51 protein-coding genes, 1 tRNA gene and 1 riboswitch (2 of these 53 only partly in view) are annotated in these 57,671 nt (G+C 60.0%); of the genes, 34 read left to right on the top strand and 18 right to left on the bottom strand.

Annotation, left to right across the window (positions count from 1 at the left end):
* A protein-coding gene (locus tag BN3544_RS11150; protein ID WP_026036556.1) for a DNA internalization-related competence protein ComEC/Rec2 crosses the window boundary here: on the bottom strand, positions 1-1,263 show its start. Its footprint begins 1,383 nt before the window's first position; only the first 1,263 of its 2,646 coding nucleotides appear in the window; the start codon lies at positions 1,261-1,263; the stop codon falls past the left edge of the window.
* A 247-nt stretch (positions 1,264-1,510) separates the two neighbouring features.
* On the opposite strand from BN3544_RS11150, the gene BN3544_RS11145 reads away from it, so the two are divergent.
* From BN3544_RS11145 to BN3544_RS11120, 6 genes are all read left to right on the top strand, one after another.
* The gene (locus BN3544_RS11145) at positions 1,511-4,921 is read left to right on the top strand and encodes a transglutaminase family protein (RefSeq protein ID WP_019429472.1); all 3,411 of its coding nucleotides are present in this window, start codon (positions 1,511-1,513) and stop codon (positions 4,919-4,921) included.
* An 18-nt stretch (positions 4,922-4,939) separates the two neighbouring features.
* Positions 4,940-7,678 carry a circularly permuted type 2 ATP-grasp protein gene (locus tag BN3544_RS11140; protein WP_019429471.1) on the top strand — a complete coding sequence of 913 codons (2,739 nt, stop codon included), beginning with the start codon at positions 4,940-4,942 and terminating at the stop codon, positions 7,676-7,678.
* 15 nt (positions 7,679-7,693) lie between these two features.
* Positions 7,694-8,614: a transglutaminase family protein gene (locus BN3544_RS11135; protein ID WP_019429470.1), complete on the top strand. Its 921-nt coding sequence runs from the start codon at positions 7,694-7,696 to the stop codon at positions 8,612-8,614.
* 126 nt (positions 8,615-8,740) lie between these two features.
* Positions 8,741-9,199, top strand: a complete 459-nt coding sequence (locus BN3544_RS11130) for a RidA family protein (RefSeq protein ID WP_026036555.1) — start codon at positions 8,741-8,743, stop codon at positions 9,197-9,199.
* An 86-nt stretch (positions 9,200-9,285) separates the two neighbouring features.
* Complete coding sequence (locus tag BN3544_RS11125) at positions 9,286-9,801, top strand: DUF1993 domain-containing protein (RefSeq protein WP_026036554.1); 516 nt, start codon at positions 9,286-9,288, stop codon at positions 9,799-9,801.
* Positions 9,802-9,861: 60 nt separating this feature from the next.
* A complete protein-coding gene (locus BN3544_RS11120) occupies positions 9,862-11,142 on the top strand; it encodes a D-alanyl-D-alanine carboxypeptidase family protein (RefSeq protein ID WP_019429467.1) in 1,281 nt (426 codons plus the stop codon).
* A 131-nt stretch (positions 11,143-11,273) separates the two neighbouring features.
* On the opposite strand, the gene BN3544_RS11115 is transcribed toward BN3544_RS11120, so the two are convergent.
* Positions 11,274-13,493: an OsmC domain/YcaO domain-containing protein gene (locus BN3544_RS11115; RefSeq protein WP_019429466.1), complete on the bottom strand. Its 2,220-nt coding sequence runs from the start codon at positions 13,491-13,493 to the stop codon at positions 11,274-11,276.
* A gap of 218 nt (positions 13,494-13,711) precedes the next feature.
* Between BN3544_RS11115 and BN3544_RS11110 the strand changes: the two genes are divergently transcribed.
* Positions 13,712-13,993 carry a BrnT family toxin gene (locus BN3544_RS11110; protein WP_019429465.1) on the top strand — a complete coding sequence of 94 codons (282 nt, stop codon included), beginning with the start codon at positions 13,712-13,714 and terminating at the stop codon, positions 13,991-13,993.
* On the top strand, positions 13,968-14,303 hold the full coding sequence (locus BN3544_RS11105) for a helix-turn-helix domain-containing protein (protein ID WP_026036553.1): 336 nt from the start codon (positions 13,968-13,970) through the stop codon (positions 14,301-14,303). Before BN3544_RS11110 ends, BN3544_RS11105 begins: the two co-directional genes overlap by 26 nt.
* Before the next feature lie 146 nt (positions 14,304-14,449).
* Here the strand turns inward: BN3544_RS11105 and BN3544_RS11100 are convergent, their stop codons facing one another.
* Positions 14,450-14,842, bottom strand: coding sequence for a tautomerase family protein (locus tag BN3544_RS11100; RefSeq protein WP_019429462.1), 393 nt, complete (start codon positions 14,840-14,842; stop codon positions 14,450-14,452).
* Between the two features lie 112 nt (positions 14,843-14,954).
* On the opposite strand from BN3544_RS11100, the gene BN3544_RS11095 reads away from it, so the two are divergent.
* Positions 14,955-15,896: a LysR family transcriptional regulator gene (locus BN3544_RS11095; protein WP_050999084.1), complete on the top strand. Its 942-nt coding sequence runs from the start codon at positions 14,955-14,957 to the stop codon at positions 15,894-15,896.
* Here BN3544_RS11095 and hrpA read toward each other — a convergent pair.
* The gene (gene hrpA / locus BN3544_RS11090) at positions 15,856-20,061 is read right to left on the bottom strand and encodes an ATP-dependent RNA helicase HrpA (protein ID WP_019429460.1); all 4,206 of its coding nucleotides are present in this window, start codon (positions 20,059-20,061) and stop codon (positions 15,856-15,858) included. The genes BN3544_RS11095 and hrpA overlap by 41 nt on opposite strands.
* 102 nt (positions 20,062-20,163) lie before the next feature.
* Between hrpA and argA the strand changes: the two genes are divergently transcribed.
* A complete protein-coding gene (argA, locus tag BN3544_RS11085; RefSeq protein WP_019429459.1) occupies positions 20,164-21,510 on the top strand; it encodes an amino-acid N-acetyltransferase in 1,347 nt (448 codons plus the stop codon).
* 337 nt (positions 21,511-21,847) lie between these two features.
* Here the strand turns inward: argA and BN3544_RS11080 are convergent, their stop codons facing one another.
* Positions 21,848-22,690, bottom strand: a complete 843-nt coding sequence (locus BN3544_RS11080) for a class II glutamine amidotransferase (RefSeq protein WP_019429458.1) — start codon at positions 22,688-22,690, stop codon at positions 21,848-21,850.
* Between the two features lie 8 nt (positions 22,691-22,698).
* Complete coding sequence (locus tag BN3544_RS11075; RefSeq protein WP_026036552.1) at positions 22,699-23,388, bottom strand: aspartate/glutamate racemase family protein; 690 nt, start codon at positions 23,386-23,388, stop codon at positions 22,699-22,701.
* 113 nt (positions 23,389-23,501) lie between these two features.
* Between BN3544_RS11075 and BN3544_RS11070 the strand changes: the two genes are divergently transcribed.
* Positions 23,502-23,975 carry an Lrp/AsnC family transcriptional regulator gene (locus tag BN3544_RS11070; protein ID WP_019429456.1) on the top strand — a complete coding sequence of 158 codons (474 nt, stop codon included), beginning with the start codon at positions 23,502-23,504 and terminating at the stop codon, positions 23,973-23,975.
* Here BN3544_RS11070 and BN3544_RS11065 read toward each other — a convergent pair.
* On the bottom strand, positions 23,959-24,456 hold the full coding sequence (locus tag BN3544_RS11065; RefSeq protein WP_369814607.1) for a disulfide bond formation protein B: 498 nt from the start codon (positions 24,454-24,456) through the stop codon (positions 23,959-23,961). The genes BN3544_RS11070 and BN3544_RS11065 overlap by 17 nt on opposite strands.
* Positions 24,453-25,229: a ferredoxin--NADP reductase gene (locus BN3544_RS11060; protein ID WP_019429454.1), complete on the bottom strand. Its 777-nt coding sequence runs from the start codon at positions 25,227-25,229 to the stop codon at positions 24,453-24,455. Before BN3544_RS11060 ends, BN3544_RS11065 begins: the two co-directional genes overlap by 4 nt.
* A 214-nt stretch (positions 25,230-25,443) precedes the next feature.
* On the opposite strand from BN3544_RS11060, the gene BN3544_RS11055 reads away from it, so the two are divergent.
* From BN3544_RS11055 to BN3544_RS11045, 3 genes are all read left to right on the top strand, one after another.
* Positions 25,444-25,716: an oxidative damage protection protein gene (locus BN3544_RS11055; protein WP_019429453.1), complete on the top strand. Its 273-nt coding sequence runs from the start codon at positions 25,444-25,446 to the stop codon at positions 25,714-25,716.
* Between the two features lie 64 nt (positions 25,717-25,780).
* Complete coding sequence (mnmC, locus tag BN3544_RS11050) at positions 25,781-27,031, top strand: FAD-dependent 5-carboxymethylaminomethyl-2-thiouridine(34) oxidoreductase MnmC1 (RefSeq protein ID WP_231733957.1); 1,251 nt, start codon at positions 25,781-25,783, stop codon at positions 27,029-27,031.
* A 56-nt stretch (positions 27,032-27,087) separates the two neighbouring features.
* Positions 27,088-28,692 (top strand): FMN-binding glutamate synthase family protein, encoded by a 1,605-nt coding sequence (locus BN3544_RS11045; RefSeq protein WP_155820400.1) that lies wholly within the window; start codon positions 27,088-27,090, stop codon positions 28,690-28,692.
* A 19-nt stretch (positions 28,693-28,711) separates the two neighbouring features.
* Here BN3544_RS11045 and BN3544_RS11040 read toward each other — a convergent pair whose 3' ends face one another.
* Entirely contained in the window at positions 28,712-29,911 is a 1,200-nt protein-coding gene (locus BN3544_RS11040) for an ABC transporter substrate-binding protein (protein ID WP_019429450.1), read from the bottom strand.
* A gap of 552 nt (positions 29,912-30,463) precedes the next feature.
* Between BN3544_RS11040 and BN3544_RS11035 the strand changes: the two genes are divergently transcribed.
* The 15 genes from BN3544_RS11035 (at position 30,464) to BN3544_RS10960 (ending at position 45,664) form a co-directional block, all read left to right on the top strand.
* Positions 30,464-31,255 (top strand): sulfite exporter TauE/SafE family protein, encoded by a 792-nt coding sequence (locus BN3544_RS11035; RefSeq protein WP_019429449.1) that lies wholly within the window; start codon positions 30,464-30,466, stop codon positions 31,253-31,255.
* 25 nt (positions 31,256-31,280) lie between these two features.
* Entirely contained in the window at positions 31,281-33,089 is a 1,809-nt protein-coding gene (locus BN3544_RS11030) for a nitrite/sulfite reductase (RefSeq protein ID WP_019429448.1), read from the top strand.
* Between the two features lie 18 nt (positions 33,090-33,107).
* Positions 33,108-33,485, top strand: a complete 378-nt coding sequence (locus BN3544_RS11025) for a DUF934 domain-containing protein (RefSeq protein WP_019429447.1) — start codon at positions 33,108-33,110, stop codon at positions 33,483-33,485.
* A 7-nt stretch (positions 33,486-33,492) separates the two neighbouring features.
* The gene (locus BN3544_RS11020; RefSeq protein WP_019429446.1) at positions 33,493-34,278 is read left to right on the top strand and encodes a phosphoadenylyl-sulfate reductase; all 786 of its coding nucleotides are present in this window, start codon (positions 33,493-33,495) and stop codon (positions 34,276-34,278) included.
* Between the two features lie 229 nt (positions 34,279-34,507).
* Positions 34,508-35,437 (top strand): sulfate adenylyltransferase subunit CysD, encoded by a 930-nt coding sequence (gene cysD, locus BN3544_RS11010; protein WP_019429444.1) that lies wholly within the window; start codon positions 34,508-34,510, stop codon positions 35,435-35,437.
* A 20-nt stretch (positions 35,438-35,457) separates the two neighbouring features.
* Complete coding sequence (locus BN3544_RS11005; protein WP_019429443.1) at positions 35,458-36,780, top strand: sulfate adenylyltransferase subunit 1; 1,323 nt, start codon at positions 35,458-35,460, stop codon at positions 36,778-36,780.
* A gap of 63 nt (positions 36,781-36,843) precedes the next feature.
* On the top strand, positions 36,844-37,173 hold the full coding sequence (fdxA, locus tag BN3544_RS11000; protein ID WP_019429442.1) for a ferredoxin FdxA: 330 nt from the start codon (positions 36,844-36,846) through the stop codon (positions 37,171-37,173).
* 56 nt (positions 37,174-37,229) lie between these two features.
* A complete protein-coding gene (locus BN3544_RS10995) occupies positions 37,230-38,267 on the top strand; it encodes an NAD(P)/FAD-dependent oxidoreductase (protein ID WP_019429441.1) in 1,038 nt (345 codons plus the stop codon).
* Positions 38,268-38,294: 27 nt separating this feature from the next.
* A riboswitch (TPP riboswitch) is annotated at positions 38,295-38,397 on the top strand.
* A 60-nt stretch (positions 38,398-38,457) separates the two neighbouring features.
* A complete protein-coding gene (locus BN3544_RS10990) occupies positions 38,458-39,717 on the top strand; it encodes a purine-cytosine permease family protein (protein WP_019429440.1) in 1,260 nt (419 codons plus the stop codon).
* 34 nt (positions 39,718-39,751) lie between these two features.
* Entirely contained in the window at positions 39,752-40,825 is a 1,074-nt protein-coding gene (locus BN3544_RS10985; RefSeq protein WP_019429439.1) for a LuxE/PaaK family acyltransferase, read from the top strand.
* Positions 40,822-42,285, top strand: a complete 1,464-nt coding sequence (locus BN3544_RS10980; protein ID WP_019429438.1) for an acyl-CoA reductase — start codon at positions 40,822-40,824, stop codon at positions 42,283-42,285. The genes BN3544_RS10985 and BN3544_RS10980 overlap by 4 nt, the downstream gene beginning before the upstream one ends.
* A gap of 10 nt (positions 42,286-42,295) precedes the next feature.
* Positions 42,296-43,051 carry an ABC transporter ATP-binding protein gene (locus BN3544_RS10975; protein WP_019429437.1) on the top strand — a complete coding sequence of 252 codons (756 nt, stop codon included), beginning with the start codon at positions 42,296-42,298 and terminating at the stop codon, positions 43,049-43,051.
* Positions 43,048-43,815 (top strand): ABC transporter permease, encoded by a 768-nt coding sequence (locus BN3544_RS10970; RefSeq protein WP_019429436.1) that lies wholly within the window; start codon positions 43,048-43,050, stop codon positions 43,813-43,815. The genes BN3544_RS10975 and BN3544_RS10970 overlap by 4 nt, the downstream gene beginning before the upstream one ends.
* On the top strand, positions 43,815-44,885 hold the full coding sequence (locus BN3544_RS10965) for an ABC transporter substrate-binding protein (protein WP_019429435.1): 1,071 nt from the start codon (positions 43,815-43,817) through the stop codon (positions 44,883-44,885). The genes BN3544_RS10970 and BN3544_RS10965 overlap by 1 nt, the downstream gene beginning before the upstream one ends.
* Positions 44,882-45,664, top strand: coding sequence for a 3-oxoacyl-ACP reductase (locus tag BN3544_RS10960; RefSeq protein ID WP_019429434.1), 783 nt, complete (start codon positions 44,882-44,884; stop codon positions 45,662-45,664). The genes BN3544_RS10965 and BN3544_RS10960 overlap by 4 nt, the downstream gene beginning before the upstream one ends.
* On the opposite strand, the gene thiD is transcribed toward BN3544_RS10960, so the two are convergent.
* Positions 45,625-46,488, bottom strand: coding sequence for a bifunctional hydroxymethylpyrimidine kinase/phosphomethylpyrimidine kinase (gene thiD, locus BN3544_RS10955; protein ID WP_019429433.1), 864 nt, complete (start codon positions 46,486-46,488; stop codon positions 45,625-45,627). The two genes, BN3544_RS10960 and thiD, sit on opposite strands and share 40 nt — an antisense overlap.
* A gap of 29 nt (positions 46,489-46,517) precedes the next feature.
* Here thiD and BN3544_RS10950 point away from each other — a divergent pair, with 29 nt between their 5' ends.
* The 5 genes from BN3544_RS10950 (at position 46,518) to BN3544_RS10930 (ending at position 49,722) form a co-directional block, all read left to right on the top strand.
* Positions 46,518-47,603, top strand: coding sequence for an FAD-dependent oxidoreductase (locus BN3544_RS10950; protein ID WP_019429432.1), 1,086 nt, complete (start codon positions 46,518-46,520; stop codon positions 47,601-47,603).
* Entirely contained in the window at positions 47,596-47,808 is a 213-nt protein-coding gene (gene thiS, locus BN3544_RS10945; protein ID WP_019429431.1) for a sulfur carrier protein ThiS, read from the top strand. The genes BN3544_RS10950 and thiS overlap by 8 nt, the downstream gene beginning before the upstream one ends.
* Before the next feature lie 51 nt (positions 47,809-47,859).
* Positions 47,860-48,666, top strand: coding sequence for a thiazole synthase (locus tag BN3544_RS10940; protein ID WP_019429430.1), 807 nt, complete (start codon positions 47,860-47,862; stop codon positions 48,664-48,666).
* Positions 48,663-49,589, top strand: coding sequence for a thiamine phosphate synthase (thiE, locus tag BN3544_RS10935; protein ID WP_019429429.1), 927 nt, complete (start codon positions 48,663-48,665; stop codon positions 49,587-49,589). Before BN3544_RS10940 ends, thiE begins: the two co-directional genes overlap by 4 nt.
* A 57-nt stretch (positions 49,590-49,646) precedes the next feature.
* Positions 49,647-49,722, top strand: a tRNA-Asn gene (locus tag BN3544_RS10930).
* Between the two features lie 225 nt (positions 49,723-49,947).
* Here the strand turns inward: BN3544_RS10930 and BN3544_RS10925 are convergent.
* From BN3544_RS10925 to BN3544_RS10890, 8 genes are all read right to left on the bottom strand, one after another.
* Positions 49,948-50,514 (bottom strand): D-sedoheptulose-7-phosphate isomerase, encoded by a 567-nt coding sequence (locus tag BN3544_RS10925; RefSeq protein WP_026036549.1) that lies wholly within the window; start codon positions 50,512-50,514, stop codon positions 49,948-49,950.
* Positions 50,515-50,520: 6 nt separating this feature from the next.
* A complete protein-coding gene (locus BN3544_RS10920) occupies positions 50,521-51,453 on the bottom strand; it encodes a GHMP family kinase ATP-binding protein (RefSeq protein WP_197409910.1) in 933 nt (310 codons plus the stop codon).
* A 54-nt stretch (positions 51,454-51,507) separates the two neighbouring features.
* On the bottom strand, positions 51,508-53,433 hold the full coding sequence (locus tag BN3544_RS14130) for an HAD-IIIA family hydrolase (RefSeq protein WP_019429426.1): 1,926 nt from the start codon (positions 53,431-53,433) through the stop codon (positions 51,508-51,510).
* A gap of 8 nt (positions 53,434-53,441) precedes the next feature.
* Positions 53,442-54,251, bottom strand: coding sequence for a glycosyltransferase (locus BN3544_RS10910; protein ID WP_019429425.1), 810 nt, complete (start codon positions 54,249-54,251; stop codon positions 53,442-53,444).
* Positions 54,244-55,239 carry an NAD-dependent epimerase/dehydratase family protein gene (locus BN3544_RS10905; protein ID WP_019429424.1) on the bottom strand — a complete coding sequence of 332 codons (996 nt, stop codon included), beginning with the start codon at positions 55,237-55,239 and terminating at the stop codon, positions 54,244-54,246. The genes BN3544_RS10910 and BN3544_RS10905 overlap by 8 nt, the downstream gene beginning before the upstream one ends.
* 62 nt (positions 55,240-55,301) lie before the next feature.
* On the bottom strand, positions 55,302-56,417 hold the full coding sequence (locus BN3544_RS10900; protein WP_019429423.1) for a glycosyltransferase family 4 protein: 1,116 nt from the start codon (positions 56,415-56,417) through the stop codon (positions 55,302-55,304).
* A complete protein-coding gene (locus BN3544_RS10895) occupies positions 56,414-57,349 on the bottom strand; it encodes an NAD-dependent epimerase/dehydratase family protein (protein ID WP_019429422.1) in 936 nt (311 codons plus the stop codon). Before BN3544_RS10895 ends, BN3544_RS10900 begins: the two co-directional genes overlap by 4 nt.
* Positions 57,350-57,390: 41 nt before the next feature.
* A protein-coding gene (locus BN3544_RS10890; protein ID WP_081499363.1) for an EpsG family protein crosses the window boundary here: on the bottom strand, positions 57,391-57,671 show its end. It continues 754 nt past the right edge of the window; 281 of the gene's 1,035 nt are visible here — the last part of the coding sequence; its start codon lies off the right edge, out of view; the stop codon is at positions 57,391-57,393.

The following is a 57,671-nucleotide window of genomic DNA, read 5'->3' as shown; positions in this document are numbered from 1 at the left end:
CAACCAAAAGCCGGCTTGCAACAACGCCCAAGGGTCCAGCGCCAACACCACCGCACCGGCCAGCAGCCAGACCAAGGCCCCATGCCATTGACGGGCCGAGATTTTGAGCAACACCACCACCAACAGCATCCACAGCGTGCGCTGAGCTGGCACGCCCCAACCGCTGAACAAGGCATAAAACCACGCCAACACCAAGCCGGACACCGCCCCGACATGCACTGCAGGCCAGCGCAAAGCGCCCGCAAAGCCCCACAAAGCGGATTTGCGCCAGCACCACGCCACCCAGGTTGAAGCGAGCCAGGCAAACATGGTCACATGCAGGCCCGAAATGCTCATCAAGTGCGCCACGCCTGTGGCCCGAAACACGTCCCAGTCGCTGCGGTCAATCGCGGCTTGGTCGCCCGTGACCAAAGCCGCCAACACACCCGCCCCTTGATCCACTTGTTTAGCCGACACGGCATCTGCAGTGCTGCTCTGCGCCGACAAATGCGTCAGCAAACGGTCGCGCACCGACTGCCGCCAGCCCTCAATCGGGTGCGCCCAAGTGGCACCCAAGCGCACCGGAATGGGGTCTTTAGCCCCCGCGCGCACATAGCCCGTGGCGCGAATGCCCTGCTCCCAAAGCCACAACTCATAGTCAAAACCCCGTGGGTTCAGGTTGCCATGTGGGGCCTTCAGGCGCACCCGAAAGCGCCAGCGCTCACCCGCTTTCACGGGCTCAGGCAGGGGCGAGGTGTTCCAGCCACTGTCGTGTGTGCCGTCCTGCCCGTACCAACCCAGATAAACCTGCGAGGGCACAGATTGAGACAAATCCACAGCATGCCGTTCGCCCGCCTTGTCGATCCGCCAGATTTGTTCCAGTTCAAAGCGAAAGCGCCAGCCCAGGTCTTGGCGCTGCGGCATGGCCTGCACCACGCCCACCACATCCAGGTCTTGGCCCTCCAGCGCCGGGTCGATGGCCTGAGCCCGTGACCCAGCATGCAAACCGGTGGCAGCAAACGCCATCACAAGCCAAACACCGCACCAAACAGCGCCCCCAACCATGCACCTAACCCAGCGCCATCTAAGAACGCTCAACCCGACAGACCCAACCCCAAAGCGAAGCAAGAGACCACACGACCACGCGAATACCAGCGCCAACACCCACAAGCCCGCATAAGCCCCCAGCGGCCACAGCGCCTCTTGTTGCAATTGCAGCGCCACCCCCGCACACCAGGCCAACAGCCCCAAGCCCAGGCCACGGGCCCATGTCATGGACAACATGGGCGGCTCCGCATGGCACACGCTTGCGCCCGACCAATACCCTGCGTGCAGCATCGCTTCATGACAGCCTCCCTGATTTGGCCGATTTTCTGAACAGTCGCTTTGGCGCTCTTTTGATTCGGGCCCTGCAATCAACCACGCTGACTGGCTGGCTTGACTGGGTCCGCACCCTGGCGCGTGTCTTGCTAGTTGTAACCGCCCAAGCTGCATTTGTCATGCGTGCAGCCCCTGTTGCGCAGTTAGAAATATGTCGATACACGTTGCCCTGCACCACGTTACCCATTACGAATACGACCGCCCTGTGCAACTCGGCCCGCAAGTCATCCGCTTGCGTCCGGCCCCACACAGCCGCAGCCGCATCCTGTCGTACAGCCTCAAGGTCGAGCCCGCCGAACATTTCATCAACTGGCAGCAAGACGCCTTTGCCAATTACCAGGCGCGTTTGGTCTTCCCCAAAAAGACCACGGCTTTCAAAGTCACCGTGGACGTGGTCACCGAAATGGCAGTGTTCAACCCCTTTGACTTTTTTCTAGAGCCTTCGGCCGAAGAAGTGCCCTTCAAGTACTCGGACACGGTCAAAGAAGAGCTGCAGTCCTATCTGGACAAAGAGCACAAGACACCCCTGTTTAAGAAATACCTGGCCAGCATGGACCGCAAGCGCCAGCGCACCATTGATTTTTTGGTGCAAATCAACCAGCGCCTGCACCAAGACATCCGCTACACCATCCGCATGGAACCCGGCGTGCAAACCGCTGAAGAAACCCTGACCCTCCAAAGCGGCTCCTGCCGTGACACGGCTTGGCTGTTGGTGCAACTCTTTCGGCACATGAACATCGCGGCCCGCTTTGTCTCGGGCTACCTGATCCAGCTGGCCCCCGATGTGAAATCGCTCGATGGCCCCAGCGGTACCGAGGTGGATTTCACCGACCTGCACGCTTGGTGTGAGGTGTATTTGCCCGGCGCAGGCTGGGTCGGGCTCGACCCGACCTCGGGCCTCTTGGCCGGCGAAGGCCACATCCCGCTGGCCTGCACACCGCAACCCTCGGCCGCGGCCCCCATCGAAGGCGTGATGGACAAAGCCGAGGTCGAGTTTCACCACGTGATGAGCGTCACGCGCATCCACGAATCACCCCGCGTGACCAAGCCCTACAGCGAGGAACAATGGGCCGATGTACTGACCCTGGGCGACCAGGTGGACGCGCAGTTGGTAGCGCAAGACGTGCGCCTGACCATGGGCGGCGAGCCGACCTTTGTGTCCACCCATGACCGTGACGGTGCCGAGTGGAACACCGATGCTTTGGGGCCAAGCAAACGGGGCCTGGCCACCGAGTTGGTTCACAAACTGCGCCAACAATACGGCCAAGGCGGCTTCTTGCATTTTGGCCAAGGCAAGTGGTACCCGGGTGAACAACTGCCGCGCTGGGCGCTCAGCATTTACTGGCGTGCCGATGGCACGCCTTGCTGGCAAGACCCCGATGTGTTTGCCGACGAGCGCGAACCCAGCCACTACACCAGCGCCGATGCCCAACGCTTCATGCAAGGGCTGACAGCGCAGCTGGGCCTGCCCAGCGACACCGTGCTGCCCGGCTACGAGGACACTTGGTATTACCTGTGGCGCGAGCGCCGTTTGCCCGTGAACGTAGACCCGTTTGACGCGAAGCTGGACGACGAGATGGAGCGCATCCGTTTGCGCCGCATCTTCAGCCAAGGGCTGGACCAGCCTGTGGGTTATGTGTTACCCCTGCAACCCCTTGAAACGGTCACCCCCAAACTGACCGGGCCGCGCTGGCAAACCGGTCGCTGGTTCCTGCGCGACGAGCGCATGTACCTCATGCCCGGCGACTCCAGCATGGGCTGGCGATTGCCACTGGATTCTTTGCCGTGGGCCGCACCGACCGAGCGCTGGCAGATGATCGAGCAAGACCCGTTTTCGCCCCGCAGCGCCTTGCCAGCTGCCGCCCCGGTGACGATGCAGCCGCGCCACGCTCAAAAGCCTCCGGCAACGGCTCCAGCAGCGCCTGCCGCCAAGTTCGAGTCTGATGCCACCGTGGTGCGCACCGCCCTGTGCGTGGAAGTGCGTGACCCGCGCCGTGCCAATGGCCCCAAGGCCGAGGCCGAAGGGCAAACGCAAGGCAGCCCATCGGCCAAGCCATTGGGTGTGCTTTATGTCTTCATGCCGCCCCTGGCGCGCCTCGAAGACTACTTGGCCTTGGTCAGCGCGGTTGAAGCCACCGCCCAAACCCTGGGCATGAAGATCGTCATGGAAGGCTACCCGCCGCCCCGCGACCCGCGCCTCAAACTTTTGCAAGTCACCCCCGACCCGGGCGTGATCGAGGTCAACATCCACCCGGCCCACAACTGGGGCGAGCTGGTGGCGCACACCGAGTTTTTGTACCAAGCCGCATTTGAAACACGCCTGAGCGCCGAAAAGTTCATGACCGACGGCCGTCACACCGGCACCGGCGGTGGCAACCACATGGTGATGGGCGGGGCAACGCCAGCAGACAGTCCGTTTTTGCGCCGCCCTGAATTGTTGGCCAGCCTCATCCTTTATTGGCACAACCACCCCAGCCTGAGCTATTTGTTCAGCGGCATGTTCATCGGCCCCACCAGCCAGGCCCCGCGCGTGGACGAAGCACGCAACGACCAGGTCTACGAACTCGAAATCGCGCTGCGCGAAATCCTGAAAAACCGGCAGAAATACGGCACCGACATGCCCGCTTGGATCGTCGACCGCACCCTGCGCAACATCCTGGTGGACGTGACCGGCAACACCCACCGCAGTGAGTTTTGCATCGACAAGATGTACTCACCCGACAGCAGCACAGGCCGCTTGGGTCTGCTGGAGCTGCGGGCCTTTGAGATGCCGCCACACGCCCGCATGAGCATCGTGCAGCAGCTGCTGCTGCGTGCGCTGGTGGCCCGTTTCTGGAACGCGCCTTATGTTGCCCCCGTGACCCGTTGGGGCACCGAGCTGCACGACCGCTTCATGCTGCCGCACTGGATTCACAAAGACTTTGACGATGTGCTCACCGAGCTGGGCGATGCGGGTTTTCACTTTGATCCGAGCTGGTTTGCGCCGCATTTTGAGTTCCGCTTTCCGCTGGTGGGCCAGTTGCGTGTCGATGGCACGGTGCTCACCTTGCGCAATGCGCTGGAGCCCTGGCACGTCATGGGCGAAGAAAGCAGCGCAGGCGGCACGGCCCGTTATGTGGACTCATCGCTCGAACGCATCGAGGTGCATGTGACAGGCATGAACCCCAGCCGCCACACCGTGACCGTCAACGGCAAGCCCCTGCCCTTGCAGCCCACGGGCGTGGTGGGCGAATACGTGGCCAGCGTGCGCTACAAAGCCTGGAACCCGCCTTCGTCTCTGCACCCCAGCATCGGCATGCACGCCCCGCTGACTGTGGACTTGGTGGACACCTGGATGAAGCGCTCTTTGGGCGGTTGCCAATACCATGTGGTTCACCCCGGTGGCCGCAGCTACGAGGGCTTCCCGGTCAACGCCTACGAGGCCGAAAGCCGCCGCATGGCCCGCTTCTTCCGCATGGGGCACACGCCCGGCGCGATGAAACAACTGGCTGCACTCGGCCCCAACGCCACACTGCACGCCAGCCCCGAGTTCCCGTACACGCTGGATTTGAGGCGGGTGTGATCAGCGACAATTGACCGGATGAATGAGCCATCGTCCCAAGCTGACAGCCCAACGCAAGCGCACGCCATGAAATGGGCGGCTCTTCAGCAAGAGCGTGCGCCTGACGGGCATTGGGACGAACTGCGCGGGGCAGTTTCAGTTCAGGGCACGACGCCGGCAGCAAACGCCAGCGCGGGCACAGAAAAGCCCGCCACGCTCAGCGCCGCCTGGCTCACCTTCATTGAACAGCAAAACACGGCCGCCACACCGGGCACAGCCGAGCTGAACACCCGCATGGCCAACCTGCAACGACAGGTGCGCGACAACGGCATCACCTACAACGTGTATGCCGCCTCTGACCAACCGCAGCGGCCTTGGTCGCTCGACCTGTTTCCGCTCATGCTGGGACACGCCGACTGGCAACAAATCGAGGCGGGTGTGATGCAGCGCATGCAGCTGCTCGAACGCATCATGGCCGATGCCTACGGGCCTCAGCAATTGGTGCTCAATGGGCAATTGCCCGCTGCGCTGGTGCAAGGCCACCCCGCTTATTTGCCAGCCATGCACGGCGTGCCGCCCGTGGGTGGCCGCTATTTGTCTTTGGCGGCCTTCGATTTGGCGCGCGGCCCTGACGGCTGCTGGTGGTTGTTGTCGCAGCGCACGCAGGCGCCCTCGGGTCTAGGCTATTTGCTGGAAAACCGTCAAATTGTGTCGCGCCAGTTCCCGCAGGCCTTCGAGGCTTTTCCGGTCCAGCGTCTGGCCGAGACCTACCGCACCTTGATCGACGGCATCAAGGCCCGCAGCCCGGCAGGCGCTGGTGCCCACATCGCGCTGCTCACGCCGGGTCCTTATAACGAAACCTATTTTGAGCACGCCTATCTGGCCCGTTATTTGGGCCTGAGCTTGGTGCAAGGCAACGACCTGACCGTGCGTGACGAGAAGCTCTACCTCAAAACGCTGCAAGGCCTGCAGCCCGTGCACGGCTTGCTCAAACGCGTGGACGACGATTGGCTCGACCCGCTGGAAATGCGTGCCGACTCCACGCTGGGCGTGCCCGGCTTGTTGCAAGCGGTGCGCAGCGGCCATGTGCTGGTGGCCAACACACCGGGCTCGGGCTTTCTCGAATCGAACGCCTTGCTGGGCTTCATGCCGGCATTGGCGCGAGATCTGCTGGGGCAAGCGCTGCAGCTGCCCGCCATCCCCAGCTGGTGGTGTGGCGAAGCGGCTGCGCTGCAAGACGTGTTGCCACGCATTCAAAGCTGCGTGATCAAGCCAACCTACCCTTACAACACCGACCGCCAAAGCTTTGAGCCCGTGCTGGGCCATGCTTTGTCGCGGCAAGAACAGAACGAATGGGCGGGCCGCATCTTGCGCGACCCCGACGCCCACACGCTGCAATCCTGGTTGCCGCTGTCGCACCAGCCCACTTGGCAAGCTGGCCCCAACACCGCCAATAGCGCAAGCGGCGCTGAGGCTGCGGGCGCGATCCAGTCGCGTCCCGTGGTGCTGCGGGTGTTTGCTGTGGCCAACGCGCAAGGCGGCTGGCAAGTGTTGCCCGGCGGCTTGGCACGACTGGGCACCCGAGAAGGCATTGCCTCGATGCAGCGCGGGGGCAGCAGCGCCGATGTCTGGGTGCAATCGCCCGCGCAGTCACAGTCACAAAGTCAGTCTCAATCTCAGTCGACAAGCCCGCCCCCATCCCCCAGCCAAGGCCCTTTGACGGGCGACACATCGTCGCAGCGCCAACGGCTGGTGACCAGCCGCGCAGCAGAAAACCTGTTCTGGATGGGCCGCTACACCGAGCGCACCGAAAACACCATGCGCCTGGTGCGATTGAGCCTGGAAATTTTGGGCAGCGAAAACCAGAACCTGCCTTGCCTGCTGAACTTCATCACCCGCATGGCCACGCGCCATGGTCTGGTGCGGGCAGGCGTGCCTGCCGCATCACAAGCGCACCGGGTGTTTGAGCGCTCATTGATCGCGGGCTTGTGGGACAAAGAACTGGCCACCAGCGTCGGCTTCAATTTGCGTGCCGTGCGGCTGGCTGCCGCGTCGGTGCGCGAACGCCTGTCGCCTGAACACTGGCGCTTGCTCGAACAAGCCGAGTCGCGTTTCTTCAAGCCTGCCCAAGACCACACAGAGGCCACGTCGAGCGCCCCAAGCACGCCCGACACCGTGGCCGTGCAGCGCCTGCTGGCCGACACCAGCCAGATGCTGGCCGCCCTGACCGGAGCGCAAACCGACCGCATGAGCCGCGACGATGGCTGGCGTTTGCTCTCAATTGGCCGCCACATTGAACGGTTGGAATTTTTGTCCAGCGCCTTGAGCGAGGCTGTCCAACTGGGCCTGATCGGCGAGCAAGCCGGGTTTGATGCCGTGCTCGACCTGTTTGACAGCACCATCAGCTTCCATGCCCAGTACCAGCAAAGCCGCACGCCCCAAGCCTTGATGGATTTATTGGTCACCAACTCCGACAACCCCAGATCCCTCGGCTGGGTGGCGCACACCCTGCGCTCACGCTTGCGGCGCATGGGCCAGCTGGCCGACGGTGCCACTTTGCCCCTGGCTGAGCTGGTGCCGAACCTGATCGAGCTGACACCCGAGGCGTTGTGGCCGCTGACCAGCCTAGCAAGCCGTCAACCCACCCAAGCCGACAGCCCTTTGCCGCTGCACTCCGCACTGGCGCATTGCCAAACGGCAGCCCGCGATGTGTCAGACCAGCTGTGCGGCCTGTTTTTCACGCACAGCGGCGAAGCCCGCTACAGCGTTGGCGCTTGAACCGACTGACCCACCATGCGCCTGGCCATCACCCACGAAACCCGCTACCACTACAGCCCGCAGGTGCAAACCGCGCAGCATGTGGCCCACCTGCAACCGGCTGACACCCCTTGCCAAAAAGTCATCAGCCACTGGATGCAGGTCGAGCCCGCGGCCACGGTGCAACACAACATCGACGCTTTTTTGAACCACCGCTCGTATTGGGCGCTGACCCACCCGCACGATGGCCTAATGGTTCGGGCGCACAGCGAAATCATCACCTCGGCCATCGCCACGGGCACGGGCACCGCCAGCGCCAAGAACGCCCGCCAAAGCTGGGAATCGGTGCGTGAGCATTTCCGATACCGGGGCGGGCAGCCGGGCGATGTGCACAGCGGTTTTGTCTTTGGCTCGCACCATGCACCGGTGCACGAAGCATTTTTGGCCTACGCGCAAAGCAGCTTCACGCCCGGCCGCTCCTTGGTGCAAGCCGCCCAAGAACTCACGGCACGCATGCACCGCGACTTCCGCTACGAATCGCAAAGCACCGACATCAACACCCCCGCGCTCGAAGCGCTGGCCGAAAAGCGCGGCGTGTGCCAGGACTTTGCCCACATCATGTTGGCTTGCCTGCGCTCGCTGGGCTTGCCCGCCCGCTACGTGAGCGGCTACCTGCTGACCCAGCCTCCACCAGGCCAGCCTCGCTTGGTGGGCAGCGACGCATCGCACGCCTGGGCTTCGGTCTATTTGCCCGAATTGGCCAGCCACGCCTGCCAGGGCTGGCTGGACCTGGACCCGACCAATGACCGCACCGGCTTGGCCAGTCCCGGCGAAGACTATGTGCGCTTGGCGGTGGGCCGCGACTTTGCCGATGTGTCACCTCTGCGCGGCGTGCTCCAAGGCGGCGGGGCGCACACACTCGAAGTGGCCGTGACGGTGGCACCAGTGGACGAATGAGCACCAACTCACTGATTCGGACTGACTGATGCGGGCTCACGTCAGCGATTGAATTCAGCGACAATTCCTGCTGATTTGTCATTCCTGCGAACGCAGGAACCCATCCCCACAACACAAAGCACGACCATGAGCGTTTACGACACCCTGAAATCCCTCAACATCGAATTGCCCCCCGTAGCTGTCCCCGCAGCGGCGTATGTGCCCTTTGTGCAAACGGGCAATCTGGTCTTTTTGTCGGGCCACATCGCCAAAAAAGACGGCAAAGTCTGGGCCGGTCAACTGGGCAAAAACATCAGCACAGCCGAAGGCCAACAAGCCGCCCGCGCCGTGGCGATTGACCTGATGGGCACGCTGCACGCCGCCGTCGGCGACCTGAACAAAGTCAAACGCATCGTCAAAGTGATGAGCCTGGTCAACTCGACTGGCGACTTCACCGAGCAGCACTTGGTTACCAACGGCTGCAGCGAGCTGCTGGGCCAGGTGTTTGGCCCGCAAGCGGGTGCCCATGCCCGCAGCGCTTTTGGCGTCGCACAAATCCCGATGGGTGCCTGTGTCGAGATCGAACTGATCGCCGAAATCGGCTGACAGCGAGCTGCCCCTTTCGAGCCATACCAAAAAGAGCGCTTGAGCCTTTCGCCCGAACCTCGTTGATTCCAATCCGGAGACACCTCATGACCCTTTCCATGTCCAGCGCCAGCTTGCCTGTGTGCACCCGCATGCTCACCAACCTGAGCCACATCTTGGCCAAAGCCGAGCAGTTCGTCGAAACCAAAAAGATCGACCCCACGGCGCTGACGACTTACCGTTTGGCCCCGGACATGTTTCCATTCACGCGCCAAGTGCTGATCGCTTGCGATGCAGTCAAAAACGGTGTGGCCCGTTTGAGTGGCATCGAAGCGCCCAAGTTTGATGACACCGAAACCACCTTGGCACAACTGCAAGAGCGCATCCAAAAAACCCTGGCTTTTATGGCCACCGTGCCCGCCGCCGCGCTGGACGGCAGCGAAGACAAAGAGATCACCTTCCCCGCAGGTCCGGGCAAAACCCGCACCCTGAAAGGTCAGGACTACCTGACCGGCTGGATGCTGCCCAACATGTACTTCCACATCACCACGGCCTACACCATCCTCCGCCACAACGGCGTAGACGTGGGCAAGGTGGACTATTTGATGGGTGCGCAGGGCTAACGCGCCTTTAAATCAGCAACACCCATCGGCGACAATCGGCGCTCTGTCGGTATAAACCCCATGCAAATCAAAATCTCCTACTTCCTTCCTGTCTTCTTCGCCATCACTGCAGGCGCTCTGGCGCCCAGTGCCTCGTCCTTGGCGGCTGGCCCCAAAGCCACCAAGCCCGCGACTCACAAAAAGGCTGTTCCCGCTAAAAAAGCCACGCCTCCTAAAAAGGCTGCGGCTGCTGTGAACGCACTGCCGCCACTGGCCGCAGACACCGCACTGGCCGACAACGCCCCCGCGCTGCCCGCCAAAGCCTGGCTGCTGATGGACTACGACTCCGGCCAAGTGCTCGCCTCGGCCAACGCCAACGAAGCACTGCCCCCCGCATCGCTCACCAAGATGATGACCAGCTACATCGTCGAGCAAGCGCTGCGCTCGGGCAAACTCAAGCCTACCGACCTGGTCACCGTCAGCGAAAACGCCTGGTGCCGAGGCACCAGCGCCGAGTCGTGCATGTACCTGCCCCTGAACAGCCAGGCCACGGTCATCGACCTCTTGCGCGGCATCATCATCCAGTCGGGCAACGATGCCTCTAAGGCCATTGCCGAACACATGGCGGGCTCCGAGGCGGGCTTTGCCAAGCTCATGAACGCCGAAGCCCAGCGCTTGGGCATGACGCACACCACCTTCGTCAACCCCACCGGCCTGCCCGACCCGGCACACAAATCGTCTGCGCGAGACCTGGCCATCTTGGCCCGCGCCATCATCGCGGGCGGCGCTGACTACTACCCGCTCTACGCCGAACGCGAATTCAAACACAACGGCATCAAACAAGGCAACCGCAACGCCTTGCTCTACACCGACCCCAGCGTGGACGGCCTGAAAACCGGCCACACCGCAGAAGCAGGCTACTGCCTGGTCACCTCGTCCAAGCGCAACGACATGCGCTTGATCACCGTCATCCTCAACACGTACAGCCCCCAAGCACGCGCAGACCAATCGCGCACCTTGCTGGGCTGGGGCTTTGGCAGCTTTGAAAAGACCACCCCTATCCAGCTTGGTGCAGTCGTGGGCACGGCCAAAGTCAGCTTTGGCAAAGCCGACACCACGCCAGCCGTGCTGGGCGCACCGTGGATGCTGACTGTGCCGCGTGGCCAGTCAGTGCAAACCAAGGTGGAACTGCTTGCCGATCTGCAAGCGCCTGTGGCCAAAGGCGCTGTGATCGGCAAAGTGATCGCCACGGCCAACGGCAAACCCGTGAGCGAAGCCCCACTGGTGGCTCAAACCGAAGTGGAACGCTCGGGCCTGCTGCTGCGCGGGTGGCAGCACTTGATGAAGTTGTTTGGCCAGTGAGCAGGCTTGCGCCGCGACCTTGGCCAAGGCCAACACCCTAAAAAAGGCACCCTCGGGTGCCTTTTTCATGGGCGGCCACTTCGGCCAAGTATGGCTGGCCGCTGCCTGCTGGCCGGGGCCCCTGCGCTCGTTTAAGCCATGGCCCGCTTTGCTGCCGCATGCGCACGCGCCGCGTGCAGTTTTTTGTAGCTGTCCAGCAAGCGCTGGTGCCGGTCCAGCGTTTCCAACTGGAGGCTGGTGGGCGTGAGGCCATGAAAGCGCACGCTGCCGTCCACCGAACCGATGGCCGCATCCATGCGCTCGTCGCCAAACATGCGCCGAAAGTTGACGGCGTAATCCGCCAAAGCCAAGTCCTCGCCCAGCGTCACCTCCAGCACCACGTTCAAGGCTTGGTAAAACAAGCGGCGCTCTACCGTGTTGTCGTTGTATTGCAAGAACGCACCCACCAATTCATGGGCCTCTTCGAGCTGTTGCAAAGCCAGGTGAATCAAAAGCTTGAGCTCCATCACCGTCAGTTGGCCCCATACCGTGTTGTCGTCAAACTCGATGCCAATCAGGGTGGCCACGTCGAGGTAGTCATCCAACTCGTTGTTCTCCAAGCGGTCCAACAAGGCCTCTAGGGCCTCGTCGTTCAAGCGGTGCAGGTTCAGCACATCGGCGCGGAACAAGAGCGCTTTGTTGGTGTTGTCCCAAATCAGGTCATCGACCGGATAGACCTCAGAATAGCCCGGCACCAAGATGCGGCAGGCGGTGGCACCGAGTTGGTCGTGCACCGCCACATAGGCTTCTTTGCCCATGGCCTGCAAGATGCCAAACAGCGTGGCGGCCTCTTGGGCGGTGCCGGTGGCGTCGTCATGGCCCTGCGCAGAAAAGTCCCACGCCACAAAATCGTGGTCGGCTTGGGCGCTGAAAAAACGCCACGACACGATGCCGCTGGAGTCGATGAAGTGCTCGACAAAGTTGTTGGGCTCGGTCACGGCGTTGCTGATGAAGGTGGGGGCAGGCAGGTCGTTGAGGCCCTCAAAACTGCGGCCTTGCAGCAGCTCGGTCAGGCTGCGCTCCAGCGCCACCTCCATACGGGGGTGTGCGCCAAATGACGCGAACACACCGCCCGTGCGCGGGTTCATCAAGGTCACGCACATCACCGGATACACACCGCCCAGCGAAGCGTCTTTGACCAAGACCGGAAAGCCCTGCGCCTCCAAAGCCTCGATGCCCGCCACGATGCCGGGGTATTGGGCCAACACGGCAGGTGGCACATCGGGCAAGGCCATTTCGCCTTCCAAGATCTCGCGCTTGACGGCTCGCTCAAAAATTTCCGACAGGCACTGCACCTGCGCCTCCACCAGCGTGTTGCCCGCGCTCATGCCGTTGCTGACAAACAGGTTTTCCACCAAGTTCGACGGGAAATACACCACCTCACCGTCGGACTGGCGCACATAGGGCAGCGCACAAATGCCGCGCTCGGTGTTGCCCGAGTTGGTGTCGAACAGGTGCGAGGCCTTGAGCTCGCCGTCAGGGTTGTAAATGCGCAAGCAATGCGCGTCCAACAAGCCCTTGGGCAGCGCATCGCGCTTGCCGGGCTGGAACCACCGCTCTTGCGGGTCGTGCACAAAGTCGGCCTGCGCGAGGTCTTCGCCAAAAAACACGCCGGCGTAAAAGTGGTTGTTGTTCAGCCGCTCAATGTATTCGCCCAGCGCTGAGGCCAAGGCGCTTTCTTTGGTTGAGCCCTTGCCGTTGGTGAAGCACATCGGTGAATGCGCGTCGCGGATGTGCAGCGACCAGACGTTGGGCACCAGGTTGCGCCAAGACGCGATCTCGATCTTGATGCCCAGGTTGGCCAACACCGCCGTCATGTTGGCGATGGTCTGCTCCAGCGGCAAGTCTTTGCCCGCGATGCGGGTCTGGGTGAGCGCATCGGGCTTGAGCGTGAGCAAGGCCTGCGCGTCGGCGTCCAGGTTGTCCACCGCCTCCACCAGAAAGATCGGCCCGGTTTGCACCGCTTTTTTCACCGTGCAACGGTCGATGGACCGCAAGATGCCTTGGCGGTCTTTCTCGGACATGTCCGCTGGCAACTCCACCTGAATCTTGATGGTCTGAAGATAGCGGTTGTCAGGGTCAACGATGTTGTTTTGCGACAGGCGGATGTGCTCGGTGGAGATGCCGCGCGTCTCGCAATACAGCTTCACAAAATACGCCGCACACAAAGCCGACGACGCCAAAAAATAATCAAACGGCCCCGGCGCAGAGCCATCGCCCTTATAACGAATGGGCTGATCGGCCAGCAAGGTGAAGTCGTCAAACTTGGCCTCTAGGCGCAGTTTGTCGAGAAAATTGACTTTGATTTCCATGCGGTGGTTCCGGGGAATAGATGCGCCCCAGCAGCCAACAATCTGTCATTCAGCGGCTGGGAAGGTGAACAAAGGTGGGTAGTTTGCCTGAACTGGGCACCCCAGCGAACTGGGTGTATTGGCTCGCTCTGCTGCACGCACAACTTAATCTGACTAATTTGCATTTCGCGCAGACTTTAAAAAGTTGCTGAATGTGGGCCATTGGCCTACACTCAAGCATGAATTTCGAATGGGACGAAGCCAAAAGTGAGACCTGTTTCAAGGAACGGGGTTTTGACTTTGCCTATGCAGCTCAAGCCTTTTTTGATCCAGATCGACATGTACGGGCAGACCAACGACACAGCTACGGCGAAGATCGATTCCAGTTACTGGGCCGCATCGACTCACGCATCTTTATCGTGGTCTACACCCCACGCCCACAAGCCACACGCATCATTTCTGCCAGAAAAGCCAACACCCGAGAGGTCAAGGAATATGACAACGACACGACTGAAAATTGAACCAGGGAAAATAGCCAACAAACACACCGGGCGGATCAACGTAGCCCAAGTGGATGCCACGGCCGACACGCAAATTGCCATTCAAATCGCACACGACGAAGACCTGTCCAAGCAAGACGCTGCAAAATTTGCGCGTCGTGTGCGCCGACGCTTGGGCTTCAGCCAAGCCGAATTTGCCACCCGGATTGACGTGTCACTGGAAACCATCCGCAACTGGGAGCAAGGCAAACGCAGCCCCACAGGCGCGGCCAAGGCCTTACTCAAAGTCTTGGACAAAGCGCCCGAAGCAGCGCTGGCGGCATTGCACTGAGCAAAGCATTAAAAGTACATCGACCATGTCCCGGAAAATCAAAGCTGCCGAGCTGACTCACGCGCTGGGCACCATTGCCCGCGTCTGCACGGCGCTGGGAGTGAAGCTGGTGGCGCAGCCGGTGCAGGCGTGACTTGTCCACGCACTCAACCGTGCTGCGCCCGGTATTCCTGCGTCAGCCCGCCATAGCCATATGCCCCGGCCCGGACATCATGCACATGGATATAGCTTTCGTGGTGCAGGTTGGGCATCAGGGCTGACAAGCCCTCAAACACCGCCCGGATGTACGCGGCCTTTTCGGCCCGCGTGTTGGTCTCGTCCGTGATCTTGATCTCGACATAGGCGCTGGAACAGCCCTGCTCGGCCAGCGTGCGCCCACCCACGACCCAATGTTCGGGCTCGACATAACGCACGGCGATGGAGGTGAGCTCCGGCTTTTTGTGCAACAGCTGGGCCGTCAGATCAGACAGCAACGCGGCCACCTCGCGGGTGGTTTGCGAATGGGCCGGGCCACTCAGCAAGACGTTCAAAATGGGCATGTGTTTTCTCCTGTGAATGTGAAACACCACTTTAAAGAAACAACCAACCGACCGAAACAGCGCAAAATGCACAACGGTTCAACGTTATTTGCAAAACCAAACCGGAATGCCCATGCCATTTCATCTGCACGACCTCGCGCTTTTTGCCCGCATTTCAGCACTGGGCTCCTTGTCCGCCGCTGCCCGTGAGCGCGACATCCCGGTCAGCCAAGTCACCCGCGCACTCACACGCTTAGAAGCCGCTTGCGGTGCGCGCCTCATGCACCGCAGCACCCACGGACTGAGCCTGACCGACGAAGGCGACACCCTGCTGGCACATGGACAAGACATGCTGAACACCGCGGAGATGCTAGCGGCCGAACTGCAACTGCGTAAAGGCCAGCCCAGCGGCTGGGTGCGCGTGGGCGTGAGCGCTTCGGTGGCCGAAGCCGTGATTGCCCCCAGTCTGCCGGGCTTGTATGCGCTTTACCCGCAACTGCACATCGACATCGTGGTGGACGACCGCCTGGCCGACATGGCCCGCGACGGCATCGACATCGCCATCCGCACGGGCGACGTGCACAGCGACCACCTGGTAGCCCGCACCATCGGCCACGCCAGCCGCACCCTGTACGCCAGTCCCGCTTATTTGGCGCAGCACGGCACACCCCAAACACCCGACGCACTAGCGCACCACCACCTGATTGGCAACAGCAAAGCCCCCAGCATGAACCAATGGCAAAGGCAGGATACGCCTGCACCGTGGTCAGTGAAAGGCCAAAGCCTGACCGACAACTCGGCCATCATGCTCACGTTGGTTCGGCACGGCGTTGGCATCGCTCGCCTCTTTGACATCGTGGCCCGTCCCTGGGTGCAAACCGGTGAACTGGTGCCCTTGCTGCGTGACCGCTTGGATGTGCGCGACATCCCGGTCTATGCGGTCATGCTGCCCGAGCGGCACCGACTGCCCAAGATCCGGGCGTGCGTGGACTATTGGGCGAGGTGTCTGAGCGGCATTGATTCATATGCCAATCTCAATGATTCAACTGCCCCCAAGCCTTCTCCAGGCGCTTGATGCTGACCGGCTGCGGGGTGCGCAGCTCTTGCGCGAAGAAGCTCACGCGCAGCTCTTCCAGTAGCCAGCGGAACTCCAGCATGCGGGTGTCTTGCGCGCCTTTGCGTTCGGCCACCAGACGCCAATAGCGTTGTTCTTGCGGCTTCAGCTCGGTCAGACGCTGGGCGTCGCGGGCGGGGTCGGCGCGGTATTTGTCCAGGCGCAGGGTGATGGCCTTGAGGTAGCGGGCATAGTGCTGCAGCTGTGGCCATGGGGTGGCGGCCATGAAGTTTTTGGCCATCAGGCGTTGCAGTTGCTGGGCGCAGTCTGCCGTCGCTTCGGGGGCGTTTTTGGTGTCCTTGATCTTGCGGGTGGCCGCGCCAAACTCCAGCAAGATGGCGCCCGCCAGACGGGCCACTTCGTTGGCAATCAAGGTCAGGCGGCCTCGGCCTTCTTCGATGCGGCGTTTGAACGTAGTCTCGTCATTGGGCAACGGGTCGAGCAAGAAGGCGCGGTCCAACGCCACATCGATGATCTGGGTTTTCAGCTCGTCGGCGGTACCCAGCGGCATGTAGGCCACGGCCATTTTTTGCAGGTCGGGGATGTTTTTCTCAAGGTATTTGAGCGCGTCTTTGATTTGCAGCGCAAACAGGCGGCGCAGGCCCGCTCGGTTTTTGTGGGCGGCCACGTCGGGCTCGTCAAACACTTCGATGGTCACGGCGTCTTGCATGTCCACCAGCGCCGGGAAGCCAATCAGGGTCTGGCCGCCTTTGCTGATTTCCATCAGCTCGGGGAGTTCGCCAAAGGTCCAGGAGGTGTAGCGCTGGGGGGCCAGGGGCTTGGGCGCTGCAGCGGCTTTGGCGGATGCTGTGCCTGTGCGGGCATGGATACCCGCGTTCGCGGGTATGACAGAAGAGGCTCGGTCGCCAACTTCTTTTGTCACACCCGACTGTCCTCTCGTCACACCCGACTGTCCACTCGTTACACCCGACTGTCCACTCGTTACACCCGACTGTCCACTCGTCACACCCGACTTGATCGGGTGTCCATCTGCTTGCGTCGAAGTCGCGACTTTCAACTGCGCCAGCGCCTGGAACGCGCCACGCGCTTTGGCACCCAGCTCGCCTTTGAGTGCGCCCAAGTTGCGGCCCATGCCCAGTTGGCGTCCGTGTTCGTCGACCACGCACAGGTTCATGAACAGGTGTGGGCTGAGCATGTCGAGTTTAAAGTCGCCTCGCTTCACGTCCAGGCTGGTTTCGTCGCGCACTTTTTTGAGCAACACATCGGTGAGCGAGCCACTGCCAAACAGCTCGAGCACCGACAGCTCGGCGGCCAGGCGCGTGGCCGATTCGGGCAGTGGCACAAAGCGGCTGCGCGGGCGCTGGGGCAGGCTTTTGAGCAGGGCCTGAATTTTGTCTTTGAGCAAGCCGGGCACCAGCCATTCGCAACGGTCTTCGCTGACTTGGTTCAGCACAAACAGCGGCACCGTGACGGTCACGCCATCGCGGGCGTCACCCGGCTCATGCAGATAAGTGGCCTGGCAGTCGGTGCCGCCCAAGCGGATGTGTTTGGGGAAGGCCTGCGTGGTGATGCCTGCGGCTTCGTGGCGCATCAGCTCTTCGCGGGTCAGCAGCAACAGGCGCGGTTGCTTGGCGCTTTCGGCGCGATACCAGTCTTGGAGCAGGCGGCCACTGCACACCTCGGGCGGGATTTGCTGGTCATAAAAAGCGTAAATCAGCTCGTCGTCCACCAGCACATCTTGGCGGCGTGACTTGTGCTCCAGCTCTTCGACCTTGGCGATCATCTTGTGGTTGGCGGCCAAGAAAGGCAGCTGGGTCTCCCACTGGTGGCCCACCAGCGCTTCGCGGATGAAAATTTCGCGTGCGCCATGCAGGTCCACCCGGCTGTAGGCGGTGCGCCGCCCGCTGTAGACCACCAGGCCATAGAGCGTGGCACGCTCCAGCGCCACCACTTCGGCGGATTTCTTTTCCCAATGCGGGTCGAGCAACTGCTTTTTCAGAAGGTGCGCCCCAACTTGCTCCAGCCACTGCGGCTCAATCGCCGCAATGCCCCGCCCAAACAGGCGCGTGGTTTCCACCAGCTCGGCCACCACGATCCAGCGGCCCGGCTTCTTGCTCAGGTGCGCACCGGGGTGTTTGTGAAACTTGATGCCGCGTGCGCCCAAATAGGCTTCTTCGTCTTCGAGCTTGTAGCCCACGTTGCCCAGCAGGCCCGCCAGCATGGACAGGTGCAGTTGCTCGTAACTGGCGGGCTGGGTGTTGATGCGCCACTTGTGCTCGGCCACCACGGTGAGCAGCTGGGTGTGCGTGTCGCGCCACTCGCGCACGCGGCGGATGTTGATGAAGTTTTGGCGCAGCAGTTGTTCGTATTGGCGGTTGCTGAGTTTGTGGGTGGGCGCATGGATACCCGCGTTCGCGGGCATGACAGAGGGGGCGGGCAAGCCCGCGCCTTTGGTCACACCCAGCTGCTCCCTGCTTGTCACACCCAGCTGCCCCCTGCTTGTCACAGCCGGCTGCCCCCTACTTGTCACACCCGGCTGCTCCCTACTTGTCACACCCGGCTGCTCCCTGCTTGTCACACCCGGCTTGACCGGGTGTCCATGGGCCGTTGGGCCGCCACGGGCATCGTGAATCCATTTCCACAGCTTGAGGTATCCCGTGAACTCGCTCTTGTCGTCGTCGAACTTGGCGTGTTGTTGGTCGGCCTGGGCTTGGGCGTCCATGGGGCGGTCGCGCACATCTTGCACGCTCATGGCGCTGGCGATCACCAACACTTCATCGAGCGCTTCGCGGCCACGCGCTTCCAAAATCATGCGGCCCACTCGCGGGTCCAGCGGCAGACGGGCCAGCTCTTTGCCAATGGGCGTGAGTTCGTTGTCGTCGTCCACTGCGCCGAGCTCGGCCAGCAGTTGATAGCCGTCGGTGATGGCGCGTTTGGAAGGCGCTTCGATGAACGGAAAGTCTTCCACCACACCCAAGTGCAGGCTCTTCATGCGCAAGATGACGCCCGCCAATGATGAACGCAAAATTTCCGGGTCGGTGAAGCGCGGGCGGGCGGCAAAGTCTTTGTCGTCGTACAGGCGGATGCAAATGCCGTTGGCCACGCGGCCACAACGGCCTGCACGCTGGTTGGCAGCGGCCTGGCTGATGGGCTCGACCAAGAGCTGCTCGACCTTGCTGCGCAGGCTGTAGCGCTTGACGCGGGCCGTGCCTGCATCGATCACATAACGGATGCCGGGCACTGTGAGCGAGGTTTCGGCCACGTTGGTGGCCAGCACGATGCGGCGGCCATTGGAGGCTTCAAAAATTTGGTCTTGCTCGGCCTGCGACAAGCGGGCAAACAGCGGCAGCACTTCGGCGTTGCGCGTGAGCGGCTGGTGCGCCAGGTGTTTGCGCAGGTGGTCGGCGGCTTCGCGGATTTCGCGCTCGCCCGGCAAAAAGATCAGGATGTCGCCCCCTGCCCCGCCCTGCCAGAGTTCATCCACGCCGTCAGCAATCGCATCGTTCAGGCCGTAGTCGCGCGACTCTTCAAACGGGCGGTAGCGCTGCTCCACCGGGAAGGTGCGGCCCGAGACCATGATGACCGGGGCCGGGCCGTGGCGTGAGGCGAAGTGTTTGGCAAAGCGGTCGGCGTCGATGGTGGCCGAGGTGACCACGATCTTGAGGTCAGGGCGGCGCGGCAGGATCTGGCGCAGGTAGCCCAGCAAAAAGTCGATGTTCAGGCTGCGTTCGTGCGCCTCGTCGATGATGAGGGTGTCGTAGGCCTGCAAAAGCGGGTCGGTTTGTGTTTCGGCCAGCAAGATGCCGTCGGTCATCAGCTTGACCGAGGCGTTTTTGCTCAAGCGGTCTTGAAACCGCACCTTGAAACCCACCACCTCGCCCAGCGGGGTCTTGAGTTCTTCAGCGATGCGTTTGGCCACCGAGCTGGCCGCAATGCGCCGGGGCTGGGTGTGGCCGATCATGCGGGCGCGTTCGCCGGGCTTGGCGTTGAGCTTGCCGCGCCCCAGCACCAAGGCAATTTTGGGCAGCTGCGTGGTCTTGCCCGAGCCGGTTTCACCGCACACGATGATGACCTGGTGCTGGTCCATGGCGGCCATGATTTCGTCACGGCGGGCCGAGACGGGCAGACCTTCGGGGAACTCGATTTGGAGGGGGGTGTCAGACAAGGCGGAAACTTCTGTGAAAATCAAGGCAAGAACAGCGGGGGATTATCCCAGTCCCGCGCACCCTGCCACTTTCGCAGCCCCTTCACCGCACCTTTGCCGCCCATGCCCACAGTCTTCAATTTCACTTTCGTGCCCTGGTTCCGGTCGGTGGCGCCCTACATCCACATGCACCGGGGCAAGACCTTTGTGGTGGGCATTGCGGGCGAGGCGATTGCCGCTGGCAAGCTGGCGCACTTGGCGCAAGACTTGGCGCTGATCCAAAGCATGGGGGTCAAGATCGTGCTGGTGCATGGCTTTCGCCCGCAAGTGAACGAACAACTGGCGGCCAAGGGCCATGCGCCCAAATATTCGCACGGCATGCGCATCACCGACAGCGTGGCGCTCGATTGCGCCCAAGAAGCAGCGGGCCAGCTGCGTTATGAGATCGAAGCGGCTTTCAGCCAAGGCCTGCCCAACACGCCCATGGCGGGCTCGACGGTGCGGGTGATTTCGGGCAACTTCATCACCGCCCGCCCCGTGGGCATTGTGGACGGGGTGGATTTTCAGCACTCGGGTTTGGTGCGCAAGGTCGATGTGCAGGGCATCACCAACACCCTGGACATGGGGGCCATGGTGCTGCTGTCGCCGTTTGGTTTTTCGCCCACCGGTGAGGCGTTTAACTTGGCCATGGAGGAAGTGGCCACCAGCGTGGCTGCCGAGTTGCAGGCCGACAAGCTGATTTTTGTGACCGAGATCGCAGGCATTCGCATGCAACCGGGCGAGCCCGCCAGCGAAGACAACCCGATCGACACCGAGTTGCCCTTGGCCGCTGCCAAACAGCTGCTGGCCTCGCTGCCGCGACCGACCGAGCCGACCGACATCGGGTTTTACCTGCAGCACTGCGTCAAAGCCTGCGAAGAAGGTGTGGAGCGCTCGCACATCTTGCCTTTTGCGGTGGACGGGGCTTTGCTGTTGGAGATTTACGTGCACGACGGCATCGGCACCATGGTGGTCGATGAAAAACTCGAAGAGCTGCGCGAAGCCACCGCCGACGATGTGGGCGGCATCTTGCAGTTGATCGAGCCGTTTGAAAAAGACGGCACCCTGGTCAAGCGTGACCGCACCGAGATCGAGCGCGATGTGGACCACTACACCATCATCGACCACGATGGCGTGATCTTTGCCTGCGCAGCGCTCTACCCTTACCCCGAAGCCAAAACGGCCGAGATGGCGGCGCTCACCGTGTCGCCCCAGTCGCAAGGCCAAGGCGATGGCGAAAAGATTTTGAAGCGCGTGGAACAACGCGCCCGTGCCATGGGCCTCAAAAGCATCTTTGTGCTGACAACGCGCACCATGCACTGGTTCATCAAACGCGGCTTTGTGCAGGTGGACCCGGACTGGCTGCCTGAGGCGCGCAAACGCAAGTACAACTGGGACCGCAAGAGCCAGGTGCTGGTCAAGAAGCTGTAAACGGGCCTTCTTCCCCTTGCCCAGTTCGGGGGGCCCAGCCCCCTTGCCTCGCCCCCCCGACCAGATCGGGGGTCCATGCCTTCTTAATCTGTCACCCCCGACCAGCTCGGGGGTCCATGCCTTCTTAATCTGTCACCCCCGACCAGCTCGGGGGTCCATGCCTTCTTAATCTGTCACCCCCGACCAGATCGGGGGTCCATGCCTTTGACTGCTATGGATACCCGCATTCGCGGGTAAGACGAATTAGGCGCGGTGTAAGAAAGAGGCCGGGTGCGAAGAATTAGGCCGGGTGCGAAGAATTAGGCCGGGTGCGAAGAATTAGGCCGGGTACGACGAATTAGGCCGGGTGCGACAACTTCGGGTCGGGCACGGCTGCGGCGAAGGCGCGGGTTTGAGGGTTCACTTCACGCCAGACCTCACGGCCGTCCACATAAACGCGGAACTCGCCTGTCTGCAGAGCCTGCCAGGGCTCGTTCAGGGTCAGGGGCTCGGTGGCCAGCAAGGTCATGACGTCGCCTTCGGCATTGAGTGGCCCCAGGTCCAGGCTCATTTCACGGTCGACCAAACGCGCATGGGGAAAAGGATGGCACCGGGTCAATTGGTGCAAATGCGTTGAACAATGCGCAAACACGGCATGCCCGTCGCTGAGCAGCATGTTGAAGTTGCCGTACCCAGCCAACTCGGCGCTGATGTTGGCCAAGATCGGGGCCAGTTCGGGCCATTCAGGTGACTCTTGCCGGTCCTTGAAGTGATTGCGCAAACGGCTCATGAGGGTGCAAAAGGCCCGCTCGCTGTCGGTCGTGCCCACGGGGGTGTCCTGACATCCCTCTGGCACCTCAAAATTGCGCAAGTCACCGTTGTGTGCAAATACCCAAGTGCGCCCCAACCATTCGCGCTGAAAGGGGTGGCAGTTGGCCGACTGCACATCGCCCTGAGTCGCTTTGCGCACATGCGCCACCACGACCCTGGATTTGATGGGGTGCTCTCGCACGTAATCGGCCAGCGGCGATGCGCTGGCGGGCATGTCGTCCTGAAACACGCGACAGCCTTTGCCGTCATAAAAGGCAATGCCCCAGCCGTCTACGTGGTCCGACGTCAGGCCACCGCGTGCCGAAAACCCGGTGAAAGAAAAAGTGGTGGCTGCCTGGTTGTTGCAGCTCATGCCCATCAGTTGGCACATGGTGAGTCTCAGGACAAGGAAAAATCAACTGCCGCCATGGCGTGCAGCGCGGTGGTGTCAAAGCTGGGCACGCCAGCATCATCGGGCCGCAGAATCATAGTCAATTCGGTGCATCCCAAAATGACCCCTTGCGCGCCCTGTGCGACCAGTTGCTGCACCAGCGCGATCAGTTTTTGACGTGAACTTTCCAGCACCACGCTTCGACACAGCTCTTCAAAAATGATCCGGTGCACCTCGGCCCGGCCCGCTTCATCGGGGACCAGACACGCGATCCCGCGTGCGGCCAGAAGGTCGCGCATGAACGCTTGTTCCATGGTGAATCGGGTGCCCAGCAAACCGACCTTGTGCAGCCCGGCCGCAAGAACCGCATCAGCTGTGACGTCGGCAATGTGCAGCAAAGGCAGTGGGGTCACCGATTGAACCTCAGGGGCGATGCGGTGCATGGTGTTGGTGCAGATCAGCAAGACTTCTGCCCCGCTGCTTTCCAATTGGCGGGCCGCCGTTTGCAAAATTTCAGTCATTCGGAGCCAGTCGCCCTGCTTTTGCAGATCGGCAATTTCCTGAAAGTCCAGGCTGACGAGGTGCACCCGCGCCGAGCGCAAACCACCTAGACGCCGCGCCACATCGCGGTTGATGTTTTGGTAGTAAAGGGCCGTGGACTCCCAGCTCATGCCACCGATCAGACCAATTTTTTTCATGTTGTGCGACTCTGCGGATTGATGACAGAAGTTTGCCACCAAATTTGAAGCATGAAATTGCAATGTGATGCATCAAATGCTTGTTTCAAGGCATATTTTTCTACAATACGGCCATGAAGAAGAAACTTGATGCCATAGATCGCAAGATTCTGGAATTGTTGCAAACCCAAAGCGACTGGCCCATCAACGAATTGGCGGCCGCGGTGCACCTGACACCGACGCCATGCTGGCGGCGCGTTCAGCGGCTCAAGGAGTTGGGCATTCTGGCCCGACAGGTGGCCTTGGTGGACAGGCAAAAGGTGAACTTGGGCGTGACGGTGTTTGTGGCCATTCGCACCCGCGACCATGACGTGCCGTGGCTGGAGAGGTTTCGCGCTGCCGTGCAGGGCATTGGGGAAATCGTCGAGGTTTACCGCATGAGCGGGGATGTGGACTACCTGCTCAAGGTGGTGGTGCCCGACATTGCCGCTTACGACCTGGTTTACAAACAGCTGATTCAGCAGGTGCCGTTGTCCGACGTCAGCTCCAGTTTCGCCATGGAAGAACTCAAGTTCACCACGGCGATGCCACTCACTTACGTGACTTGAGTGCGATCAGCAAGCCCGCCAGCGCAAACACCACAAACGCCACGAAAGACCAGTTGGCAATGGAGCCCCCCAAAAAGGTCCAGTCGACCTTGGTGCAGTCGCCGCTGCCTTTGAAAATCATGGGGATGGCGCGGTTGATGGGGAAGTTTTCGACCATGCCGTAAAAGTCGCGCCCACAGGTGACGACTTCAGGCGGGTACCACTGCAGCCAGCTTTGGCGTGCTGCCGTAAAGCCACCAAAGCCCGCCGCCAGCGCCAGCAACAAGGCTGACACAGTCAGCCCCCAGCCACGCAGGCGCCAACCGATAGCGCCGAACACCACCACGCCAATCAGCGCATAGCGCTGCACGATGCACATGGGGCAAGGATTCAGGCCCACTACATGTTGCAAATACAGGCCGAAGACCAGCATGCCGGTGCCCGACAGGGCGATCAGAGCCAGCAGGCGCGAGGGGGTCAGAGAGTTCATGTTCATGGTCAGGCTTCGGCAAATGCGCGTTCGATGACAAACGCACCCGGCGTGCTGGTGTTGCCTTCTTTCAGGCCGTGCTCTTCGCAAATGCGCTTGAGGTCTTTGAGCATGCCGGGGCTACCGCAGATCATCACACGATCGGTTTCAGGGTCGAGCTTGGACAAGCCCAGATCAGCGAACAGCTTGCCGTTTTCGATCAAATCGGTCAGGCGGCCCTGGTTTTTATAGGGCTCCCGAGTCACGGTGGGGTAGTACAGCAGTTGTTTGGTGACCATCTCGCCCAGAAACTCGTTGGCCGGCAGCTCTTGGGTGATGTAGTCGTGGTACGCCAATTCATTCACTTGACGGACGCCGTGCACCAGGATCACTTTTTCAAAACGCTCATAAGTTTCGGGGTCGCGGATGATGCTCATGAACGGCGCCAGACCGGTGCCGGTGGACATGAGGTAGAGGTTTTTGCCGGGCAAGAGGTAGTCGCACAGCAAGGTGCCTGTGGGCTTGCGGCCGACCACAATGGTGTCGCCCACCTGGATATGTTGTAACTTGGAGGTCAGCGGGCCGTCGGGCACCTTGATGCTCAGAAACTCCAGGTGCTCTTCGTAATTGGCGCTGGCGATGGAATAAGCGCGCAACAGCGGTTTGCCGTTGTCACCGCGCAAACCGATCATGGTGAAGTGCCCGTTTGAAAAACGCAGGGCCTGGTCACGGGTGGTGGTGAAGCTGAACAGCCGGTCCGTCCAGTGGTGAACGCTCAAAACGCGTTCTTCAAGAAAAGCACTCATTTGATTTTTAGGTGTTTTGGCAGGGACATGAGCCCCATCGCCACTGAAGGGATACAGAAAGCTTGCTACAGTTGCGGCCTCAAAGACCACAAGAAAATCGTCCCTGTCGCAAAACAGGCCGTATTTTCATGTGAACCGCTTCAAACTGGAAATACTGAAATTTTATATCCGTATAACCAGTGCTTCTTAAGACAGATCAAGGCTGAAAGACACCATGGCACGCACCGTTCAATGCATCAAACTCGGCACCGAAGCAGAAGGCCTGGACTTTCCGCCCTACCCCGGCGATTTGGGCAAGCGCATTTGGGAAAGTGTAAGCAAGCAAGCCTGGGCCGACTGGCTCAAGCACCAGACCATGCTGGTCAATGAAAACCGCTTGAACCTGGCCGATTTGCGTGCCCGCCAATACCTGGCCCGCCAGATGGAAAACCACTTCTTTGGCTCCGGCGCTGATGCCGCCCAAGGCTACGTGCCACCGGCCAATTGACCTCCGACCACTGACCACGCCCCGCTGACCGCTGACCACGGCCCGCTGACCGCTGACCGCTGATTTGAGCCAGCCCTTTTTGCCCCCCAACCAGAGCCACATCGGACCCGACCACAGCAACCCTGCCCCATCCCAGGCCCTGGTGATCGGTGCAGGCCTGTCGGGTTCGGCCGTGGCGCACAGCTTGGCCTTGCGGGGCTGGGCGGTCACGGTGATCGACCAAGCAAAAGGCATTGGCGCTGGCGCATCGGGCCTTCCTGCGGGTTTGGCCGCGCCCCATGTCTCACCCGACGACAACGTGCTCTCGCGCATCACGCGGGCAGGCGTTCAGGCCACGCTGCAACGCGCGCAAACGCTGCTGCAACGCGGCACTGACTGGGCCCCGACAGGCGTTCTGGAACACAACCTGGCCGGCAAACGCAGGCTGCCCACGGCCAAGTCAGATCAACACAACACCCAAGACAACACCCAAGACAGCACCCCTGACAGCCCCCACGAAGGGAGCGTGCAGGCCAGCGCCGAACAAGTCGCGGCAGCGGGTCTGCCCCTCGGAACGCCTGCACTCTGGCATGAACAGGCTGGCTGGATCAGGCCCCGTCAACTGGTGGCGGCGCAACTGCAAACCCCGGGTGTGCAGGTGCTTTGGCAGCACAAAGCCAACACCATTGAACGACGCGGCGACCTGTGGAGAGTGACCGATGCCCAAGGCCGGGCCTTGGGCCAAGCCCCCTTGCTGGTGGTGGCCAGCGCCTTTGACAGCCTGGCATTACTGCAGCCCCTGCCCGGTTTTGCCGTGCCCTTGAACCCTTTGCGTGGGCAAGTCAGTTTTGGCCACATGCACGATTTGAACGACGCCCAGCGCCAGCTACTGCCGCCCTTTCCGGTCAACGGGCACGGCAGTTTTATCAGCGGTGTGCCCACGCCAGACGGCCAGCCGGGCTGGTTCATCGGCTCTACTTTTGAGCGCAACTGCGAACAAGCGCCCGTGCGCGAAGAAGACCACGCCGCCAACCAGCTGCGTCTGGCCACCTTGCTGCCCAACTTGGGTGCAGCCATGCAGCAGCAGTTTGGCCCGGCGCACATCCACGGCTGGGCCGGCTTGCGCTGCACCCTGCCCAACCGCCTGCCTGCCGTGGGGCCCATCGACAGCCAACGTCTGCCGGGCCTGTGGCTCTGCACGGGCATGGGCGCACGCGGCATCAGCCTGGCCGTGTTGTGCGGTGAACTCACCGCCGCGTGGTTGTGCAACACGCCCTTGCCCTTGGCCCCGTCACTGGCCAAACATTTGGCAGCAGAACGCTACATTCGCGCATAAAAATCTACCAAAATCACCAACACCATCTACGATGGATGTTTTTGGGAGTGCAGTTCATGGCCCGTCAGTCTTTCTCCCGCTATCTGCCTTGGCTGGCCACAGCCCCTGCGGCCGTCGTGGCCTGGCCTTTTTCGGCCTGGGCCAGCGCCAGCTTCGCGGTGCTGTTTGCGCTGGGCTGGATCGACTTCACCCAAACCAAACAGGCGGTGCGCCGCAACTACCCCTTGACCGGACGACTGCGCTATGGACTGGAATACATCCGCCCCGAATTGCGCCAATACTTTTTAGAGGATGACGAGGAAAAACTGCCGTTTTCTCGCAACCAGCGGGCCATGGTTTATGCCCGCTCCAAAATGCAAAACGACAAGCGCGGCTTTGGCAGCATCAAAGACATGTACAGCTCGGGCACCGAATGGCTCGCCCACTCCTTGCTGCCCGTGCAACTGGACCCGGCCTCGTTTCGCATCCAAGTGGGCGAATCGCAGTGCACACAGCCCTATGCCTTGTCACTGCTCAATATTTCGGGCATGAGCTTTGGGGCTTTGTCACCCAACGCCATCCAGGCGCTCAACCGGGGGGCGGCCATGGGCCAATTTGCGCACGACACCGGTGAAGGCAGCATCTCGGTGCACCACCGCCAGCATGGGGGCGACCTGATCTGGCAAATTGCCTCGGGCTATTTTGGTTGCCGCACAGCCGATGGCCGCTTTGACCCCGAGCGCTTTTCACTGCAAGCGCAGTCGCCTCAGGTCAAGATGATCGAGGTGAAACTCTCACAAGGGGCCAAGCCCGGCCATGGCGGCGTGTTGCCCAAGGCCAAGGTCAGCGCTGAAATCGCCGAAGCCCGAGGCGTGCCCATGGGCCAAGACTGCGTCTCACCGGCCCGGCATTCGGCTTTTGCCAGCCCACTGGAGTTGTTGGCATTTGTGGCGCAACTGCGCCAGTTGTCGGGCGGCAAACCGGTGGGCATCAAGTTGTGCGTGGGCCACCCGGCAGAATGGTTTTCTCTGGTCAAAGCGATGGTCCAGACCCAACAAACACCCGACTTTGTGGTGGTGGACGGGGGCGAAGGCGGCACAGGCGCTGCGCCCATCGAATTTGCGGACCATGTGGGCATGCCTTTGCGCGACGGTCTGCGCTTGGTGCACAACAGTTTGGTCGGGGCCGGTTTGCGTGAGCGCATCAAGATCGGGGCCTCGGGCAAAGTGATCTCGGCGTTTGACATGGCGCGTTGCCTGGCCCTGGGGGCCGATTGGTGCAACGCGGGCCGTGGCTTCATGTTTTCGCTCGGTTGCATCCAGTCACGCAGTTGCCACACCGACCACTGCCCCACAGGCGTGGCCACGCAAGACCCGGTGCGCCAACGCGCGATTGTGGTCACCGACAAAGCCGAGCGGGTGTTTTACTTTCATGCCAACACCCTGCATGCCTTGGCCGACTTGCTGGGCGCCGCCGGACTCCAAAGCCCCAGCGAGATCAGCCCACAGCACCTGATGGTGCGCAACGGTCAAGGCCAAGCACGCAGCTTGGCCAGCATGGTGGACACCTTGGCACCGGGCCAGTTGCTGTCCCCCACCATCGGCAAGCCCCCTCTGCCCAGTCCTTTTGCCGATTTCTGGGAAGCCAGCAGTGCCCAACAATGGGGTTTGGCCAGCGCTTGAGCCGCTGTGAGCGGCCCGTTTACTTCATCGCGTCGGCCGGACGGCGCGACTTCACATACGCGTCGCTGGGCTGGTAAGCCTTGCCGTCGGCATAGCGCCACTGCACCATGGTGCCTTTGCCGCCGCGCTGGTCAAGCTTGCCCACATAAGCGCCCATGGTGGACTGTTGGTCGATCGCGCGGAATTCGGCCGGACCAAACGGCGTGCTGAACTTGAGGCCACGCATGGCGATGACCAGCTTCTCGTTGTCGGTCGAATTGGCTTTTTGGATGGCCGCAAAAATCGCCTGCATAGTGGCATAGCCCACCACCGAGCCCACCTTGGGGTTCTCATTGAACTTTTTGTAATAGTTGGCCACAAAACTGGCGTGCTCTTTGTTGTCGAGCTGGTCCCAAGGGTAGCCCGTCACGATCCAGCCTTTGGGCGTTTCGTCTTTCAGCACTTCCAGGTACTCGGGCTCGCCCGACAGGAGCGAGACGACCGGCGTCTTGGGAAAGACATTGCGCTGGTTGCCTTCGCGCACCAGCTTGGCCAAATCGGCGCCAAAGGTCACATTGAAAATGGCGTCGGGCTTGCTGGCCATGGTGGCCGTGAGCGTGCTGCCCGCGTCGATCTTGCCCTGAGCTGGCCACTGCTCACTGACAAACTCCACATCAGGGCGCTTGGCCTTGAGCAGTTCCTTGAAACTGGCGACGGCGCTTTGACCGTATTCGTAGTTGGGCGCGATCGTGGCCCAGCGCTTGGCGGGCAACTTGGCCGCCTCTTCAACCAACATGGCCGCCTGCATATAAGTGCTGGGGCGCAGGCGGAAGGTGTAGCGGTTGCCTTTGTCCCAGACGATGGCATCGGTCAATGGCTCGCTCGCCACAAACAGGCGCTTGTTTTTGTGGGCATGGTCTGCCAGGGCCAAGCCGATGTTGGACAAAAAGCCGCCAGCCAGCACATCGACTTTTTCTTTGGACGTCAGCTCGATGGCGTGGCGCAACGCCTCTTCAGGCTTGCCCGCGTCGTCTCGGGCAATGACTTCGACCTTGCGGCCCAGCAAACCGCCCTGGGCATTGACCTGTTCGAGCGCCAACTGCCAGCCTTGCTTGTAGGGCTGGGTGAATTGGGGAATGGCGGAATAGCTGTTGATCTCACCGATCTTGATCGGGGTTTGGGCAAATACGGGGACCACGGCGGCGGCTGTCAGCAGGCCAGTGGCAATAAGGCGGTTCATAAAATGAGTCCTAGGGTTACGGTGAAAATCGTGACTGTAACAGCCAGTTTTTGCCCTGTCGCGGAGTTGACACACAAAACACCGGTCATGAACAGCTTGAATGGTCGCCGGTCATACCCGGCTTGTCCTGTCATACCCACCCCGGCCGGTCATACCCGGCTTGACCTGTCATACCCGGCTTGACCTGTCATACCCGGCTTGACCGGGTATCCATCCAAACCGAAGGCATGGACCCCCGATCTGGTCGGGGGTGACGGATTCAAAAGACATGACCCCAATCTGGTCGGGGGTGACGAATGTTTGCGATACCTACCCCGGCCGGTCATACCCGGCTTGACCTGTCATGCCCGGCTTGACCGGGTATCCATCCAAACCGAAGGCATGGACCCCCGATCTGGTCGGGGGTGGCGGATTCAAAAGACATGACCCTGATCTGGTCGGGGGGCGGATCGGAGTGACAAATTCACGCCCGCACTTCTTATAAGCAATCGACATATATAACCAACTAAAAAATCGTTTGTTCAGGCATAAAGAGACTTTACAGTCGCACCCATGTTTGATTTGGCTTATGTCTTTGCAGGTTTCTTCGTGGGCACCATCGTGGGCCTGACGGGGGTGGGTGGCGGCTCGTTGATGACACCGCTGTTGATCTTTTTCTTTGGCGTGAAGCCTTACATGGCCGTGGGCACCGACTTGCTCTTTGCGGCTTTCACCAAGCTGGGCGGCACCATCAGCTTTGCGCGTCAGCGCATCGTGCCTTGGCGCGTGGTGGGTTTGCTCAGCGCGGGCAGCATCCCGGCTTGCCTGGCGACTTTGGGCTTTTTGCATTGGGTAGGCCCTGCCGATCCCAAAGTGCAAGCCTTGATGACCACCACCTTGGGCGTGGCCTTGTTGCTCACGGCGGCGGCCATGCTCTACAAGGCCGTGCGCGGCAAACAAGTACCACGGCATTTGGCCGCGCAAGACGAAGCCCTGGCCAGCACACCGCGCCACTGGAGCCTGCCTGTGCTGTTTGGCGCCCTGATCGGCACTTTGGTCACGCTCACCTCGGTCGGCGCGGGGGCCATTGGCGTCACTGTGTTGCTTTTGCTTTACCCCATGCTGCCGCTGCCGCGCATCGTGGCCGCAGACATTGCCTATGCCGTGCCTCTTACCTTGGTTGCAGGCCTTGGCCACGCATCACTGGGCTCGGTGGACTGGCCTTTGCTGGCCAAACTGCTGGCGGGCTCTTTGCCCGGCATCTGGCTGGGCTCGCGCCTGACGCAACACACACCAGACCGTGTGATCCGTTCCCTGCTTTCCGTTTTGCTGGCCTGGGCTGGCACCAAACTGGTTTTGATCTGAATTTCTTCTGACCTGCCGTTACACCATGTACCACTACACCGAATTTGACAAACAGTTCGTTCGCGCCCGCGCCGCGCAACACCGCGACCAACTGGAGCGCTTTCAGGCCGGCCAACTCACGGGCGATGAATTCAAGCCTCTGCGCCTGCAAAACGGCTGGTACGTGCAGCGCTACGCCCCCATGCTGCGCGTGGCCGTGCCTTATGGCGAAATTTCGGCACCTCAGCTCAAAGTGCTGGCCCAAATCGCCCGCGACTACGACACGCCCGACGCCGCTCTGCTGGCCGAAGCCCAAGCCACGCAAGACAAAATCGCGGGCTTGGCACCCAAGCTGACCACCAACTACGGTCACTTCACCACCCGCCAAAACGTGCAGTTCAACTGGATTCCCTTGTCCAAATCGGCCGACGTGATGGACCTTTTGGCCAGTGTGAACCTGCACGGCATCCAGACCAGCGGCAACTGCATCCGCAACACCACCACCGATGCGCTGGCCGGTGTGGCCGTGGACGAAGTGGTCGATCCACGCCCCTATGCAGAGATGATCCGCCAGTGGAGCACGCTGCACCCTGAATTCGCCTTTTTGCCGCGCAAGTTCAAGATCGCCATCACCGGAGCTGCCGAAGACCGCGCCGCCATTGGCTGGCACGACGTGGGCCTGCAGATGGTCAAAAACGCCGCTGGCGAAGTGGGCTTCAAAGTGCTGGTGGGTGGCGGCATGGGCCGCACACCCGTGGTGGGCACCGTGATCCGCGAGTTCCTGCCCTGGAACCAGATCATGAATTACCTCGAAGCCGTGATCCGCGTCTACAACCGCTGGGGCCGCCGCGACAACCTGTACAAGGCCCGCATCAAAATTTTGGTCAAGGCCGAAGGCCAGCGCTACTTTGACGAAGTCGAATCCGAGTACCAAGACATTCTGGTCAAGGACGGCGGCCTGCACACCATCCCGCAAGCAGAGTTCGACCGCGTGGCCGCGTGCTTTGCCGCGCCCGCGCTCAACCTGCCTTTGTCCGATGCCGAGTGGGCTGCCAAGGCCGAAGCCGATGTCAGCATCGAAGCGGCCAAAACGCCCGCCTTTGCCCGCTGGATCGCGCAAAACGTGCAGCCCCACCAAAACCCAGCCCTGCGCGCTGTGACACTGTCGTACAAGCGCATGGGCCAAGCCCCCGGTGACGCCAGCGCCGACCAGTTGGAGGCCTCTGCCGCTTTGGTGGCCAAGTACTCCGCTGGCGAAGCCCGCGTCACGCACACCCAAAACTTGGTGCTGCCCTGGGTGCGGCTGGACCAACTGCACGCGCTGTGGCTCGAAGCCAAAGCCTTGGGCCTGGCCCAGCCCAACATCGGCCTGCTGACCGACATGATCGCCTGCCCCGGCGGCGACTATTGCGCACTGGCCAACGCCCGTTCGCTGCCACTGGCTGCGGCCATCACCGAGCGTTACCAAGACCTGGACGAGCTCGATGACTTGGGCCACATCGACTTCCACATCAGCGGCTGCATCAACTCCTGCGGTCACCACCACAGCGGTCACATCGGCATCCTGGGTGTCGACAAAGATGGCAAGGAGTGGTACCAGGTCACGCTGGGTGGCTCAGACGGCAAAGCGCTGTCAGGCCCCACGGTCGCTGGCAAAGTGGTTGGCCCGTCGTTCTCGTCCTTCGAAGTGCCCGACGTGATCGAAGCGATCCTCAACACCTACAAAGCCCTGCGCCAGCCCGAGCAAGGTCGCGACGAATACTTCATTGAAACCCTGCGCCGCGTGGGCCAAGACCCGTTCAAGGCTGCGGCCAATGCAGCGCGTCATCCGGCTGCCGATGCCCAGACCGCCTGAACACGGGAAGAAAAGACCATGAAAATCATCACCGCCCAAGAACACCAATCCCTTGAATCGCCTGCCGTCCTGACGCTGGCCAACGACGTGGACCCGCGCACGCTCGATTTGAATGGCGTGACACGCATCGACCTTCAGTTTCCCAAATTCACCGATGGCCGCGCTTACAGCCAAGCCTTTTTGCTGCGCCGCCGTTTGGGCTTTGCAGGTGAACTGCGTGCCACAGGCGACGTGCTGATCGACCAACTGGTGCAAATGCAGCGCACCGGCTTTGACGTGGCCGTGCTGCGCGAAGGCCTGGATGCCTCGGCTGCACAACGCCAGTTCGACCGCTTTGCCGGGTTCTACCAAGGCTCTGCTGTGGGCACACAACCCCATTTTGCAGAAATGGCCTGATGAAACCATGACTTCAAGCCTCATATCCTCCCGCAAGGCCCCGGCCAAAGCCACCGAGCAAAACGCCAAAGCCAGCCCACAGTTCGCCGCCAAGCTGGCCGAAACCCAGGCCCTGCTGCAACGCGCGGCCACCGAGTTCACGCCCGTGACCCAGGCCTCCAGCTTGGGTGCCGAAGACGTGGTGATCACCCACCTCATCAATCAACTGCAACTCGACATTCCGGTTTTTGTACTCGAAACCGGCGCACTGCACACCGAGACCCTGGCCTTGCTTGAACGCACCCAGGCCCATTCGCGTGCGCCCATCAATGTCTTCCGTCCGATACAAGAATCGGTCATCCGGTTCGTGCGTGACAAAGGCCAAGACGCGATTTACCAAAGCATGGACTTGCGCAAAGCCTGCTGCACGGTGCGCAAGCTGGAGCCGCTGGGCCGCGCCCTGAAAGGCCAACGCGCCTGGATCACCGGCTTGCGCCAGGAACAATCAACCGCCCGTGCCGAAGTGCCCCTGCAAGACGACAGCGAAGTCGCCAAAGTCGCTCAGAACGGCAGCACAAACGCCGCCGTGGGCTTGACCAAATTCAACCCTTTGGCCCAATGGACTTGGGGCGATGTGTGGCACTACATCGCCGAAAACCAAGTGGACTACAACCCACTGCACGATCGGTTCTTCCCAAGCATCGGCTGCGCCCCCTGCACACGGGCCATCAGCCTGGGCGAAGAGTTCCGCGCTGGTCGCTGGTGGTGGGAAGACGAAACCGCCAAAGAGTGCGGCTTGCACGTCAAGAAATGAACGCCTTGCAGGTCGACGGCTTTAGCTCCGGAATGCAGACCGAAAAACCACCTTCCACTGAACCACCAACCCCGCACCGAACAGCCATCCCGCCACTGAACAGCCATCCCGCCACTGAATTGTCATCCCCGCGAAGGCGGGGATCCATGGGTCCGATTTCTGGATCCCCGCCTTCGCAGGGATGACAAATTTAGAACGCAGGGATGACTTGAGAAAATCACAAACGAACATGAACGCCATCACACAAACCGAGTTGCACACCCTGAGCAACAGCCATCTGGACGCGTTGGAAGAAGAAACCATCTTCATCTTGCGCGAAGTCGCCGCCGCTTTCGAGCGCCCCACCTTGCTGTTTTCGGGTGGCAAAGATTCGCTGGTCATGCTCCGGTGCGCCGAAAAGGCCTTTGGCGCGGGGCGCATCCCCTATCCGCTGCTGATGATCGACACCGGCCACAACTTCAAGGAAGTGACCGACTTTCGCGACTCGCGAGCCAAAGAGTTGGGTGCCGAGCTCATCGTGCGTAACGTTGAAGACTCGATGAAACGCGGCACCGTGCGCCTGGCCCATCCGGGCGAGAGCCGCAATGTGCACCAATCGGTGACCTTGCTGGAGGCGATTGAAGAGTTCCGCTTTGACGCGCTGATCGGTGGCGCCCGCCGCGACGAAGAAAAGGCCCGCGCCAAGGAACGCATCTTCAGCCACCGCGACAGCTTTGGCCAGTGGCAACCCAAAGCCCAACGCCCCGAACTGTGGACGCTGTTCAACCACAAGTTGCAGCCGGGCGAGCACTTTCGCGTTTTCCCGATCAGCAACTGGACCGAGTTGGACGTGTGGCAATACATTGCCCGCGAAAAAATCGCACTGCCCTCGATTTACTACACGCACAAGCGCGAAGTGGTGGACCGCCGTGGCCTGTTGGTGCCTGTGACCGATCTGACCCCGCCCAAAGACGGCGAAAAGGTCGAAGTCCGCGATGTGCGTTTTCGCACCGTGGGCGACATCACTTGCACCTGCCCGGTCGAAAGCGACGCCGCCACGCCCGAGCAAATCGTGATCGAGACATTGGCCGCTGATGTGAGTGAGCGCGGCGCCACGCGCATGGACGACAAGACGTCCGAGGCTTCGATGGAGAAGCGCAAAAAAGACGGCTATTTCTGATCACGCGGGAGCACACATTCATGAGCAACGACAAACATTTCTCAGCCAAGTCCTCTGAAAGCAACACACAAACCGCGTTGCGATTCATCACCTGCGGCTCGGTCGACGACGGCAAGAGCACCCTCATTGGCCGCCTGCTGGTGGACACCAAGGCGGTGTTGCAAGACCACTTGGCTGGCGTGCAGCGCTCGGGCGAGACCGATCTGGCCCTGCTGACCGATGGCTTGAGCGCCGAGCGTGAGCAAGGCATCACGATCGACGTGGCTTACCGCTACTTCAACACCGAAGCACGCAAATTCATCATTGGCGACGCGCCCGGCCACGAGCAGTACACCCGCAACATGGTCACCGCCGCATCCAGCGCTGACGCCGCTGTGGTCTTGGTCGACGCCATCAAACTCGACTGGGCCAACCCCGATCTGCAACTGCTGCCCCAAACCCGCCGCCACTCGCTGCTGGTCAATCTGCTGCGCGTGCCCTCCATCGTGTTCGCCATCAACAAGCTCGACGCCGTGGCCGATGCCGCTGTGGCCTACAAGAACATCGCTGGCGCACTCGAAAAATTTGCCAAAGAGGCGAACATCCAAGTCACCGCCATGGTGCCCGTGTCGGCCCTCAAAGGCTGGAACGTGGTGGACAAAGAGAACCATGGCCAAAGCAGCTGGTGCGGCTACACCGGCCCCAGCCTCCTGAGCATTCTCGAAGACCTGCCTGCCACCCCCGCCGAGACCGAAGTGGCCTTCAGCTTTCCGGTGCAATGGGTCGAAAAATTCCACGACTCTGGCGTGACCACCCAGGGCCGCCGCGTGTTTTGGGGCCGCGTGGCCACCGGCAGCATCGAGCCGGGCCAGACCGTCAAGGTCTTTCCCAGCGGGCAAACCGCTGTGGTCTCTCAAGTGCTGTCAGCCACACGCCAGCCGCAAAACAAGGCCGCAGGCCACAGCGCAGGCATCGTGCTCGACCGTGAGGTGGATGTCTCGCGTGGCGACTGGCTCTTGGCCGAAAAATCGGCATCTTTGGGCTCGCCCGAAAGCCAACGCACCTTGAGCACCACCATCGCCTGGATGGACGATGAACCCTTGGTCGCAGGTCGCCTGTATTGGGCGCTGCACGGCCACCGCTGGGTCAAGGTCAAGGTGCAGCGCGTGGTGCACCGCCTGAACGTGAACACCCTGGCCGAAGAAGAAGCCACCGAGTTGGCCCCCAACGCCATCGGCCACGTCACCTTGGCTTTGCAAGAACCTTTGGTCACCCTGCCCTTTGCCCAGTCGCGCATCCTCGGTGCCTTGGTGCTGGTCGACACCGCCAGCCACAAGACCTCAGGCGCGGTGTTGGTGAACTGATCTCCATTAAAATCCACGTTTTCGCGCCCGCCCGAAGGCGCGGTCTCATTTTTCGAGTCCATCATGACCCACGTTGTTTCCGAATCCTGTATCCAGTGCAAATACACCGACTGTGTGGACGTTTGCCCTGTGGACTGCTTCCGCGAAGGCCCTAACTTTTTGACCATCGATCCCGATGAGTGCATCGACTGCGCCGTGTGCATCCCCGAGTGCCCGGTCAACGCCATTTATGCCGAAGAAGACCTGCCCGCCGACCAGCAGCACATGACCAAGTTGAACGCCGAATTGGCTTTGTTGCCCGGCTGGAAAAGCATCACCAAGCGCAAGGCCCCCATGGCCGAAGCCGATGCTTGGAAAGACAAGACCGGCAAACTCTCACAACTGATTCGCTAATCCCCAAAGGCCAAGCCACTTGGTCTTTTGTCTGGCTTTTTTGTGAACCTTGCCCCATGACCGCCCCCATCGACACCGAAGCGTTGGTCATTGGCGCAGGCCCCGTGGGCCTGTTTCAGGTCTTCCAGCTCGGCCTGCAAGGCATCCACTGCCATGTGGTGGACGCCCTGCCTCATGTGGGTGGCCAATGCGCTGAGCTGTATGCGGGCAAACCCATTTACGACATACCGGGCATCCCCTTTTGTACCGGCCGCGAGTTGGTCGAACGCTTGCAACAGCAAATTGCGCCCTTCAAACCCACGCTGCACTTGGGCCAACAAGTTGACAGCATCGAACGCCTGCCCGATCAGCGCCTGAAAGTCAGCACCGGCTCGGGCTGCACATTCCACACCAACACCTTGTTCATCGCCGCAGGCGTCGGTGCATTTGTGCCGCGCCGCATGCTGCTCGATGGCCTGAGCGCCTTTGAAGGCACCCAAGTCTTTGCCGAACACCCCGCCCCCGAGCGCTGGGCCGGCCAGCATCTGGTGGTGGCCGGTGAAGGTGATGCGGCTTTGCAAACCTGCTTGAGCGCCTGCGAAGGCCCACACGCGGCAGCCAGCGTCACGCTGTTGCACCGGCGCGACCAATTCAGCGCCGCCCCCGATCTGATTGCGCAGATGCGCCAAGCCTGTGCCCAAGGCCGCATGCGCTTTGTGGCCGGCCAGCCCACGGGCTTGCGCAACGAAAGTGGTCGCCTCCAAGCCCTCGAGCTGCTCAACCCACAAGGCGACACCGAGTGGCTCAGCCTCGATGTGCTGCAAACCTGTTTGGGCCTGTCGCCCAAGTTGGGGCCAGTGGCGCAATGGGGCCTGGCCATGGAGCGCAAGCAACTGGTGGTCAACACCGAGAACTTTGGCACGTCCGAAACGGGCATTTTTGCGGTCGGTGACATCAACACCTACCCCGGCAAAAAGAAGCTCATCCTCTGCGGCTTTCACGAAGCCACGCTGGCCGCATTTGGTGCCGTCGCTCTGCTTCGGCCTGCCGAAAAGACACTGCTGCAATACACGACAACATCCACCGTACTGCACCAGCGGCTGGGCATCGCATAGAATTCACACCGCGCCGCAAAACTGCGGCGCATTCGCTAGGGGTGTTGGGGGCCGTGAGGTCTTCGACTGAGAAAGTCCCTTTGAACCTGATTGAGGTAATCCTCGCGCAGGGAAGCTGGCCTACACAGGGCAACCCCATTGATGGCGGTTGCACAGGCCTCGCCGAACTGCCATTTACTTGATAAAAGCAATGGCATACACAAACAACGCACCTCTCGCACCTGTGGGCGAAGACGAACGTCTTTTCACAGGTTTTACGCACGCCTCACTGTGGTTCAGCCTCGGAGTTGGCCTGCTGGTCATGCAGGTTGGCGCCTACTTGGTGCCCGCCATGGGCACGCGCGATGCGCTCATTGCCATCCTGATCGGCTCCATCGTGGGCTCGGGTCTGTTGGCATCAACGGCCAAACTGGGCTGCGACACCGGGTTGTCCAGCGCGGGCCTGATGCACCGCGTTTACGGCAGCTCGTTTGCCCGTCTGCCCGTGCTGCTCAACATCCTGCAATTGGTCGGCTGGACCACCTTTGAGCTGGTGGTCATGCGCGACGGTAGTACCGCCATTGGCGAGCGCGCCCTGGACCTGAAAATCAACACCGTTTGGCCCACCTTGCTGTGGGGCAGCATTCTGGTTCTGCTCATGACCGGATCGATGCTGACCTTGGTCAGAAAATTCGTCAGTCGAATCGGTTTGCCCTTGGTCATCGGTTCGCTGCTCTGGCTCAGTTGGCACTTTTTTGGGGTGGTCAGTGCGCAGGGCATGGCTGCTTTTATGGCCCGCCCCGGCAACGGAACCATGAGCTTGCTATCGGCCATCGACTTGGTCATGGCCATGCCCGTGTCCTGGTTACCGCTGGTGGCCGATTTTGCGCGCCACGGCCGAAGCGGCCGCAGCACTTTGGCTGGCACATGGACAGGCTACGCATTGGCCAATGCCTGGTGTTACGCCTTGGGCTTTTTGGTTGCGAGCGTTTCAGAACCCGGCGCGGATTTGGTAACGGCCATGTTGTTCGCACAAGGCGGCTTACTGGCACTGGGATTGATATTGCTTGATGAGCTCGACAACGCCTACGGCGATGTGTATTCGGGTGCAGTATCGGCCAACAGCCTCAAGCCTGCCTGGTCCATTCGACGCTGGGGTCTGTCCCTCGCCCTGCTGTGCACGACACTGGCCCTGATTTTGCCGATGCACAGCCTAGAGCCTTTTTTGCTGATGCTCAGCTCGGTATTTGTACCGCTTTATGGCGTGATTTTAGGCCGCGGGTCAAGCATCACAGCCTCTCCAAACACTGCACTCACGCCCAAAGTCAACATCGTGGCTGCTGCGCTGTGGCTGCTGGGCATTGGGGTGTTTCACGCCGCAGCCGCTTGGGCACCGCAATACGGCTCTGCCTTGCCCACCCTCTTGCTCACCTTCCTCCTCGCTCGCTTGACACGCGGCCAAGCACAGTGACTTTCATTCAACGCCATGCCCACAAGGCTCTGATATGAACGCCCTGATCTCAGAATTGCTGGCATTCATTGCACAGCCAACGGTGAGCGACGACGACTTCAATGCGCTCGCATTGAAATTGTTTGCCCACCAGTTTGAACACAACCGCCCGTTCCAGAAGTTTTGCCAAGGGCGTGGCAAAACCCCGCGGGTGGTCAAACGCTGGCAAGACATTCCGGCTGTGCCCATCAACGCATTCAAAGATTTGACGCTGAGCTGTGTGCCGCCCGACACCTGTGCACGCACCTTCATGACCAGCGGCACCACGCGTGGCGATGTGAAGGGCCGCCACTTTCACCCCACTGTGGCGGTGTACGACGCCTCCATGCTGCACAACTTTTCACGGCACTTCATGCAAGGCGATGCCAAGCTGCGCATGGGCATCTTGTTTCCGACCGAAGACCTGATGCCCAACTCCTCGCTGGCACACTACCTGGCGCTGGCGATCAAGCACTTTGGCACGCCCGACAGCGCGTATTACCTGGACGCCAACGGCCTGCGCACCGATGCCTTGTGCGAGGCACTGCAACAGGCTCACGACTCGGGTCAACCCTTTGCACTGCTGGGCGCCAGCTACAGCTTTGTGCATTTGATGGACGCTTTGCAAGAGCGAGGCACAACATTTGGCTTGCCCCAAGACAGCCGCTTGCTCGACACCGGTGGCTTCAAAGGCCAATCGCGCGAAGTGCCCATGGCGTCTTTTTACGACCAACTCAGCACCACCTTTGGCGTGCGCCGTGAGCAGTGCATCAACATGTACGGCATGACCGAATTGAGCACCCAGTTTTACGACGCGGGCAACCACAGCTTGCCCGCTGTTAAACGTGGCTCGCACTGGATTCGTTCGCGCTTGGTCGACCCGCTGACGGGGCAAGATGTCCCCTCTGGCGAACGCGGCATCTTGGCCCACACCGATTTGGCCAACTTCAATTCAGTGGTCACCATCCTGACAGAAGACGTGGGGCAAGCCAGCGTCGATGGGTTTGTCTTGCTGGGCCGTGCCCAAGGCGCACAAGCCAAAGGCTGCTCGATGGCGGTTGACCAATTTTTAAGAGCGGCAACAGCATGAACGCCCCGGTGTTCAAAGCAGGTTATTTACCGGGACTCGACGAGGCCGATGTCACATGGCATCGCCTCAGCCTGGGCACCCCCCAGGCCCCCTTGTGGGCCTGGTTGCCGCAACTTAGCCCCGGACAAATCACCGCACTGGCGCAGCGTGTGCAGCAAGCCAGCCGCCTGCATTTGAAAACCATGACCGTCTCGGACATCGTGCGCGTGCTGGACAAAGCCACCGCACGTCTGCTTGACAGCCAAGACCCCTACCGACAACAGCTCGATCGCCTGCTGCCCCAGGCCACTGGCTTTGACGCCGAGATGCTGCGCTTGAACTTGAACGCTTATCTGCAAACTTTCCGGGGTTTGCAGTTGCAACGTTTTGTGGCCGAAGACTTCGCCAACCCCAAGGTGCTGGACGAGTTTCAACCCCGCACAGCCGGCGGTTGGGCTCGGGCCTTTGGGCCAGAGCTTTTGGTGCATGTGTGGGCAGGCAATGTGCCCGCCCTGCCGATGTGGAGTTTTGTCTCGGGCCTCTTGGTCAAGGCAGGCGCCATTGGCAAGGTCTCCAGTGCCGAGCCGGTGTTTGCCACCCTGTTCGCTCGCTTGCTGGCAGAGGTCGAACCGCGTTGGGCCGATTGCTTTGCCGTGGTGTGGTGGCCCAGCGGGGCTTCGCACGAGCACACCGCCTTCGCATTGGCCGACGTGGTGCTGGCCTACGGTGGCAACGCGGCCTTGCAGGCCATGCAGGCCCAAGTGCCGGTCACTGCACGCTTTTTGCCACATGGCCACAAACTGAGCTTTGGCATGGTGTCGGCCGCAGCACTGTCGGTGCTCAAAGGGCCTGGCGTGGCACGTCAGGCTGCGCTGGATGTGGTGCGCTACGACCAACAAGGCTGCTATTCACCCCATGTGTTTTACGTCCAACGCGGCGCACCCGTTACTCCCAAAGACTTTGCACAGCACCTGGCACACGAACTGTCCGGCTTGCAGCACAAGCTGCCACGCCGCATGCTTTCGCTTGAAGAAGCCGCCCAAGCCGGCGCTTGGTGTGAGGCACATGAACTCACCGCAATGAACGACGCCACCCACACCGTATTGGGCAGCGGCGCAGGTCAACACGCCAGCAGAGTGGTGTTCAGCAACCGCCCATTGCCGCTCACGGCGGGCCCACTGAACCGCCATGTCCTGGTGGTGGCGGTGGACACCCTGGACGATGTCATGCCCTTGATCGCAGCACAGCGCGATTTTCTGCAAACCGTGGGTCTGGCTGTAGCGCCTGAAGAACTGCTGCATTTGGGCGAATGCTTGGGCCAAGCCGGGGTGACACGCCTGTGTGCTTTAGGCGCCATGACTGCGCCGCAAGCGGGCTGGCACCACGATGGCCGCTTCAGCCTGCTCGATCTGGTGCGCATGGTGGACATAGAAGCCTCCTCCGAACTGGCGGCCGAGCGCTTCACACCCTACGAGGTTTGAGGCATTGAACATGTTGGCCATGCCCTTTTTGCAACTCGACGCACTGCACTTTGCCTACCCTGATCGGGGCGAGGTGGTGCGTGACGTTGGCCTGCAACTCGCACCTGGCGAAATCCATTGCCTGATTGGTCGCAGCGGCTGCGGCAAAACCACGGTGCTCAAACTCGCGGCTGGCTTGCTCACGCCCCAGCAAGGGCAGGTTCAGCTCAAGGGCTGCACGGTGCAGCAACCCACCTCGGAGATGGGCTTTGTGTTCCAGTCTCCCAACCTGCTCAATTGGCTCAATGTCTTGGACAACGTGCTTTTGCCGCACAGCTTGCACGGCCTTGTCACCGCCGATCAGCGGGCTTATGGCGAACAACTGCTGGCGCAAATGGGCCTGGCCGCCCTGCGGGACAACAAACCCCAGCAACTTTCGGGCGGACAGCAAAGCCGCGTGGCGATTGCCAGGGCTTTGATCACTCGCCCGGCCGTGTTGTTCATGGACGAGCCGTTTGCCGCGCTCGACGCCATCACCCGCGATGAACTGCAGCGCGACTTTTTGGCGCTGTGCCATCAGCACGGCACCGCCGTGTTGTTTGTCACACACGACATGGCCGAGGCCGTGTATCTGGCCGACCAAGTCAGCCTCATGCATGCAGGGCGCATCCATGCGCACTTGCACATCGATTTGCCGCGTCCACGCCAAACGGCCATGCGCTACACCCCCGCTTTCAACGCACTGTGCGAACAGCTGCGACACGCCATGGACACCACGCTGTCATGAAACGCGATGCCCTCTTTGCCACACTTTTGGGCTTGGCCTGCTTGGCCACCTGGGAAGTGGCCGTGCGTGTGGGCCACACCTCGCCTTTGGTGCTGCCTGCACCGTCGGTGGTGGCGCAGTCGCTTTGGCAAGGGCTCAGCAGCGGCTACCTGTGGCCGCACATCGCACACACGCTGACCGAGGTGGTACTGGGCTTGCTGCTCGGGGCCAGCATGGGCTTTGCCGGTGGCGTGGCGCTGGGCGAATCAGCAAGGCTGCGTGGCGTGCTCATGCCTTATGTGGTGATCAGCCAAGTGGTGCCCAAGCTGGCACTGGCCCCACTGTTCATTGTGTGGTTTGGTTTTGGCACCTTGCCCACGGTGGTGATGACCGCCTTGATCTGCTTTTTCCCTTTGCTCGAAAACACCGCGACCTGCGTGCAACAGGTCGATCCGAACAAGCTGGAATTGTTTCGCATGCTGCGCGCCAGCCCTTGGCAAACCTTGTGGCGCTTGAAGCTGCCGGCCGGTTTGCCCAACATCATGGCGGGTGTGCGCGTGGCGGTGGTGCTGGCCTGGGTGGGCGCGGTGGTAGGCGAGTTCATTGGCGCCAGCCGGGGCTTGGGAGCATTGATCATTGCAGCACAGGGTTCTATGGACACCCCACTGATGTTTGCTGTGCTCACGGTGATCACCGTGTGCGGGCTCGCGTTTTACAAAGCTTGCGAAGGCTTAGAGCGCTATTTGCTCAACCCTTCTTCCGATTTTTCAACCAGGACGCCTTAATGACTCGCCTCACCTCAAACCCTTGGACGCGCAAAATCTCTCACCTCGCCATCAGCTGCGCCATGGCGCTCGCGGCACCGGCCGTGAGCTGGGCACAAACTGCACTTCAGCTTGACAAAGTGGTCGTGGCCGGCTGGAGCAAGCCCATCACCGAAATCACCAACTTGCTGGTCGAAGAAGACAAGGGGTTTTTCAAAGCCCGAGGCATTGAGCTCGGCTACGTGCCGGGTGCAGGGGGTGGCGATGCGCTGCGCAACATTCTCAGTGGCCAAGCCGATGTCGCCTTCACCGACCCCGGCTCGTTTTTCACCGCCTTGGACAAAGGTGCCAAGCTGCGCGCCATCTACGACATCTATCCGCAAAACGTGTTTAACGTGGTGTCGCTCAAATCACAAAACATCCTCAAACCTGCCGACCTCAAGGGCAAACGCATTGGCGTTTACAGCTTGTCCAGCGGCACCCGTCAAAACCTGCAAGTGCTTTTAAACCAAGCGGGCCTGACTGAAGCCGACGTGACTGTGGTCGTGACCGGCTTGCTCAACTTCGCCCCGCTGATGCAAGGCCAAGTAGACGCAACAGCCGCCACCGACACCGGCCTTTTGGTGGGCCGCCAAAAAGGCCTGGGCGGTGTGAATGTGATGGAAATCAAAAACCACCTCAATATTTCCAGTGACTTTTTTGTGGTGCGTGAAGACACCTACCAACAGAAAAAAGACGTGCTCAAACGTTTTCTGCACGCCTACCAAGACAGCGCCAAATGGATGATGCAGTCGCCCGAAGAAGCGGCCAAGCTGGCCGTGAAATACGCCATCGACGGCCAAAACACCAGCATGAACCTGGACATCATTCGACTGCGCAACGAATCCAGCGTGTCGGCCATCACCGAGCAGCGTGGCTTGGGTGCCTTCGACATGGCTGGCCTGCAAAAGGGGGCCAACGCCTACAAAGCCTTTGGCGTGATTCAACGCGACATCCGAATCAGCGATGTGGTCAGCCAGGATTTATTACCACCATTCACCAAGGCCACCCCAGGCGCCAAAACCACGACAAAAACCACCCCAAAAAAATGAACACCACCCCAGGCCACTTTGCGGGCCAAGTGATCTTGGTCACCGGTGCCAGCCGCTGCATTGGCGCTGGCATTGCCCAGGCGTTTGCACGTCAAGGCGCCATGGTGCTGGTCAACTACCTCAGCAACCACGATGCCGCGCAAGACGTGGTGTCGCGGTGTCAACAACTCGGCGGCGATGCGTGGGCCCTGTCAGCAGACGTGCGCTCTGCAGAAGCCGTGAACACCATGGTGGCACAGGCCTTGCGCGAAACCGGTCGCATCGATGCGGTGGTGAACAACGCCTTCAGCCCCTACACCTTCGACCCCGACCACCGCACACGCTTTGGGGATATGCCCTGGCAGGCTTATCAAACGCAATTCGATGGTGCAGTGCATGCGGCCTACAACACCTGCCAAGCGGTGTTGCCACATTTCAAGCAGCGCGGGCAAGGCAGCATCATCAACCTCACCAGCGACTTGGTGGACCGCCCCAGCATCGCGTACCACGACTACACCACGGCCAAAGCGGCGTTGGTGGGTTTCAGCCGCAACTTGGCCGCCGAATTGGGGCCTTTGGGCATACGTGTCAATTGCGTGGCCCCCGGTCTGGTCAGCCCAACCGACTCCAGCCGCGCCACCAAAGAGTCCGTCAAAGAGGTGCTGATCGCACAGACCCCGCTGGGCCGTTTGGCCACCCCCGACGATGTGGCAGGGCCGGTGCTTTTTTTGGCTTCAGACTGGAGCCGCTTTGTCACGGGTCAGGTGTTGACGGTCGACGGCGGTTTGGTGATGCGATGAAGCGGCACGGGCGCAAACCCATGATTCAACGGGCCGTGACCCTGGCCCGTAGTCACGTCTGCGCCTTGCGCAATGGCCGCCAAAATAAAGGCACGTGCCAGGCTCACCGCCTCGCTCAAGCCATGGCCCAAGGCCAAATGCGCCGCGATGGCCGACGACAAGGTGCAACCCGTGCCGTGCACATTGCGACTGGCAATGCGCCGGGACGCCAAGCGCTGCAAAGGGCCGCTGGCATCGGCCAGCAAATCCACCACCTCATCGCCCGCCAAGTGCCCGCCCTTGAGCAACACAGCGCGAGCGCCCATGCCCAACAAATCTTGCGCAGCGATGTCCAAGGCCTCGGCGTTGGGAATATCACGCCCCAAAAGCAGCGCAGCCTCGTCCAAATTCGGGGTGATCACGCTCACGCGGGGAAACAACTCATGCACCAACACTTGCACGGTTTCGCTGGCAATCAAACGGTCACCGCTGGTGGCCACCATCACGGGGTCCAGCACCACGTTGGTCAATTTGTAATGGTCGATGGCCCAGGCCACCACTTCGACAATGCCGGGTGCATGCAACATGCCGATCTTGACCGCATCGACACCGATGTCGTCCAAAACGGACTGGATTTGCGCTTTCAAAAACTCGGCTGGCACGGCATGAATGCCTTGCACGCCCACCGTGTTTTGGGCCGTCAAGGCCGTGATGGCGCTGGTGCCATAGCAGCCCAAGGCCGCAAAAGTTTTCAGGTCGGCCTGAATGCCGGCACCACCGCCGCTGTCAGAGCCAGCAATGGTGAGCACGCGTGCATAGCGGTAAGAATGGTTCATGGGCGGCATTATCCGCAAATTGCAAAGGACCTCGTTCAATGAGCACACAGATTTCAAGCGTGGTGCTGGGTGCGGGCCTGATGGGCCGCTTGCTGGCTCACAGATTGGCGCAACTTGGCCACCACGTTACGGTGTTCGAAGCCCAAGGCCCCGATGCGCAAGGTGCGGCAGCCCGTGTGGCAGCGGCCATGTTGGCACCGTTGGCCGAATCGGCCATCACCGAACTGCCCGTGGTGCAGATGGGGCAACATGCTCTCAAGCGCTGGCCCGAGTTGATCGCCCCCTTGTCAGAACCCGTGTTTTTTCAACAAAACGGCACGCTGGTGCTGTGGCACCGTCAAGATGCAGCCGAGGCCAAACGCTTTGAACAATTGATGCACCGCACAAGCCAGCAACTGCCCACCCTGGCTGCAGCTCAAACCTTGAACCCCGAAGGGTTGCGACAACACGAGCCGGCATTGGAAAACCGCTTTGCACAAGCCCTGTACTTGCCGGGCGAAGGCCAGCTCGACAACCGCCAACTGCTGGCCGCTTTGCTCAAAAGCTTGGAGCAGCAAAACGTCGCCCTGCACTGGAACAGCCCACGCCAGCCCGAAGACTTTCAGCCGGGTCAATCAGGCCAGCCCGACTGGTTGTTTGACTGCCGAGGCTTGGGCGCTCGCACCAAGTGGCCACAACTGCGCGGCGTGCGCGGCGAAGTCATTCGCTTGCACGCCCCCGCCGTCACGCTGCAACGTCCGACCCGCTTGATTCACCCGCGTTACCCGATCTACATTGCTCCCAAAGAAGCGCATGTGTTCGTGATTGGCGCGACCGAGATAGAAACCGAAGACCTGTCGCCCGCCAGCGTGCGCTCGACGCTGGAATTGCTCAGCGCCGCTTACACCGTACACAGCGGCTTTGCCGAAGCGCGAATCCTGGAGGTCAGCACACAGGCGCGTCCTACACTGATCGACAATTTGCCCGCCATTCGCTGTTTGGGCGACCGCACCGTGCAAATCAACGGCCTGTACCGCCATGGTTTTTTGATCTCACCGGCCATGCTCGACGTGGTGATCGAATGGGTTCAACACCACACCACCAACTTGGCCACACAATTCCAACTCAAGTTTGAACATGTCTGACACCCCCATTCAAGTGCTGATCAACCAAGCCCCCTACACCCTGCCGCAGGGCGCAACCCTGGCCGATGCCGTGGCGCTTGCCGGTGTTCAGCCCCCTTTTGCGGCTGCTGTAAATTTACAATTTGTGCCCCGCGGCCAATACGCCGCGCATGTCCTGGCCCACCATGACCGAATCGAGCTGATTTCGCCCATCACCGGCGGCTAAGCACCCCATGTCCACACCCTGACAACACTCTGGCAACCCTCCGGCAACACCATGACCACCCACACACTGCCTGCTGACCCCCTCACGCTGTACGGCGAAACTTTTCACAGCCGTTTGATGCTGGGCACATCGCGTTACCCATCACCCAGCGTGCTGTTGCAAGCCATCGAACGCTCGCAACCCGCCATGCTGACCGCCTCGCTGCGCCGCCAAACCGGCAGCGGCGGTGAGGCTTCGCAAAGCTTTTGGAACCTGCTGCGCCAAGCCAACGTGCCCGTGCTGCCCAACACCGCAGGGTGCCACAGCATGCAAGAAGCCATCACCACGGCCGAGATGGCGCGTGAAGTCTTTGAAACAGACTGGATCAAGCTCGAACTCATTGGTGACGACTACACGCTGCAACCCGACACACTGAACTTGCCCGAGGCCGCCAGCCGTTTGATCCAAGCGGGCTTCAAGGTGTTGCCCTACACCACCGACGATTTGGTGCTGTGCCAGCGCTTGGTCGATGTGGGTTGCCAAGCTGTCATGCCGTGGGCGGCTCCCATCGGCACAGGCAAAGGCCCCATCAACCCACACGCCCTGCGCACCCTGCGCGAACGCCTGGATGTGCCCATGATCGTGGACGCCGGTTTGGGCCTGCCCTCACACGCTTGCCAGGTCATGGAATGGGGCTTTGACGCCGTGCTGCTCAACACCGCCGTGGCTTTGGCACAAGATCCTGTCAGCATGGCCAAAGCCTTTGCCGATGCCGTCAACGCGGGGCGAGCAGCCTACTGCTCGGGCGCCATGCAAGCGCAAGACAACGCCCAACCCAGCACACCGGTGCTGGGCACACCGTTCTGGAACCACGCATGAGCCCCGCGCTGCAAACACCACAAAACATCGCCCACGCTTTGGCCACACAACACGCGGCCATGCTGGCAGGAGATGCTTTGCCCTACGCACAAGCAGTTCATGCCCGCGATGCGGCCCTGAGTCCAGAGACCGCGGGGGTATTGCAAGGCTGCCGCATGCTCGGATTTTTAGAGCATGACGCGCAATCTGTGGCACAAGCATGGGCTGCACAAACGCAACGCACAGGCCAGTTTTCAGCCAACGATTGGCCGTGCCACCCATCAGATTTCGGCATCGCGCCGACGCCCCGGGCACATGCTTTTGCTGCATGCCCTCATGCACTCGGCCTCTACGCCGTGTTGCCCGACGCCCAATGGGTGGGCCGCATGGCCAGTGCGGGGGTGCCCACGGTGCAGTTGCGCTTCAAGTCAGACGATACAAAGGCCATTCGCCAAGAAGTCAGGGCCGCCGTGCAAGCCGTGCAGGGCACGGGTGCGCTGCTGTTCATCAACGACCATTGGCAAATCGCCATCGAAGAAGGCGCTTACGGCGTGCACCTCGGCCAAGAAGACATGGACGAAGCGCCCCTTGAAAAAATACGTGAAGCTGGCCTGCGGCTGGGCTTGAGCACCCACGGCTATGCCGAAATGTTGCGCGCCGATGCGGTCAACCCCAGCTACATCGCCTTGGGTGCCGTATTCCCCACCACCCTCAAGCGCATGCAAACGGCACCGCAAGGCCTTGGGCGTCTACAGGCCTACGCCGAGCTCATGCAACACACGCCCCTGGTTGCCATTGGCGGCATCGATGAAGCGCGTATTCCACGGGTCATGCAAAGCGGCGTGGGCTCGATTGCCGTGGTCAGGGCCATCACCGGCAGCAGCCATCCCATGGATGCAGCACGCCACTTGAGCGAATTGATACGTGATTCGCGACAAACTTAAAAAATCTTGCCGCCCCTCTCAAAACAGGCCAAAAACACCTCTATAATTCGAAGCTATTCCTCGATAGCTCAGTCGGTAGAGCGCCGGACTGTTAATCCGTAGGTCCCTGGTTCGAGCCCAGGTCGAGGAGCCAAAAAGTAAAGCCCCTGCAAGCAATTGCAGGGGCTTTTTCTTTGGGTTGTTTCAGTGTGTTTGGTTTACAGGGAGCTGACGACGACGGGCAGTGATCAGCCCAAATGGGCCAACTCGAGAACGATATCGCTCAATACCGACGGGACTGTGATTCACGGGGCTAACTCAAGCCCTTGCTATTGTGAGAAGTGAAATCAGCAGATATTTATAATCTCAATCAAAATAATTAATTAATGGTTGAGCCGCAAAGCGTTTTCATAACCATATGCCCGAACATCAGATGGACGTCCTCACATAGTTGCATGTCAAACGACGGCACCCAAACGCTGTGGTCGCACTTGGGCATCATCTTCCCGCCGTCGTAACCAACAACGCCCAAGACCTTTCCGCCCGCGTTGCGGGCTGACTCTATAGCCTTAAGCACGTTTGGCGAGTTACCGCTACCGCTAACAGCAACAAGCAAATCCCCTTCATCCATAAGCGCATCGACTTGCCCTGCAAAAACCTCCGAATAGGCAAGATCATTACCGTAGGCTGTGATGAGGCCAACGTTGTCGCACAGTGATACGCCACGGAATTTCTTACCTGTGGCTAGGTTCACCATTTTGTTCCAGTCAGTAATGTAATGAGAAGCAGTAGATGCACTTCCCCCATTGCCACAAGTGATGATTTTTTTGCCGCTTTCGAACGCAGCCTTGATCATCTCAATGCCTGTTTGAAATGTGGCAGCGTCTACTCGCTGTGCAAGTTGATGGTGTGCTGTTAAATAATTGGAAACAGTGAAAGTTGTCATAAAAGCTCACATTTGCGGTTGATAAAAAACGACTTGCGCTCCGGTTCGATCAAACCGGAACTTTACAGGCCGCAGATCGCAGAGCGCAGAGGTAATCTTCGCTTGACTCTCCGGAGGAGCGTAGAACATCATGAATCCACCATTGCCTGCGCCGAGCAGCTTCCCGCCCAGTGCGCCATTGGCCAATCCAGCGGCGTACCAGCCGTCGATCTGCGGATCGGTGATTCCCGCCGTCAATTGGGCCTTGAGGCGCCAGTTCTCGTCGAGCAGCGTACCAAGATGCTCAAGCGTGCCAGATTCGAGCTGCTCTTTCATTTCGAAGGCCAACTCGACCATCCGGCGCATCAGCAAGCGGCGGTCGGTAGCTTGCATCGCTGCCGACTGATTGGCAAGCACGGCTGAGGCGCTGCGGGTGCGGCCAGTGAAGAAGACCAAGGTAGAATCCTCCATCTCCTGCAGCAAGCTGGGCTTGCAGATAACGGGATCGACCGACACCGAGTCGTCCGGGTGGAAGCGGATGAGGTTGAGGCCGCCGTAAGCCGCCGCGTACTGGTCCTGCTTACCGATCGGCTCGCCACAGCGATCGATCTCGATCTCGCAGGCCTGCCGCGCCAGTGTCTCCTTCGATGCGAAGCGGTTACGGTAGGCGTACAGCGCATTCAGTAGGCCCACGGTGTAGGTGCTGGAGGACCCCAAGCCCGAGCCCTTGGACGGAATGTCCGCCATAGAGGCGATCTCGATGCCGCCGTCGATTCCAACCACATCCAGCGCGTGCCGGACCAGCGGATGATCGATCTCATGCCGAGACTGGACGTCCTCGGTCTTTGTGTAGCTTAGCCGGATTCGCCCATCGAACTTTTTGCTGACGCAGATGTACATGTACTTGTCGATCGATGTCGACAGCACTGCGCCGATTTCCTCGCGATAGTAGGCGGGCAAGTCGCTTCCACCGCCTACAAAGCTCATCCTCAAGGGAGTCTTGCTGACAATCATTTACTTCTTCCAATCAATCATGTGATCCGCGAATTCCGAAGATCTGCGGATTGTCAGGGTTTCGTCGCTTGCTCGGCTTTTCAGAACTTCATTTATCTTTTCTTCTGCGTAGCCGCGGGCGGCATAGTCGCCCTTCAATCGTTTAAGGCGAATATCCTCTGACTCGTTAATGAATAGCCTCAGCGTGCGCGCGGATGGCATCAGCGTGGTGAGGCAAAGTGCTGGAACCCCCTCGATGATGAGTACGTCATCTGTACCGACAGAATGGCGTTCGCCGTGCGAGGCTGTGGTGCGATTGAAGCGGTCGTAGACCGGTTCATGGAACTCTACGCGCTGCGTCGCCCCGGCTATCTCCGCGAGTCGAAAAGCCGCAGCCGCCAAGTCGTAACGATCGAGCACGCCCGTGCCTTCGTCTCGCTGGTCGCCGGGCTTGAGCCAGCCGTCCAGAGTGACGACATGGGCGGGCTTGCCAAGCACCGGCAGCAGCTCCTTCAGCACTTGCGCTGCGAAGGATTTGCCCGATCGTGCCAGACCGCCGATCAGGATGACGCGGCGGTCCAGCGCGGCCAACGCGATGGGCGCCAGCTGGCGCCGTGCACGGTCATGGCCCACAGTGATCCATTGGGCTGCGTCGCACAAGCTGGCGGCCACATAATCCGGGCGTCCGGCGTGCTTTGCGTCCCGTCCCGCGTATCCTGTTTGCAGCAGTATCGTGCGAACGCCGGCGCGCCGACCTGCCTCGATGTCGGCGGTCGTGTCGCCCACCATCCAGGAGCCTTCTCGCGAAATGGCAAGATCCCGCGATGCTTGCTCGATCATGCCGGGCGCGGGCTTGCGGCATTCGCAGACGATCTTCAGCGGCGGGACCTCGTCCTCGAATCCCTTGTCCGGGTGATGCGGGCAATAGTAGATGGCGTCGAGGTAGGCGCGCTGTGAGCCGAGCAGGCTCTCCAGGCGGGCGTGAATCCGATGAAGTTCTTCGATCGTCACGTCGCCACGAGCGATAACTGGCTGGTTGGTGGTGAGTACAGCCAGCAGGCCTGCCCGGTTGATCTGCCGCACGGCCTCGCCGACCCCTGGGAGCAACTCGATCTGGTCGGGAGACTTCAGGTGGTTGACCTCGTGGTTCAAGGTGCCATCCCGATCCAAGAAAACCGCTTTGCGTAGCCCACGCCAGGACAGCCTCTCTGGCAAGCCTACTTCGATGTCACGCTCGACCTTGTCGAGGCGGTCCGGCGTACCCATGTCCTTGATGTACTCAGGCGTGGCATAGCCGTGCAGCCGCAAGCCTTGGGCGAGCATTGCGGGGAACATGTGCTTGGCGATGTCGGCCTTGCCGGTTTCGGGCGTGACCAAGGGCAGGGACTCGTTGCGGATGGCGTAAAGCGCGGCGTTCACTAGGTTGCGCAGGTCCTGGCCTTCCGGATGCGGATAGGGGTAGATGTCGCGCACGTACCCACTATCGTCGATGTCGACTAGATCAGAATCGTAGGGATGGTCATTCGGGTGCAGAAACAGCGTGGCATTCGCGTCGGAGGCCAGATGCGTGCCGAAGAATCGACTCAGGTCGATGTCGAGGTAGGTGTCGCCGTACAGCAGCAGGAACTGCGGCTTGAGTGCGTGTAGCGCGTCTCGCAGCGCGCCGGAGGTACCGCGCGGCGTTTCCTCCACCTCGTAGCGGATGCGGACGCCGAATTTCGAGCCGTCTCCAAAGAAATCTGAGATAGTCTCGTGCCGGTGATGGACCAGCAGGGCGATGTCGATGAATCCGTGCTTGCGGCAGAGCTCAATCTGGTGCTGCAGTACCGGTTTGCCCATCACCCGGACCATAGGCTTGGGCATATCGCCGGAGCGGCTAGCTAAGCGGGTGCCCTGGCCTCCCGCGAGGATGGCGACGTTGCAGAGGAACGTGGGGGACGAAGTCATGGTGCTATTTAGGGACGGTCACGTAGGAGCATTAACCGGAAAATCGACTCCTGCACAATGGAAGGGAGGATTGACCAGATGCCGATACAGGCGATCCCGGCGACGCGGCGCAGCAGGTGGCTAGACCCGAAGTTCCGCACTCGCGCCCGGAGGTTGAAGCGCCAGTGGGTAGGATGGCGGCACGTCTGCGCCTGCCTGTATTTCACAAGCACTTCCGGAACGTTCGCGAATTTCACACCACGGTTTAGCCACCGAAGCCAGAGATCGAGATCCTCTGCAAAGCGGAACGTCGGATCGTAGCCACCGAAGCGCTTGACGATATCGGTGCGGTACATGACCGTCGGATGAGCCAGCGTGGAAGTGAAATGAAGCTTGCGCGCGATGTCATCGGAGCGCTCTGGGTAGTGGCGTTCTGCAGTCGGTCGGCCGGTCTCATCGATCAACTGCAGCCCCGCGCCGACGACGCCGATGTCCGGATGCGCGTCCATGAACGTCACCTGGACGTCGAGCCGTTCCGGTAGGCAGATGTCATCGGAGTCGAAGCGAGCCAGCAACTTGGCCCTGGCCATAGATATGGCGAGGTTGAGACTGCCGGGTAGACCAAGGCGCTCAGTCGGATGGATGTAGCGAAAACGCGGGTCGCGCGCGCAAATGCGCTGGCAGGCCTGCGCGGCTTCCGGGCGGGTACTTTCATCGACCACGATGCACTCGAAGTCGGTGAAGGTCTGTGCCATCACGCTAGTCAGGCTCTGCTCCAGGATATGTTCAGGCTCGTTAAAGGCAGGAACAAGTAGCGTCACCTTCGGGGCGTTAGCCATGCGATCCCCCCGCCGCGAACCCTTCCTGCGTCGCGATCTGGTCGATGGCGTGACACACGGCGTCGGCGGAATTACGGCTAGGGGTCCAGCCTGCCTGGCGCAGACGCTCGACGGAGTAATAGAACTTGGGCACGTCGCCAATCCAGCCCTTGTTGCCGATGCCGAAACGGATGTCAGCTTTCGGGCGCACCCGCGCGGTAACAGCATGGGCTATGAAGCGGACCGTTACGCCGTCGTCGACCGGACCAATGTTGATCGGGAAGATCTTGGGTAGCTGGGCGGCGCGCCGGATGTGCATCATTGCATCCACAAGGTCCGACACATGCAGGTAGGCTTTTTGTTGCGTGCCATCACCGAGGACGTCAAGGTGGTCGGCGTCGACCTTGAGTTTATTGATGAAATCCAAGATTACGCCGTGTGTAGCCGGGGCACCGACGACATTGGGGAAACGGAAGAGGTTGGCTTGCTTTAGAAAAGATTCCGCCGCTGCTGCAATGAGCGCCTCAGAAGCTAGCTTCATTGCCCCATAGTTGGAAATTGGCAACAGTGGTCCGATTGCCTCATGCAAAGGCACGTTACCAAGGTCACCATAGATCGCCGAACTTGACGCGAAATGCAGCACACCGACCCGGTGAGCTTTCATACACTCCAACAGAGAGAAAGTCGTCATAAATGTATCGCGAAGGTCGACACCTGCATCCATAACGCCTGCGGGGATGTCCGAATTAGCGGCCAAATGCCATACCTCGTCAATGACGCCAATCTGCGCTGCAGCGGCGAATGCTGCAGTAGTGGCATCACGATCGGATAGGTCCACATTCGAAAAATGAATTCGCCCGGGAGATGTTTCTCGAACAGGGTCTAAGTATTCCGCGCGGCCGCGACAAAGATTGTCCAGAACCATCAGGTGACGATCCTCCTTGGCAAGGATGGGTAGTAAATTGCAGCCTATAAATCCAGCGCCGCCAGCAATTATAGAAACTCTCATGTGTGATTAGTGGAGGTGAATGAAGAAGAATTAGCAGTCATACTGAGTTAATGAGATCAAAATTAGGTCATCAACTCGGCATAGATACCTTGGTACTTCATCGACATGACTTTCGAATTCAATTCATGTTCGACAATATTTCTAGCGTGAGCGCCTCGTATTATCAGATCGCTCCCAACTAATTCAATCATTGCCTGAAAGGTCTCATCGACTGAGCCTGTACGTGCAAGAACGCCTGCCTGAGGGTCGATTGCTAGAATTTCTTGGTGAGGCTTAATGTCTGATAATACTACAGGTAAGCGCATTGCCATGCCCTCAACGACAGACAATGGCATACCTTCAGCTTTAGATGTAGCGATATAAGCATCACTCGCAATTAAATACGGTAGAGTGGCACTGACACGGCCCGCGAAGACAACACCATCAACGCCCTGAATCAGTTCGCAGCATGATTTTAATTCCGGACCATCGCCTAATATCAATAAAATGGCATCTGGATGTATCTCTTTGAATCTCAGAAAGGCCCGGAGTGCAATCAAGGGTTGTTTTCGATCGGTAAGAACGCCAACAAAAATGAACACGTATTTTATGTCACTAGGAATGCCCAGTTTGGCCCTTTGGTTTTGACGTTCGAGCGGGTTTGGGGGAGTAAACAGCTCAATATCGATAGCGTTATAAACCACTCGGCAAGGAACCCCATGGCCCGCCATCCTGATTGCGACATCGTTAGCGCACGCCACAGCTACGTCATGCCTTTTTAGTGCCCAAGCAGTAAGTTGCGCCATACCGCCTCCGACCACCCGCCCATACGTCATGACGTAATCTTCAAACGGGAAGTTGAGTTGGGAACTGAGTTTTTTGTGTTTATTGAGGCACAAAGATGCGAGAAAGTCAGCGCGAAAACCTATACAGTGCAAGACATCAGGTTGAATGCGATCGACTGCTGCTCGTAATCGCAACACGCTTAGAATCCATAAAAAACCACCCCTTATATCTAGTTTAGTTACAGTGGAGCCGAGATCAACAAACTCATTCCAGCGGCTATCATCTTCTTCGCTACGCAGTGTAAGAATATGGGTGGTGTATTTGGAGCCATCTACATACTTGATGATATCGAAAAGTATATTGACAGGTCCACATCGTTTCAGAGAAGAGATTATAAAAAGAATTTTCTTCATACTACGCCAAGATTTCCTTTGACCCATTTAACGGTAGGTACAAGACCTTGGCCCAAGCTCGTCATCCGTCGCCAACCCAGTGCCTTTATCTTTTCGCTATTCAGAACGTTGTATGCCACATCAAAATTTCGGGCTGGAAGAAAATTGAGCTTGTGGTTCGAAAATTCAATTTTTGTAGCCTTGGCTATGGATTGCAGGACTTCAAGGTTGTTCATACCATTTTCTGAGCCTATATTAAAAATATCTCCTGGTTCAATCTCGCAGTCCAGCAATATTTTCAATGCAGTACATAAGTCGTCAATGTAAAGGTAGTCACGCACGGTGCCGTTTTCACCAAAAACAGGAATCTCCTCACCTTGCAAAATCTTGGCGATTGCTGTGGCTATAAACCCCTGACCGCGGTAAGGTGCTTGTCCTGGTCCAAATGGATTTGACGGGCGAGCAATAACAACTGGAATGCCAAAAAGCCGTGCGTACATTTGACAATACTTCTCAATCGCCAATTTAGTAATGCCATACGGTGAAATGGGATGTGTAGAATGTAGCTCAGATATCAAACATTCTAAATTCGCCGGTCCGTAGACAGTTCCGCCCGAGGATACGTATAACAGGCGCTTCACAGGCACATCACGCAGTACGCTAAGTAAACTGATGGCTAACGGCAAGTTCTCTTGGATGTCGCGTAATGGATCCTCAAAAGAGGTTTTTGGCACCGAGTTGTAGGCCAAATAAATGACGTAGTCATCGATCTGGAGCACCTGGCGAAGAAATTCCTGCGAAACGCAGTCGCCTTGAATGTAGCCAACTCCATTCAACATACTCGCAGCAGGTGGCCTACTTCTGCTGATAACGACAATTTCTGCAGAAAACCGAAACAAACGGGCGAAGTGCTGCCCGATGAACCCGGTACCGCCAAGAAGAACTATTCTCATGTTGTTAATTTATGTGCGTCGTTGTAAAGGAACAATTTTCGTTAGAGCGGCCTGAAATAATCCTCGATCAGGAAAGGCACAAAAATCAGGAGCGAAATAGAGAGATGTAGAAACATATAGCCAGTGGTTAATACGATCCGCCAGCGACGACTCTTGATTTGATCTTTTATTAACAGTGGAAGTAGAAATATTTCAGAAAAACCTAGTGCTGAACCGATGCGACCGCTTAAAATTGCAATATCAATAAAGCCAATTCTGATGCCGAGATGTGCAATATATAAGCCGAGTAGCGACATATATGCTTTAAACCAAGGGCGATCTG

Origin of the sequence: Limnohabitans sp. Rim47 (assembly GCF_001517545.1) — a bacterium.
Classification (GTDB): Bacteria; Pseudomonadota; Gammaproteobacteria; order Burkholderiales; family Burkholderiaceae_C; genus Limnohabitans_A.
The sequence above is the reverse complement of the archived record's forward strand: the minus strand, read 5'-3'. Positions and strand labels throughout refer to the sequence as shown.

Excerpts from the sequence above, each read along its gene's own strand:
- BN3544_RS11145 (WP_019429472.1), top strand. The coding sequence starts at position 1,511 with ATGTCGATACACGTTGCCCTGCACCACGTTACCCATTACGAATACGAC.
- BN3544_RS11140 (WP_019429471.1), top strand. The coding sequence starts at position 4,940 with ATGAATGAGCCATCGTCCCAAGCTGACAGCCCAACGCAAGCGCACGCC.
- BN3544_RS11135 (WP_019429470.1), top strand. The coding sequence starts at position 7,694 with ATGCGCCTGGCCATCACCCACGAAACCCGCTACCACTACAGCCCGCAG.
- BN3544_RS11130 (WP_026036555.1), top strand. The coding sequence starts at position 8,741 with ATGAGCGTTTACGACACCCTGAAATCCCTCAACATCGAATTGCCCCCC.
- BN3544_RS11125 (WP_026036554.1), top strand. The coding sequence starts at position 9,286 with ATGACCCTTTCCATGTCCAGCGCCAGCTTGCCTGTGTGCACCCGCATG.
- BN3544_RS11120 (WP_019429467.1), top strand. The coding sequence starts at position 9,862 with ATGCAAATCAAAATCTCCTACTTCCTTCCTGTCTTCTTCGCCATCACT.
- BN3544_RS11115 (WP_019429466.1), bottom strand. The coding sequence starts at position 13,493 with ATGGAAATCAAAGTCAATTTTCTCGACAAACTGCGCCTAGAGGCCAAG.
- BN3544_RS11110 (WP_019429465.1), top strand. The coding sequence starts at position 13,712 with ATGAATTTCGAATGGGACGAAGCCAAAAGTGAGACCTGTTTCAAGGAA.
- BN3544_RS11105 (WP_026036553.1), top strand. The coding sequence starts at position 13,968 with ATGACAACGACACGACTGAAAATTGAACCAGGGAAAATAGCCAACAAA.
- BN3544_RS11100 (WP_019429462.1), bottom strand. The coding sequence starts at position 14,842 with ATGCCCATTTTGAACGTCTTGCTGAGTGGCCCGGCCCATTCGCAAACC.
- BN3544_RS11095 (WP_050999084.1), top strand. The coding sequence starts at position 14,955 with ATGCCATTTCATCTGCACGACCTCGCGCTTTTTGCCCGCATTTCAGCA.
- argA (WP_019429459.1), top strand. The coding sequence starts at position 20,164 with ATGCCCACAGTCTTCAATTTCACTTTCGTGCCCTGGTTCCGGTCGGTG.
- BN3544_RS11080 (WP_019429458.1), bottom strand. The coding sequence starts at position 22,690 with ATGTGCCAACTGATGGGCATGAGCTGCAACAACCAGGCAGCCACCACT.
- BN3544_RS11075 (WP_026036552.1), bottom strand. The coding sequence starts at position 23,388 with ATGAAAAAAATTGGTCTGATCGGTGGCATGAGCTGGGAGTCCACGGCC.
- BN3544_RS11070 (WP_019429456.1), top strand. The coding sequence starts at position 23,502 with ATGAAGAAGAAACTTGATGCCATAGATCGCAAGATTCTGGAATTGTTG.
- BN3544_RS11060 (WP_019429454.1), bottom strand. The coding sequence starts at position 25,229 with ATGAGTGCTTTTCTTGAAGAACGCGTTTTGAGCGTTCACCACTGGACG.
- BN3544_RS11055 (WP_019429453.1), top strand. The coding sequence starts at position 25,444 with ATGGCACGCACCGTTCAATGCATCAAACTCGGCACCGAAGCAGAAGGC.
- BN3544_RS11045 (WP_155820400.1), top strand. The coding sequence starts at position 27,088 with ATGGCCCGTCAGTCTTTCTCCCGCTATCTGCCTTGGCTGGCCACAGCC.
- BN3544_RS11040 (WP_019429450.1), bottom strand. The coding sequence starts at position 29,911 with ATGAACCGCCTTATTGCCACTGGCCTGCTGACAGCCGCCGCCGTGGTC.
- BN3544_RS11035 (WP_019429449.1), top strand. The coding sequence starts at position 30,464 with ATGTTTGATTTGGCTTATGTCTTTGCAGGTTTCTTCGTGGGCACCATC.
- BN3544_RS11030 (WP_019429448.1), top strand. The coding sequence starts at position 31,281 with ATGTACCACTACACCGAATTTGACAAACAGTTCGTTCGCGCCCGCGCC.
- BN3544_RS11025 (WP_019429447.1), top strand. The coding sequence starts at position 33,108 with ATGAAAATCATCACCGCCCAAGAACACCAATCCCTTGAATCGCCTGCC.
- BN3544_RS11020 (WP_019429446.1), top strand. The coding sequence starts at position 33,493 with ATGACTTCAAGCCTCATATCCTCCCGCAAGGCCCCGGCCAAAGCCACC.
- cysD (WP_019429444.1), top strand. The coding sequence starts at position 34,508 with ATGAACGCCATCACACAAACCGAGTTGCACACCCTGAGCAACAGCCAT.
- BN3544_RS11005 (WP_019429443.1), top strand. The coding sequence starts at position 35,458 with ATGAGCAACGACAAACATTTCTCAGCCAAGTCCTCTGAAAGCAACACA.
- fdxA (WP_019429442.1), top strand. The coding sequence starts at position 36,844 with ATGACCCACGTTGTTTCCGAATCCTGTATCCAGTGCAAATACACCGAC.
- BN3544_RS10995 (WP_019429441.1), top strand. The coding sequence starts at position 37,230 with ATGACCGCCCCCATCGACACCGAAGCGTTGGTCATTGGCGCAGGCCCC.
- BN3544_RS10990 (WP_019429440.1), top strand. The coding sequence starts at position 38,458 with ATGGCATACACAAACAACGCACCTCTCGCACCTGTGGGCGAAGACGAA.
- BN3544_RS10985 (WP_019429439.1), top strand. The coding sequence starts at position 39,752 with ATGAACGCCCTGATCTCAGAATTGCTGGCATTCATTGCACAGCCAACG.
- BN3544_RS10980 (WP_019429438.1), top strand. The coding sequence starts at position 40,822 with ATGAACGCCCCGGTGTTCAAAGCAGGTTATTTACCGGGACTCGACGAG.
- BN3544_RS10975 (WP_019429437.1), top strand. The coding sequence starts at position 42,296 with ATGTTGGCCATGCCCTTTTTGCAACTCGACGCACTGCACTTTGCCTAC.
- BN3544_RS10970 (WP_019429436.1), top strand. The coding sequence starts at position 43,048 with ATGAAACGCGATGCCCTCTTTGCCACACTTTTGGGCTTGGCCTGCTTG.
- BN3544_RS10965 (WP_019429435.1), top strand. The coding sequence starts at position 43,815 with ATGACTCGCCTCACCTCAAACCCTTGGACGCGCAAAATCTCTCACCTC.
- BN3544_RS10960 (WP_019429434.1), top strand. The coding sequence starts at position 44,882 with ATGAACACCACCCCAGGCCACTTTGCGGGCCAAGTGATCTTGGTCACC.
- thiD (WP_019429433.1), bottom strand. The coding sequence starts at position 46,488 with ATGCCGCCCATGAACCATTCTTACCGCTATGCACGCGTGCTCACCATT.
- BN3544_RS10950 (WP_019429432.1), top strand. The coding sequence starts at position 46,518 with ATGAGCACACAGATTTCAAGCGTGGTGCTGGGTGCGGGCCTGATGGGC.
- thiS (WP_019429431.1), top strand. The coding sequence starts at position 47,596 with ATGTCTGACACCCCCATTCAAGTGCTGATCAACCAAGCCCCCTACACC.
- BN3544_RS10940 (WP_019429430.1), top strand. The coding sequence starts at position 47,860 with ATGACCACCCACACACTGCCTGCTGACCCCCTCACGCTGTACGGCGAA.
- thiE (WP_019429429.1), top strand. The coding sequence starts at position 48,663 with ATGAGCCCCGCGCTGCAAACACCACAAAACATCGCCCACGCTTTGGCC.
- BN3544_RS10925 (WP_026036549.1), bottom strand. The coding sequence starts at position 50,514 with ATGACAACTTTCACTGTTTCCAATTATTTAACAGCACACCATCAACTT.
- BN3544_RS14130 (WP_019429426.1), bottom strand. The coding sequence starts at position 53,433 with ATGACTTCGTCCCCCACGTTCCTCTGCAACGTCGCCATCCTCGCGGGA.
- BN3544_RS10910 (WP_019429425.1), bottom strand. The coding sequence starts at position 54,251 with ATGGCTAACGCCCCGAAGGTGACGCTACTTGTTCCTGCCTTTAACGAG.
- BN3544_RS10905 (WP_019429424.1), bottom strand. The coding sequence starts at position 55,239 with ATGAGAGTTTCTATAATTGCTGGCGGCGCTGGATTTATAGGCTGCAAT.
- BN3544_RS10900 (WP_019429423.1), bottom strand. The coding sequence starts at position 56,417 with ATGAAGAAAATTCTTTTTATAATCTCTTCTCTGAAACGATGTGGACCT.
- BN3544_RS10895 (WP_019429422.1), bottom strand. The coding sequence starts at position 57,349 with ATGAGAATAGTTCTTCTTGGCGGTACCGGGTTCATCGGGCAGCACTTC.